The following is a 57,671-nucleotide window of genomic DNA, read 5'->3' on the forward strand; positions in this document are numbered from 1 at the left end:
TCGCCAAAGCCGCACAAGCCTTCCCCGATGCCTCCGCCATTTTCGAGCGCAACATCGCCCTGCTCGAAGAAATGGGACACGAAGGCTGGGACAAGCTCGACATCCCACGCTGTCCGTTCCCGCACGGCAAATCCAAAGAATCCGAATAAAACCTACAACAAAACAACAATATGATTCGCTACTTACTCATCTTTTGCGGCGCAGTTTCCTTTCTCTTAGGCATCATCGGCATTTTTCTGCCGATTATGCCCACCACCCCCTTCATCATCCTTGCCGCCGCCTGCTGGGCAAAAGCCTCGCCCCGCTTCCACCGCTGGCTGCACCAACACCGCTATTTCGGCCCTATGGTGCAAAACTGGGAAAACAACGGCGCCGTCCCGCGCAAAGCCAAAATCTTCGCCATCAGCATGATGGGCCTATCCTGCATCTTCATGTTTTGGCGCTTCCCCGAACAATGGTGGATAGGCGCAGCATCCACATTGGGCTGCGGCTGCGTCGCTGTCTGGATGTGGTTGCGTCCCGAACCCTGAGTCGTGTTCAAAATCCGATATTCAATTATAGTGCCTCTTCAGCTGAATACCATGCAGCAACAAACTATCCTCAAACCAAACTTCTAATCCCAATATACATAGAATATTGACATCAAAAATTTCCGTGTCTAATATCATTATCATGGAATTACAAAGACAATCGGCTTTAAGACAAGCCTCTGACAACAAAGATGTGATTGATCCCAAGAAAAATAAATGAAGAATCCCTTTATGAATAAATTTATTTTAACCCTTTGTCTTGGCGCGTCTTCCGCCGTCTCCTTTGCCTGTTCGCCCGGCATTGGCGGGGGTCCTTCCGGAGACCCTCATTGTATGGCCCCTATTTTGGCAAACGATCCATATTACAACGGTTCTATGAATAATGGCCAAGTAGGCAGACCTACTAAGACTACTATCATTTATCTGCCTTCTAAATACGGTGCCGTAGCTATGAATTTGAATACAGGTTACGCAAGCGGCGTATTAGATCAGGACTCTTTGTCTAACGCGAAGAAAAATGCTCTGGCTGAATGCAAGAAAAGAGATCCTCAAGGTTCATGCAAAATAGTTTCATGGGTTAGGAATGGATGTATTGCTGGAGCCGAAGGTAAGGAACTTAATTCAGGTAAATGGAAGTCTTTTTATATTGGTACAGAAAAAGGAACGGCAGAGGCTGCCGCATTGGCGAAGTGTAAAGCTGATTCTAGCATGAGCAACTGCCGAATTTATTTACCTGAAGGCTGCTCCCTCCCCTGACATTTAACAATCCTAATGGTCGTCTGAAAACGCAGTTTCCGTTCCGAAACCGTATTTTCAGACGACCTTTTGTCATTTCAAAGCATCGGTTTTAAAATATCGGCAACACAAACCATCAAAAGGAAAGCCGTCATGGCACAATTCTTCGCCATCCACCCCGACAACCCGCAGGAACGCCTGATCAAACAAGCCGCCGACATCGTCCGCAACGGCGGGGTCGTCGTGTATCCCACCGACTCCTGCTACGCGCTCGGCTGCAAACTCGGCGACAAAGCCGCGATGGAACGCATCCTCGCTATTCGCAAAATCGACTTGAAACACCACCTGACCCTCATGTGCGCCGATTTGAGCGAATTGGGCACTTACGCCAAAGTTGACAACGCCCAGTTCCGCCAGCTCAAAGCCGCCACCCCGGGCAGCTACACCTTCATCCTGCAAGCCACCAAAGAAGTCCCCAACCGCACGCTGCACCCGAAACGCAAAACCATAGGCCTGCGCGTTCCCGACAACAACATCGCCTTAAGCCTGTTGCAGGAATTGGGCGAGCCGCTGCTCAGTTGCACCCTGATGCTGCCCGAAGACGACGAGCCGCTGACCGACCCCTACGAAATCCGCGACCGCCTCGAACACAGCGTCGATTTGGTGATTGACGGCGGCTGGTGCGGTACCGAGCCGACCACCGTCATCGACATGACCGACGGCACGGAACTCATCCGCCAAGGCAAAGGCGACACCGCTCTATTCGGTCTGTAAGCCTAAAAAACTAAAAGGTCGTCTGAAAACCCGAATCGGTTTTCAGACGACCTTTTGACATTGCCCTAGCCGAAAACAATCGGCTTCTTGGGAAATCAACGATGCTGCGGGTTGTAACGGTTTTCCAAGCGCAGGAACACCCAACCTAAGAAAGTCGTCATCATGAGATAAATCAGCGCGACGGTATAGAGCGGTTCTTCATAAACGGAATAGCGGCCGCTAATCGTGCTTTGCACATAAGCCAACTCCGCCACGGCGATAACGGACAAGAGCGAGCTGTCTTTCAAAAGCGTAATAAATTCGCTGGCAAGCGGCGGCAACATACGGCGCAAAGCCTGCGGAAGAATCACATAGCGCATAGCCTGCGGATAAGTCAGCCCCAGCGAACGCGCCGCTTCCATCTGACCGCGGTCGATGGACTGGATGCCCGCGCGGAAAATCTCGCAGATATACGCGCCGGAGTTGGCAATCAAGGCAAGCGAACCGGCAATCAGCGCGCCGTAAGAACGTCGGATTTCCACCGCCTCGTCGCCGTTAATCAGCAAACCGTCGGTAGGATGGACGAAAAACGGGAACCAGACGTAAGACCAAATCACAATCTGCACAAACAGCGGCGTACCACGGAACAGCGTTACATACAGCAGCGAAACCTTACGCAAAACCCAAGCCAGCGCGCGCATGGGTGCACCCGCTTTTTCCAGATGAATCAAGCGCGCCAGCGCGAGCAGCAGACCCAATACGGAGCCGCCCGCCGTCGCCACTACGGTCAAACCCAGCGTCGTCAGCGCGCCGTAGAAAAACATCCAGCGGTATTCGTAAATAATGTCAAACCGAAAATCCATACTCGTCCGCCTGTCTAAAACTCTGGGAAACGGTTTGCGGCAGCCGCCCGATTCCCGAACATTGGAAAAATGAAAATCAATATTTTACAAGAAAATACATTCTTTGAATGCCTTTTTGTTAAATTAATCGGGTTGCATTCGTTTTTTTACATTTCCCCATCCGTCGCGCCTATCCGCCAATCGTCGCACTCGAATCCGTTTTCTTCTGAAAAAACAACGCAAAACAATCCCGATATGCCGTCGCAAAATTGACCGTCCCGACAAAAAGGCGGATAATCCGCCCATCCTTAAAACACCGTTTCAGACGACCTTTTCCTGTGATTCAAAAGGTCGTCTGAAACCTTTTATAAAGCACGAACATGAAAGCACCCGAACTCCTCCTTCCCGCCGGCGGCCTCGAACGTATGCGCGCCGCCTACGATTACGGCGCAGACGCCGTTTATGCCGGCAGCCCGCGTTATTCCCTGCGTGCCCGCAACAACGAATTTGCCAAACTCGACATCCTCGAGCAAGGCATTAAAGAAGCGCACAAGCGCAACAAAAAATTCTTTTTGACCGTCAACACCCTGCCGCACAATTCCAAACTCAAAACCTTCGTCGCCGACATGGAGCCGCTGATTGCCATGAAACCCGACGCGCTGATTATGGCGGATCCGGGTTTGATTATGACTGTGCGCGAAAAATGGCCGGAGATGCCGATCCACCTGTCCGTACAGGCGAACACCACCAACTACTGGGGCGTGAAATTCTGGCAGAACATCGGCGTCGAACGCATCATCCTGTCACGCGAATTGAGCATGGAAGAAATCGCCGAAATCCGCCAAGAATGCCCCGACATCGAACTCGAAGTCTTCATCCACGGCGCATTGTGCATCGCCTACTCAGGCCGTTGCCTATTGTCGGGCTATTTCAACCACCGCGACCCCAACCAAGGCACCTGCACCAATTCCTGCCGCTGGGATTACAAAGTCCACAACGCCACTGAAAGCGATGCGGGCGACGCCCAGCTTCTGCAAGGCTTCAACTTTGAAAAAGCCCAAGAAGAAGCCAACCAAAACTTCGAAGGCATCAACGGTCAGAAACGCCACCCCTACGCCGACAAAGTCTTCCTGATTGAAGAGTCCAACCGCCCAGGCGAAATGATGCCGATTATGGAAGACGAACACGGCACCTACATCATGAATTCCAAAGACCTGCGCGGTATCGAAGTCGTCGAAAAACTCGCCAAAATCGGCGTGGACAGCCTCAAAGTCGAAGGCCGCACCAAGTCGCTCTACTACGTCGCCCGCGTCGCCCAGTCCTACCGCAAAGCGATTGACGACGCCGTTGCAGGCCGTCCGTTCGACTACGGTTTGCTGAGCGAACTTGAAGGCCTCGCCAACCGCGGCTACACCAGCGGCTTCCTCGAACGCCACCAAACTCAAGACTACCAAAACTACCTCAGCGGCCATTCCACCGCCAAACAAAGCCAATACGTCGGACACGTTACCGAAATCGACGCCGAAGGCTGGGCAACGGTGGAGGTCAAAAACCGCTTTGCCGTCGGCGATACTTTGGAAATCATCCATCCCGAAGGCAACCAAACCGTCACGCTGGAACAAATGACCCGCAAAGGCGCAGCCGTCGAAGTCGCCCCGGGCAACGGCATCCAAGTCAAAATCCCGAATATGCAGGGTAAAGAAAAAGCCTTGCTGGCGCGGGTTATCAAATAATCATGAGGTAGTCTGAAAATTTTCAGACGACCTTTTGTCTTTTGTTAAGGAACTGTATGAACGAACAAACCAAACAGGCGGCTCAGACCATAGGTCGTCTGAAACGTAAAGCCAGCGACGAAGAACGGCTGCAAGGCTGGCGCGAAACCTGCGCCGAACAAGGGTTAAGCGGCGAATTTATCCTGACCGCCAAGCTCAACGGCGCGGCTTATACCGAGGAAGAAGCCCGCATGGTGGCGGAGCTTTTCGGCAAATAAACTGACAATTTATTATTTTAAAATTACAAATCATATCAAAACTTGACAAAGTTACCGATTTTGATTATAGTCGTATATGAGTTAACATTGCCGATTTGACACAGCTTGCGGGCATTAACAGCTAAAGCGTATTTTCATTTTCTGCTGTTTTTATTCCTTTCTTTATATCCAAGCCCGTTGTGTACAGCATCGGGCTTCTTTTTTTCCGGAAGTATCAGGAAGTATTTATGATTATTTTGGACAACGTTTCCAAACATTACCAAACGCGCGACAAAACCCGTTTTGCCGCCGTCGAGCCGACCAGCCTCGAAATCCAAGACGGCGAAATCTTCGGTCTGATGGGCTATTCCGGCGCGGGCAAATCCACCCTGTTGCGCCTGATTAACCTGTTGGAACGTCCCGACAGCGGCAAGGTCAATGTGTGCGGACAAGAGCTGACCGCGCTCGATGCCGCAGCATTGCGTCAGGCGCGGCAGAATATCGGCATGGTGTTTCAGCAGTTCAATCTTTTGAGCAACCGCACCGTCGCCGACAATGTTGCCTTTCCTTTGGAAATTGCCGGATGGTCGTCTGAAAAAATCAAAGAGCGTGTCAAAGAATGTCTTGAAATCGTCGGCTTGACCGAACGCGCCGACCACTACCCCGCCCAGCTTTCCGGCGGTCAGAAACAACGCGTCGGCATCGCCCGCGCGCTCGCGCCCAAACCCCAAGTCATTCTTGCCGACGAACCCACTTCCGCCCTCGACCCCGCTACCACGCGCAGCGTCTTGGAATGTTTGGAAGACATCAACAAACGCTTCAACGTCACCATCGTCATCGTGACCCACGAAATGAGCGTCATCCGCCGCCTGTGCGACCGCGCCGCCCTCTTGGATAAAGGAAAAGTGGTGGAAATCGTCGAAGTACGCGGCAACCAAATCCACGCCCAATCCGAAATCGGGCGCGAACTGATTCGGGAGGACTGATATGGCAGACTTAACATTCGAACAAGCCGTTTCCACCATCGTCGGCATGAAAGACGAAATCGTCCGCGCCTTGGGCGAAACCTTCGTCATGGTCGGACTGTCCACCACGATTGCCGTTATCTTCGGCACCCTCTTGGGCGTCTTGCTTTTCGTGACTTCCAACCGCCAGCTGCATTACAACAAGCCGGTGAATTTCCTGTTTGACAACTTAGTCAACCTGATGCGCGCCTTCCCCTTCGTCATCCTGATGATTGCCATGATACCCGCCACCCGCGCCATCGTCGGCAGCACCATCGGCCCGATTGCCGCCTCGCTGGTATTGAGCGTGTCCGGCCTGTTTTACTTCGCCCGACTGGTGGAACAAAACCTGCGCGAAGTCCCCAAAGGCGTGATTGAAGCCGCCACCGCCATGGGCGCATCACCGCTTGCCATCGTCCGTAAAGTCCTCTTAAACGAAGCGCGCGCGGGCATGGTTTCCAGCATCACCGTCCTTGCCATCGGCCTGCTCTCGTACAGCGCGGCGGCGGGCATGATAGGCGGCGGCGGCTTGGGCGACCTCGCCATCCGCTACGGCTACTACCGCTACCAAACCGAAGTCATCATCTTCATCGTCGCCATCCTCGTGCTGCTCGTTATCCTGATTCAAAGCATCGGCAACGCATTGGCGCGGAAATTGGACAAACGTTAAACCTCACAAACGCAAACAAGGTCGTCTGAAAATACCTTATGCATTTTCAGACGACCTTTTGAGTAAAAAAATACAACATGAAATCTGCCAAAAAAATTCTAATTACCGTTTATTTAATCAATATCGGCAACATCCTTTGGTACTTTATCGGTCCCATGAACCATATGCCGAAAATATTGTACGTAGGTCTGAGCGTCGGCATCTTTATTGCACAACTCGTCATCTTGGAAAAATTAGAACGCCCGACCTCCGATGACGTCAACGCACACAACAGCAAAATGCTGCGTAACGATATGGGTTTCTTCATTTTACTGTGTCTCGGATTATTGGCTGTCTTTATGATATGGTCCCTTCTCGCCTCACCTGTCCCCATCTGGGGCATCCTTTCATTTGACGATATGGTTTCCATAGGTGAAATGAACGGATCAATTGGTACGATGGACATCGATGAAATGGGCGAAATCAGCGAGCCGGATGAAAGTGCCATGATGGCTGAAGACTATGATGATGAAATGGACGGACACGCCGTAATCGACGGAACAGATGAAATGTATGAAAGTCCCGATACCGCCTTTGATGTTTCTCCGTTCGCCACCTCGTTGGATTGGCTCAAGCTCATCTCAGCCCTGACTTTTAAAGCGGGGTTGATTTGGCTGTGTTACCGTTCCGTCAAAGGGCTGTACTTCACCATAAAAAACCGTCCCGTTTCCCATAAATGGATTTAAAATCCCAACTGTCCCGACGGCAGAGGCCGTCTGAAAAATCGACTTAACACTTACCAGGAGTAAAACATGCAGACAAACACCTTATTCAAAACCCTTTCCGCCGCCGCGCTCGCCGTAGTACTCGCAGCCTGCGGCGGTCAAAAAGACAGCACCCCTGCCGCATCCGCCGCATCGCCTGCCGCCGACAATGGCGCGAAAAAAGAAATCGTCTTCGGCACGACCGTCGGTGACTTCGGCGACATGGTCAAAGACCAAATCAAACCTGCGCTGGAGAAAAAAGGTTATACCGTCAAATTGGTCGAATTCACCGACTACGTCCGCCCTAACCTCGCTTTGGCAGAAGGCGAACTGGACATCAATATTTTCCAGCACAAGCCTTATTTGGACGACTTCAAAAAAGAACACAAATTGGACATCACCGAAGTCTTCCAAGTGCCGACCGCGCCTTTGGGCCTGTATCCAGGCAAACTGAAATCGCTGGACGAAGTCAAAGACGGCAGCAGTGTTTCCGCGCCTAACGATCCGTCCAACTTCGCCCGCGCGCTGGTCATGTTGAACGAATTGGGCTGGGTTAAGCTGAAAGACGGTGTTAATCCGCTGACCGCTTCCAAAGCCGACATCGCCGAAAACCTGAAAAACATCAAAATCGTAGAACTGGAAGCCGCACAATTGCCGCGCAGCCGCGCCGACGTCGATTTCGCCGTTGTTAACGGCAACTACGCTATGAGCAGCGGCATGAAGTTGACCGAAGCCCTGTTCCAAGAACCGAGCTTCGCCTACGTCAACTGGGCTGCCGTCAAAACCGCCGACAAAGACAGCCAATGGCTCAAAGACGTGACCGAAGCCTACAACTCCGACGAGTTTAAAGCCTACGCGCGCCAACGCTTCGCAGGTTACAAATACCCTGCCGCATGGGGTGAAAACGCCGCAGCCGGCGCGAAAGCCGAAGCCGCTTCTACTGCTTCAGCAGCAAGTGCTACCGCAGCCTCCGGCGCTTCCGCAGCAAAATAAACTGTAAGTCCTAAAGTAAAAGGTCGTCTGAAAACCCAAATCAGGTTTCAGACGACCTTTTTGCCGTATATGGCGGTCAAATATAGTGGATTAAATTTAAATCAGGACAAGGCGACGAAGCCGCAGACAGTACGGATAGTACGGCAAGGCGAGGCAACGTCGTACAGGTTTAAAGTTAATCCACTATACATTCAACGCAAAGCAATGCGTCCCAATCTTACGATGGAGGTTATTTGTCTTTTATTTTGCCGCGCAAACTCAAGGTTTGCCTTACCGGATGCGAATAGGTGTCTTTTTCCGCCGTCAGTTCCAACTCCAATTCCGTCAGTTTTTGCAAATACTCGGAAGCCATGACCGTCGGCTCTTTTGTCAATTCTTCGAACTGCTTTTTCGCCTCATCAAACCGACTCAGTTTGCGCAACATTTCTCCGCGCACCAACTTGGTATTCACACGCTTTTCAGCCGGCAGGCTGCCATCTTTCAAAGTCAAATCGGCGTAATGCAGGACTTTCTCCAGATCTTGCTGATGACCGCCCAACCAGCTGGCATGCAAAAATATCGACATCATTTGTTCTGCGTTTTGATTTTCGCCCGCCAACTCCAACATTACCCCCGCCAACCTTTGCGCAGAGGCCTTTTCAGCCACCTGCTTGAGATAAGCTTCGCTCCGGATAACTTTTTCATACTTATTCAATTCTTGTTGCGTAAAGTCATCCTTAAACATCACAAACTTATTGCTAGGACAAACAGGAATGGGGGCAGGCGCCATAATCATACCTACCGGCTCCAAATCAGTCTTCATATCTACCGAAAAGCCCGACATTACCATAACCGATGTGAATTTTTCGCCGCCTATCGGACAAGTATGTTCGACCGGACGCGTAGTCAACGCATTGGCATGCGTACAAACAGCAAGTGACAAGACGAAGGCTGAAAGTTTGATTTTCATTAGGATTTCCTTAATATTTCCGTATTTAAAGCGGCATAAATCTTGTTTTGCCTGTCCAAAATTTGAATTTATAGTGGATTAACTTTAAACCAGTACGGCGTTGCCTCGCCTTGCCGTACTATCTGTACTGTCTGCGGCTTCGTCGCCTTGTCCTGATTTAAAGTTAATCCACTATATCGTCAAAAAAGGGAATTCTAATCACAAAGAACCCATATTCGCAAACAATAAAGGCTTGCGCCAGACTCTAAGCTTGGTCGCAAACCTCCTGCTTTCACATAACGTGATCGGTTTACACCTCCGCCGATTTGCCGGTCACTTTTTCAAACGCTTGAATCAGCCTTCCAATCACGGCATCTTCGCCAAACTCGTTCAAACAATCTGCACGCAATTTTTCCGCTGAAAACTTTCCTCGTTCTTCATACATCCGAATCAGCGCATCACTCAGGGCTTCTATATTTTCAGTCGGAATCAGATAACCATTGTCTTCATTGACAATCGACTGTGGCCCGCCGCACATCGTCGCAATGACCGGCAAACCTTGCGAAAGCGCCTCGATAAATACCACGCCGAATGTTTCCACACGGCTGGCGAGCACAAAAGCATTGCTATGGCGCATCAAATCCAAGACCTCATCCGTCTTCAACGCGCCCAAAAAGGTGACGGCATGACCGATGTCCAATTCGTCGACCAAGCGGCGCAGATTTTCCGCCTCCGCGCCATTGCCGCCGATTTTGAGTTTAAGGAAGGGGTATTTCTCCAAAGCTTTGGCAAAGGCAGGGAGCAATAAATCATGCCCTTTCAGATGACGCAGATGGGAGACGGAACAAAACGTGAAATCCTGATGGGACTTATCGAAAGGCTCGAACGGACGCGCGAAATTATCGCCCAAAATATTCGGCAGATATTCCCAGTCCAAACCGTATTTCTCGCGCAGCAACGCACAAAAATCCTTGCTGACCGCAAAACGCGCCTGACAATGTTGTGCGGATTCTTTCATGATCGGCCATTGGTTTGGGCGGACGAGATTGCGGGCGATTGCGCTGCTGTGTTCGGTAATCACATAAGGAATACCGTATTTCTTAGAAATTTCATGCGCCAAAACGCCGCCAAAATTCATCGTATGCGCATGGAGGACATCAGGCTTGCCGTTTTCCACCACATACCGCTTAAAAGCCTTCATGCCCGCCCTTACCCAACGGATACGGTCGATATCGACGACGGGGCAATGCGGGAAAAAATACATGCTGTCGTAAACATAAGTATTCAAACCGCCCTGCTGGTGATGCCGCATTCCATAAGGTCCGGTCAAAATACTTTTCCATTCGGTCCGCAAAGAACGGAACAAAGGCGCAATGACCCCTACTTTCAAACCCTTGCGCTGCAAAGCCTGAGCCTGCAAACGGAAGAAAATCCCGTCCACATCTGTTTCGGATTTCGGATACCACGATGGAAGAACGACAACATGCATTTTTTACTCCTTACACCAACCCTGCCAAAGACAATCTGCATCATTGCCCACAAAGTCAAAAAATATAAAAAACAATAATTTAGTTATATTACAAACAACCGCAAGTTTTCAAGTGATTATAAATAACAGCATTACAACTCAAAGCATGAATTAAACCATATATATGACAAAGCACTCAAACTGCAAGTTAAAAAAATCTTCCTATTTTCTCAACCAACTGATTTAAATGAAAATAATATATGACATATAACAACAAATTGAAAAGTACACATCCACCAAACCATCTCATCACGCGCATCGGCTTAATATAGTGGATTAACTTTAAACCAGTACGGCGTTGCCTCTCCTTGCCGTACTATCTGTACTGTCTGCGGCTTCGTCGCCTTGTCCTGATTTAAATTTAATCCACTATAAATAAGGCTCTTCAAAAAGCCGACATTTTCCGTTTCAGACGACCCATAGGCTAAACAACGGCAAGACCATGATTGTTTAGTCCCCCTCGCCCGATAATACATTTTCATCCGCAACACAGAGCCAACTGGAATCATCAACCGTCTTTGCCTTGAAGCTAAACAATAAAAAGGTCGTCTGAAATCTCGTATTTGATTTTTCAGACGACCTCTCAGTCATAGCGAAAAGGTTATGCGTATGACGAAACCTTTCAGACGACCCCATTAAACAGCAAACATGAATTTTGCCGTTTTAAGCTGTCGTTACAGTCCATCAAGCATCTACCGGTTTCCACTCTGCACCTTTTACCGGCGGCAGCCAAGATTGCGTACCGCTGGCGGAAAATTCCCACAGGATGTCGGGGAAGCCGTAATGGTCGGCACGCGTCGGGTCGAGTTGCGTTTCGATTTCGGCTTCGCGACCTTCGCTGATTTGTGTGGCGATGTGCGGATTGATCATGACGGTTTTGCCCAATGCGATAAATTCCGCCCAGCCGGTTTCAAACGCCGCCAGAATATCGTCGGCGGTAAACAGGTTGCCCACGCCGATAAGAGGCAGCTTGCCGTTGATGCGGTCGTGGATGAACTGCATACGGGTTTGCGCCGTATTGCCGCCGCGGCGGATTTTCTTATCGAATTCCCACAAAGAAACATGCAAGTATTGCAGCGGCTTTTGTACCAACGCGTCAATCAGTGCGCCCGTTTCAGCCATGGTCAACCCGTCTTCGCCTGCTTCTTCGGGCGAGAAACGGTAGCCGATGATGAAATCGTTGCGTTGGTGTTTTTCACGGACGGCAGCAACGGCATCGACGACGGCGAGTGGGAAGCGCATTCTGTTTTCCAAGCTGCCACCCCATTGGTCGTTGCGGCGGTTGCTTTGGGCGGAGTAAAACTGTTGGATTAAATAGCCGTTCGCGCCGTGGATTTCTACGCCGTCAAAGCCTGCGCGAAGTGCCAAATCGGCAGCTTGGGCGAAGGAGGCGATGAGTTCTTCCACTTCTGCGGCACTCGCTTCACGCGCTCCATCCTTTTCGCTGGCGGACGCGCTGATTTTGTCGCGGCGGTTGAGTTCCACCATCGCTTGCGAGCCGCCGTGATGGATTTGCAAAATCGCTTTCGCGCCTTGTTTTTGAATGATTTGAGCGGTTTCTTTCAGGTTGTCGAGGCAGTTTTCGCCTGTGGCTTCAGGCTGTCCGCGAAAGGCTTTGCCGCCTTCTTGAACCAAAGTGGCGGCGGAGATAAAGAGACCCATATCGCCTGCGCGGTTGCCGAGAAACGTGCGCTCTTGGTCGCTGATTACACCGTCGGCGTGGGAACCGAAGTGGGTCATGGGCGCAACGGCGAGGCGGTTTTTGACGGTTACGCCGTTGTTCAGCGTGAAGGGTTGGAAAAGCGGGGCGTATTTGGGATTCATTTTGTTCTGTCGAAAATTAATAACATCGACAGAATTGGGACAAATATGGAATTATCAAGAACGAGGTCGTCTGAAAAACACGGTTTCGACGAAACGGAATGTTTTCAGACGACCTTTCGGCAATACGCCTAACGACGACTACCAGAGGTAGGTTACGCTGGCACCGCCGCCCGCACCGCCTTTCGCCGCGCCGACTGCCGAGCCTTTAACCAGCCATTTGCCGCTGGCGGATACTTTGGAAATACCTACGGCATAGCCGCTTTTACCGCGCCAGATACCGCTTGCGACGGAAACCGCACCTTGTCCCGGCTGATATGCTTGTCCGAGGCTGCCGACCGCGATTGCAGCGGCAGAGCCTGAATCGGCGCGCTCTTCAAGTTTGTCCATACGGACTTTGGCTTCGTTGCGCAAAGCGGCGATTTGGGTCTGGTGATTACTCTCGGCTGCGGCAAGGCTGTTTTGGGTTTGGCGGGCAAGGCTCTTCACTTGGGCAACGTTGACCGCGTCCGTATCCTCCTTACCCGCAGCAACATTAGTAATCTGGCGGCTGTTTTGTTCGCTGCCGACAGATACCGCGCCTAAAGTCGATACCCATGTTTTGCCTGTTTCCGTACTTGCCACGCCGGTAGCAAAGTCATGACCTGCAACGCCTGCCGCAGTATCGGCAACGCTGTCCGTACCGAGCGCTACGGAGTTTTGTTGACGTGCTTCTGCTTTGTAGCCCAAAGCAGCGGATTTTTCCTCAAATGCGGCAGCACCTGCGCCCAAAGCCGTTCCGCCCGATTTCCGTACCCGTGCGCGCGTGCCTGCTGCAAGACCGTTGAGCGCGGTGGATGAGGATTCTACGCCCAATGCCACGCTGTTGGTTTCTTCGGCAACTGCACGCGTACCGACTGCAACCGCTTGATAACCGTTTGCCTCGGCAGCAGATGCCAGCGCAACCGCCTGCGTACCATTGGCTTTTGCCCTATCCCCGACAGCAGTGGAACTGAGCGCATTGGCTTCACTGCCGCGTCCAAACGCAACCGCATCAATATCGGCAGCCTTCGCACTTTCGCCGATCGCAATAGAACGCAAACCCTTTGCCTGCGACATCAAACCGACCGCCACCGACTGTCCGCCGGAAGCCTTCGATGCGCCGCCGACGGCAATATCGTTGGTTCCTTTTGCATTCGCTCTGAAACCGACGGCAACTGTCCGCAATGCTTCCGCCTTAGCCTCACTGCCAAGCGCCGACGCACTCAAACCCGAAGCGTTTGAATCATAGCCAGCAGCAACAGACTTATAACCCGCCGCAGCCGCTTTGTCGCCCAACGCGGTCGCATTTTCCCCCGCCTTCGATTCTTTGCCCAATGCGGTAGAACCGTTTTTGTGCATCGCTCCTGTCGCAATACCTTCCGCAACACAAACATTTGCAAAAACAAGGGACAACACCAAACACAGCGGTTTGACGGATAAGTTTAGTTTCATCTTTTCATTCTCCATTTTTGAATTTTTTAAAAAATATCAACCAAATCCTTATGACTATATTTAGTCATTTAGAATTAGTTATATTGTATAGTGTTATTACAATATTATTAGTTATATGTAATTAATATTTGATTTGAATCATCTGAAGAAAATGATGAGCAAGGTTTACAGAACGTATGCAACCATTCAGCTTAACGAAACCCAATCATCCAAAAAGGTCGTCTGAAAACACGGTTTCGGAGAAACGAAATGTTTTCAGACGACCTTTTGTATGGACAAAAAAAGGCGATACCTTTCAGTACCGCCAAAGCTGCTTTGGTGATGAAACCGGTTATTTCGAGGCGCAACGGAAGCCCAAGTTGTGCAGGACGTATTTGGATTGCAGGCTGGTGCGTATGCCGTAGCGCAGGAAGGCGGCGTAATTCGATGGGTCGCTGGAGCCTACGGATGCGCCGCTGCAAAACATTTGCGTATCGGCATTGCCAGACGAGAGCAGGCTGCTGTTGAAGTCTTCCGTCCATTCCCAAATCAAGCCGTGCATATCGTAAATGCCCCAGTAGTTGGGTTTGCTTTTGCCGACATCGCGCAAGCCGTTTCTGCCGCCGTCTGCATACCAGTCAAGAATGGTACGGTTGTAGCCGGGCTCGGCAGAACCGTTTTTCTGAGTGGCGGAGGCAAGTCCGGCAAATTCCCATTGGTCTATGGTCGGCAGGCGTTTGCCTTGCGCAGTACAGTAGGCATTGGCAGCAAACCAAGATACGTTGGTTACTGGATGTTTCAGTTCGTTGGGTTTGGGCGCGTAGCTGTTGCTGCCGGTTTTAACCCAGTGTTTCAGATAGGCAGGTTCGGCTTGTTTGGAACTGACTTTACCTTTTTGCCATTGGGGATGTTTTTTGACAAACTCTGCAAATTCGGCATTGGTAACGGGGTACTTGTCGATTTGGAAAGGTTTGACTTTAATGAGGCTTGTTTCTTTCTTCAGATAGAGCGGGCGGTAGCTGCCGCCTTCAACTTTTGCCATTTCGGCCGCCGCTGCACTGCCGCTTGCGACAAGGGTAAAGAAGGCGAGGAGTGGTATGAGTTTCATAACGGGCTTTCTCATCTGAATACGGAGTATTAGGCTCTGATTATATAGCGAAACCGGATAAAAATCCTTAAAAGCCGTCTGATTATTGTGCTTTGGGCTTGTCGGTTCGTGCATATAGTGGATTAACTTTAAACCAGTACGGCGTTGCCTCGCCTTGCCGTACTATCTGTACTGTCTGCGGCTTCGTCGCCTTGTCCTGATTTAAATTTAATCCACTATACTTGAAATCGGTTTTTCAGACGACCTTCGATACTTGATAGGTCGTCTGAAAAACCAATCTTTCGATTGGTTGTGGAAGAAAGCCACTGTTGTCCTTGCATCAGCCGGAACAGCAGTGGCTTTTTTCTGTTTCTATGCCGAGATGACTGGATTAGTAGCCGCCTTTACCTGCAGATGCTGCGGAAGCAGGCGCTGCTGCGGAAGATGCAGGGGCAGCCGGAGCTGAAGCGGCAGGGGCTGAAGCCGCACCGCTACCTGCATAGGCTTTGTCTTCCAGTTTTTTGGTCATGATTTCAGGGTTCTCTGCGCCCTCTACTTTCAATTGACCCAACGCGCCTTTGTTGAACGCACGGAAGAGAGAGTGGTCAACCACAGTGTAGCTGCCCGGGATGTCGGCTTTAAATTCGACAATCGCTGCACCACCGGCAGGAATCAGGGTACTTTGTACGTTTTCGTTGATCAGTTTGCCGCCTTCTACGTAAACTTTGTCGAAGATCTCACCGATAACGTGGAAGGAGGAAACGAGGTTCGGACCACCGTTACCAACGTACATACGAACGGTTTCGCCTGCTTTGGCTTTCAGGGCGTTGTCGCCGGCGATAGCGCCTACGTGACCGTTAAATACAACGTATTCAGGTTGCTCGGCGATGGCTTTGTCCATATCGAACGGTTGCAGGCCTTGCGCACCTTTTTTACCTTTGGTGTAGAAGTCGCCTTGTACGATGTAGAACTCTTTGTCCACTTTAGGCAGACCTTCTTTAGGTTCAACCAAAATCAGACCGTACATACCGTTGGCAATGTGCATACCGACAGGGGCAACGGCACAGTGGTAGATATACAGACCGGGTTGCAGGGCTTTGAAGCTGAATGTAGAAGTACGGCCCGGAGCAGTGAAGCTGGCTTCTGCACCACCGCCTGGACCGGTTGCAGCGTGGAAGTCAACATTGTGCGGTACAGTAGAAGACGGGTTGTTAGAGAATTCGACTTCCACGGTATCGCCTTCGCGTACGCGGATCATGCGGCCCGGAACGTCGCCGTTAAATGTCCAGTAGTGGTATTCCACGCCATCGTCCATTTTCATGGTTTTTTCGACGGTTTCCATTTTCACGCGGACACGTGCAGGATGGTCGCGGTCGATGGCAGGCGGAACTTCAGGAGCGTGGGTAGTTACCGCGTCGATAACAGGCAGCTCGGCAGCAGGAGTTTCGGCAGCAGCTTGAGCACCGGAAGCAGGAGCCTCGGAAGCTGCAGGAGCGGAAGCGGAAGCGGTTTGCTCGGCAGGTTTTTGGGCAGCTTGCTCACCACAGGCGGCTAAAGCAAAAACTGAAGCAATGATTGCAGCTAAAGCTTGGCGTTTCATAGTTGTCATTTCCTTTAATAACTATTTTAAGAAGGTCAGGGTATATTTTTTCAACCTTTGTCATCCGCGGCATACCGCTTTCGGCTCTTTCAAACTGCCTTATTCCGGGTCGTCTGAAAGGCATCTCTTGTGAACTTTTGTAGGATTATGTAGGTGGTTTTACCGCTATATCTTGACCTAAATCAATTAATTCATCAAAGATGAACTTTTACTACCCATTTTACTACTTAATAACTAGATAAAACTACATCAAATCATCTATTATTGCTCACATGTTTTATCCAATTCTTTACAAAAATGCCACCGTATTTTTGATAATAAGAATTATTATTGACTATATATCTGTTTTTTAAAGATTGTTGTTAAGAGAATATTTCTTTTGCCTGAAAAGAGTGCTACAATCTTTAACATTCATATAGTATGAATTTATAAGCAACCACTTTTTACCAAAATAAGGAGTTCTGAAATGGGACAGTACAAGAAGCTATGGTACTTGCTGTTTGCCGTCCTGGCAGTCTGCTTTACCATTCTTGGCTACATGGGCAGCGAGGTTTATAAAAAAGCCCCGCCTTATCCTGAGAGAGTCGTTTCGGCATCAGGCACTCAGCTGATGACCAAAGACGATATTTTGGCAGGTCAATCAGCCTGGCAAACCACCGGCGGTATGGAAGTCGGTTCCGTATTGGGACACGGCGCATACCAGGCTCCGGACTGGACAGCCGACTGGCTGCACCGCGAGCTTGTCGCATGGTTGGATTTGACTGCGCAAGAGACTTACGGCAAAAAATTCAACGAAGTTTCTCCTGAAGAACAAGCCGTACTGAAAACCCGCCTTGCCGACGAATACCGCAACCAAAGCCGTATTAAAGAAGACGGCAGCGTCGTCATCAGCGATACCCGTGTCAAAGCCATTGAGAGCATCCTGCCTTACTACCACGGCGTATACAGCGATGATCCCGCCCTTCAGACGACCCGCGAACACTTCGCAATGAAAAACAACACATTGCCAAGTAAAGAAGCGCGTGAAAAACTGTTCAACTTCTTCTTCTGGACTTCATGGTCTGCCTCGACCAACCGTCCTGACGAAACTTTCACCTACACCAACAACTGGCCGCACGAGCCTCTGATCAACAACGTACCGACTACTGAAAACTACATGTGGTCGTTCACCAGCGTTGTATTGCTCTTGATGGGTATCGGCCTGCTGATGTGGGGTTACTCCTTCCTGACCAAACACGAAGAAGTAGAAGTTCCGACTGAAGACCCGATTTCCAAAGTACAGCTGACTCCTTCCCAAAAAGCATTGGGCAAATACGTCTTCCTGACAGTCGCCCTGTTTGTGGTACAAGTGTTGCTGGGCGGTCTGACCGCGCACTACACCGTCGAAGGTCAAGGTTTCTACGGCATCGACGAAGCACTGGGCTTCGAAATGTCCGACTGGTTCCCCTACGCATTGACCCGTACTTGGCACATCCAATCCGCCATCTTCTGGATTGCAACCGGCTTCCTGACAGCAGGTCTGTTCTTGGCTCCGATTGTGAACGGCGGCAAAGATCCCAAGTTCCAACGTGCCGGCGTAAACTTCCTCTATATCGCCCTGTTCATCGTAGTCGGCGGTTCTTATGCAGGTAACTTCTTCGCCCTGACCCACATCATTCGCCCCGATCTCAACTTCTGGTTCGGACACCAAGGTTACGAATACCTCGATTTGGGCCGTTTCTGGCAACTCCTGCTGATGGTCGGTCTGCTGTTGTGGCTGTTCCTGATGCTGCGCTGCACCATCTCCGCCTTTAAAGAAAAAGGCGTGGACAAAAACCTGCTGGCAATCTTCGTTGCCTCTATGGTCGGTGTCGGCGTGTTCTACGCGCCCGGTCTGTTCTACGGCGAAAAATCCCCGATTGCCGTGATGGAATACTGGCGCTGGTGGGTAGTTCACCTGTGGGTAGAAGGCTTCTTCGAAGTATTTGCTACCGCAGCCTTTGCCTTCATCTTCTACAACATGGGCTTCGTCCGTCGCAGTACCGCTACCGCATCCACTCTGGCTGCCGCCGCCATCTTCATGTTGGGCGGTATCCCGGGTACGCTGCACCACCTGTACTTCTCCGGTTCTACCTCCGCCTCTATGGCAATCGGTGCCTGCTTCTCCGCATTGGAAGTCGTACCGCTGGTATTGCTGGGTCGTGAAGCTTACGAACACTGGTCTTACCAACACCTGTCCGAATGGGCGAAACGCCTGCGTTGGCCGCTGATGTGCTTCGTAGCAGTTGCCTTCTGGAACATGATCGGTGCCGGCGTATTCGGCTTCCTGATTAACCCGCCGATTTCCCTGTTCTACATCCAAGGTCTGAACACTACCGCAGTTCACGCACACGCAGCCTTGTTTGGTGTGTACGGTTTCTTGGCACTGGGCTTCGTCTTGCTGGTTGCCCGCTACCTGAAACCAAACGCAAAATTCGACGACAAACTCATGACTTGGGGCTTCTGGCTGCTCAACGGCGGCTTGGTCGGCATGATCGCCATCAGCCTGCTGCCTGTCGGCGCGATTCAAGCATACGCCTCCATCACTCATGGTCTGTGGTATGCCCGTAGCGAAGAATTCCTGCAAATGGAAATCCTCGACACCCTGCGCTGGGTACGCACAGCAGCCGACTTGATCTTCATCGGCGGTGCAATCTGCGTAGCCATCCAAGCAACCAAAATCGTATTCAGCCGCGATAAATAAATCCTAGCTTGAATACCCTGCAAAAGGTCGTCTGAAAATGTTCAGACGACCTTTTTTGATGCCTGCCTACTTTCATTTCGGCAACAGCCCGTCCCCGTTTAACCGCCATACGCACAGAACACCCCTCTTTACCCACCTATCCCTACCCTACCCCCCTCCTCCAACAAATTGAATCCCTCCCCATCCCGCGACAACCGCCCTCCCTGTTTTCCCTATTTTTCAGACGACCCCAATGCCGTTTAGAAAACAAGGTCGTCTGAAACCGAAAACAAACAAAACACAGACAACAAAAAACCGCACATCAAAGCGCGGTCGGTTTTAAAACGGTTTTTGTCGGAACGGAAAGCGAAGGGCTTTTCAGACGACCTCTGAACATTTGGAGGTCGTCTGAAAAATAAAATCAATCAATAGCGGTAATCAGGGTGACGGGAACAACCTGAATATTTAATAGCACATTTATCAGAATATCGTCCGCATTCATCCAATGCTTTTTGCTCTGCCTTTTCAACATAATCGTCATTTATCACAGCAAACCCACTACGACTTTCCTTATTTCTATCAGGACCAACAGCAAAAGCGACACATACATTGCGATATTGGCTCATCCGACGACAGCCTTTGCCATCGCTTCTCGTTACAGGATTTTCACCTCCGCCTGCCTTAATACAGTTTGCTAAAGCTTCTTTATTAGCTGATTCTTCACTTTTTGTATTATTTTCAGAATATCCAACCGCTTTATTAACAGGATTAAAATAAATCGCACCCCAACGGTTCGGCACTTTATACACCCGTCGAGAAGACGAACTGCCACCTCCCCAACCGCACGCGCTGCCATCGACAGTTTGGCAATAACCGTCAGTCGGATTCCCTCCCAAAGGGTTGCCCAAGACGGTAAAACTATTCAAAGCCAACAACACCAAAAATATCTTCTTCATCTTTATACCTCTTAATCTTTTCCGCTATTCGTTTCTCTCAAAACCCTGCCGTATAACTCGGCACCGCTTTCGTTCCTATCGATGCAAAATAAGTTTTCAGACGACCTCTGAATATTTGGGGTCGTCTGAAAATTCATTTAGTAACGGAGATAGTCAGGATGACGGGAACAGCCTGAATATTTAATTTCGCATTTGAAAGGTTTTCCCTTCTCACAAATAGCAATAGCTTTTTGTTCTGCTTTTTCTAAATAAGGATCACTTTGTGATGCCATTTTACCTTTTCCAAGCTCGCCCCCCACTGCAATGGCAGAACACCCGTTGCGATATTCACTTACAACATGACACCCTTGTCCTTTCCTAGATATTGGATTTTTACCGCCGCCATTCTTAATACAACTTTCCAACGCCTCTCGTCTTGCATCTTCTTCCCCTTTAGTATTGTTTTCAGACACTCCAATAGCTCGATTGGCAGCATTGTAATAAATAGCGCCCCAACGATCAGGGATATTAATCACTTGCCTTGTTTGTCTCCTAGGAGCATTACCTCCCGCGCATCCCAGCAAATCGGGATGATAGACACAAGGATTGCTCATTTCGTTTGCGTTAGCGAAACTGCTTAAAATCATGGCAGCCATTAATAATATATGCTTCATCGGTTTATTCCTTATTTTTGAACATCAATCATATTCTTACTTTACCCTGTTCCCCAAGCAACCCGGTCGAAATCAGATGGGCTGTTTTCTCTTTATCGTCTATCGCCACACAATAAAGTTTCAGACGACCCCTAATCTTTCAGGGGTCGTCTGAAAAAACAAATCAATCGACAATGCTGCCGTATTGCTTTGTGAAACTTACAAAACGCCTTGATGGGCGGTATCGTGTCCCAAAGCGGTCAGGAATTGCGACATGCTGTATGTTTCGCCTGAAGCGGCAAACTTGAACGCGTCTACGGTATCGCCGCCATCTGAGGAGTGGACGGCATCCAAGACGGTCAGGGTGTCGTCGCTGCCTTTGAGTTTGACCACCCAGTTCTCTTTGTTGTTTCCTGCTTTATTGATTTCCAAATCGATGTCTTTCAGCGTCAGGTTGCCTGAGAACAATACGGTATTGTCCTCGCCGCTTGCGTTCAGCGACAATTTGTCATGCCCGCTGCCTTTGCCGAAGGTAATCGTATTGGCATAGCTGCCGCCGGAAATGGTGTCATTGCCTGCGCCGGCATCAATGGTGCTGTCGTGTCCGACTTTGACGGTATCGTCGCCGCTGCCGCCGATAAAGGTGGTTTTGCCGCCGTAGTTGCCTGAAACGCTGACGGTATCGCCGTTGTCGGTGCCGTGAATAATGCGGTTGGAACCTTCGTACAGCCGTTGCTCAAAGGTATCGCTGTCGTCATTCAGGTATTGAATAATCGTGCCGTCTTTGCGGACATGGGATACTTTCAAGCCGAAATGTTCGATGATTTGTTCCGTGCTGTATGTGCCGTTGTCGAATTGGAACTCGGATATGGCGCCTTGCGAACCCATTTGGTTTTTAATCGTCAATACGTCATTGCTGCCTTTGATGGAAACGGTCCATGTGTTGCCGTTCAGACGGGGGTTGATGGTGAAGTCGAACGGATTGGGCGTGTAGTCGATGCCGGTTTTGTCGTAACCCGGGGTCACGGAAATATTCAAGTCATCCAATGTCAAGCCGCCGGTAAATTTTACGGCGTTGCTGATGGAGGTGGGATTGAATTCTTCGTCGATATCGAAACCGAAGTCGAAAATGGTGTCGTGTCCGTATCCTTTGCCGAAGACATAGGTATCGCGCCCGTCTCCGCCTTCCAGATAATCGTCGCCTGCACCGCCGTCGAGGTAATCGGCTCCGACCCGTGCATACAGTTTGTCATTGCCGTTTCCGCCGTACAGTTTGTCGTCTGAAGACCATTCGTTGCCCCAGTAGGTCGTGCCTTCGTCTCGGATAATGTCGTCGCCGTCCATGCCGTAAATCACGTCCCTGCCGTCTGTGCCGGAACTTAATTCGTCATTAAACTTGCTGCCGACAATCACATCGTCGTTCGGTGTGCCTTCATTTTTGATGCCTTGTTCGGCTTTTCCGGTGTTGACGGCTTTGAGCAGGGTTTCGGCCGTATAGTTTTCGCCGAGGAATTGGAATTGGTTGATGGAAATATGTCCTTGGGCGTCAACTTGGTTTTGAATGGTTGCCGAGCCGTTGGCGGATGTGATTTCCCAGTTTTTGCTGCCGTCGGCATTGTCGATGACGTTTACTTTGATGTCGCTGACACGGAGGTCGTCTGAAAACTTCAGGGTATTGTTGCCTTGATTGTCGATAATCGTATCGTCGCTGCCGTAAATATAGGTGTCGTTGCCTGTTCCGCCTTTCAACATATCTTTGCCTGCTCCTCCGATTAAAGTGTCGTCGCCTGCGTCGCCGTTGATGGTGTCGTTGCCATCGCCGCCGTCCAAATAGTCATTGCCGTCGCCGCCGTTAATGTTGTCGTTGCCGCCCATGCCGTAAACGGTATCGTTGCCGCGGCCGCTGTTGAGACGGTTGTGTCCGTCGTTGCCGGTCAGGGTGTTATTGCTGTTGTTGCCTGCCGCGTAGATATTGGCGTTGCCGGTCAGGGTAACGTTTTCAACGTGGGTTGAGGCGGTATAAGAAACGCTGCTGATCACGGTATCATTGCCTTCGCCGCTATTCTCAACGACAACATCTTTTGCGTTATCCACATAGTAAGTATCGTCTCCGATGCCGCCGCGCATCATGTCCACGCCTGCTTTGCCGTCGATGACGTCGTTGCCGACGGTGCCGTTCAGCGCGTCGTTTCCTTCCGTACCTTCAATACGTTCGCCTGCATTGTCGCGTATTTCTACTTGCGCTTGGGTGGCTTTGATGAATTGGTTGAGGTTTAATGTGCCGTTTGCGAAAACAAACCGTTGGACGGAAGGCATATTGCTGCCTTCTTGGTATTGATTGGAAATGGTCAGGACGGATTGGGTGTGTTTCACTGCGATACGCCAGTCCTGTCCGCCTTCTGCATTGCGCACGGCGGTAACCGTCAGATCGTCTGCGCTGAGACCGTCTAAAAAGCGGATGCTGTTGCTGCCTTGGCGGTCAATTACTGTATCTTTGCCGCTTTTTTCGCCGAACAAATAGGTATCGTTGCCTTCACCCCCTTGCAATACGTCGTTTCCTGCCGCGCCATCCAAGATATCGTTGCCTTCATCGCCGAACAGTTGGTCGTCGCCGTCTCCCCCGTTGATGTTGTCGTGACCTGCGCCCCCGTAAACCGTATCATTGCCGCGCCCGCTGTACAGGCGGTTGTTACCGCTGTTGCCGACCAATACGTTGTCTGAATTGTTGCCCGCGCCATAAATATTATCCGAACCGGTCAAAACCAAGTTTTCGACATTGTTCGGCAAGGTGTAGCTGACATTGCTATAAACGGTATCCTGTCCTTCATTTGCCTTTTCCACAATGTTGTCTGCGGTATGGGTGGCATAATAGACATCATTGCCCTTGGTTCCTTGAAAAACCTTGGGTTCGGATGACTTTTCCAAAGATGCGGAGTGTGCGGCGGATTCTTCAGAAACGATTGCGCGAAAGACTTGTTTTGTATCCATGATATTATTTTTTCCGTGAGCTGACGGTTGCCTATCCGGGGAGATGGGATAAATAACCAGATTGGGGGGATCGTAATTTATTGATTGAATCGTTACACTCAGTCGAACTGCGTGGCTTCCTTAGACTGCTTTATCCTCAACAAGTTCTAACTCTTTCTCAAAACATTATTTAATCGGAATTTATATTTCAATTGATTAATTTGTTTATCATTTATGTCAAATTGAATTCAAATCAAGATTAAGCGTTGGGCAACGCCGTACTGCGCCAATCCAATCCGCTATAAAATGAAAAGGTCGTCTGAAAACCTAATGGATGAGGTTTTCAGACGACCTTTTATTTACAACGGGAAATTACAGCGAACGGGCAACTTCGACGATGTCGAAGCATTCCAGTTGGTCGCCTTCCATAATTTCGTTGTAGCCTTTGATCATCAAGCCGCACTCGAAGCCCATGCGGACTTCTTTGACGTCGTCTTTGTAGCGTTTCAAAGAAGACAGTTCGCCGGTGTGGATGACCACGTTGTTGCGGATGAGGCGGATATGGGAATCACGTTTGACCACGCCGTCGGTAACCATACAGCCTGCGATGTTGCCGACTTTGGATACGCTGATGACCTGACGGATTTCGACCATACCGGTAACCTGCTCTTTCTCTTCCGGCGCCAGCATGCCGCTCATGGCTGCTTTGACGTCGTCAATGGCATCGTAAATGATGTTGTAGTAGCGGATTTCCACGTTTTCATTTTCGGCAAGTTTGCGCGAAGAAGCGTCTGCACGCACGTTAAAGCCGATGATGAACGCGCCTGAAGCGATGGCAAGGTTGACGTCCGATTCGGTAATACCGCCCACGCCGCTGTGCAATACGTTCACTTTCACTTCGTCTGTGGACAGTTTTTTCAGGCTGCCCGCCAAAGCTTCGTAAGAACCTTGTACGTCTGCTTTGATGATGACCGACAAGGATTGGGCTTGGTTTTCGCCCATGTTGTTGAACATATTTTCCAGCTTCGCCGCCTGCTGTTTGGCAAGGCGCACGTCGCGGTATTTGCCTTGGCGGAAGAGCGCGATTTCGCGGGCTTTTTTCTCGTCTGCCAACACCATTGCGTCTTCGCCGGCATTCGGCACGTCGGACAAGCCGAGGATTTCGACCGGAATGGACGGGCCGGCTTCGTTGACGGCTTTACCGTTTTCATCGACCATCGCGCGGATTTTACCGAACGCGGTGCCGGCAAGCAGCATATCGCCTTTTTTCAGCGTACCGCTTTGCACCAAGAGGGTGGCGACCGCGCCGCGGCCTTTGTCCAAACGTGCCTCAACGATGATGCCTTTGGCGGGTGCATCGACAGGGGCGGTCAGTTCCAAAACTTCAGCTTCAAGCAATACGGCTTCGAGCAACGCGTCGATATTGATGCCTTTTTTGGCGGAAACGTCGATAAATTGTACATCGCCGCCCCATTCGTCCGGCACGACTTCGTGTGCGGTCAACTCTTGGCGGATGCGCTCGGGGTTGGCAGCTTCTTTATCGATTTTGTTGACGGCAACCACCATCGGTACGCCCGCTGCTTTAGCGTGGGCAATGGCTTCGATGGTTTGCGGCATCACGCCGTCGTCAGCTGCGACCACGAGAATCACGATGTCGGTTGCTTTCGCACCGCGCGCGCGCATGGCGGTAAACGCTTCGTGACCCGGGGTATCTAAGAAGGTAATCACGCCGCGCGGGGTTTCAACGTGGTATGCGCCGATGTGCTGGGTAATGCCACCCGCTTCGCCTTGTACCACTTTGGCGCGGCGGATGTAGTCCAACAGCGAGGTTTTACCGTGGTCGACGTGACCCATGACGGTAACCACCGGCGGACGTGGCAGCGCTTCGGCTTCCACAGCTTCCACGCCTTCATCCAAGAATGCTTCGGGATCGTCGGCGGCGGCAGGTTTGCCGATGTGGCCGAGTTCTTCCACCACAATCAGGGCAGTGTCTTGGTCGATGGATTGGTTGATGGTGACCATCATGCCCATTTTCATCAGGGCTTTGACCACTTCCACGCCTTTGACTGCCATTTTGTGCGCCAAATCGGCAACGGTAATGGTTTCAGGAACCAAGACTTCGTGTACGACAGGTTCGGTCGGCGCTTGGAAGGCGTGTTGGTTCGGCTCGAGTTTGAGTTTCTTACCTTTTTTACCGCTGCGTACGCGCTCGTCGTCGCCGTTGCGCGCATTGCGGTCGCGTCCGCCTTTACCGCCTTTGCCTTTGGCGTTTCGGCCTTGGTTGTCATCGTCGCGGTTGTGGCGGTCTTCTTTTTTCGCACGGGCAGGATTAGCGGCTTTGCCTTCTGCGGGCGCGGCTTTGGCTTTTTCGGCAGGCTTGCGCTGCTCGGCAGCTTTGGCTTCGGCTGCGGGCTTGGCTTGCTGATCCGCCTGTTGTTTCATGGCTTCGCGGCGCGCCTGACGCTCTTGTTTTTCTTTCAACAAGGCTTCTTGATGGGCGCGTAAAGCGGCGGCGCGGCGTGCTTCTTCGTCGCGTTGCGCTTGCTCTTCCGCGCTGACCACAGGTTGCGGAGCGGCAGGGGCAGCGGGTTTGGCTGCTTTTTTCGCGTCTTTGCCTTTATTGCCTTTGTCTTGTTTAGGCTTGGCTTTGCCTTCGGCAGGTTTTTCAGACGACCTTTGGGCAGGTTTGTCTTCAGCCTGAACTGCTTGTGCAGCAGGTTCTGCCGGTTTGTCGTCGGCTTTGCTTTCAGCTGCTTTCACTTCGGCAGGTTTTTCAGCCGCTTCAACAGGTTTTGCTTCTTCCGCTTTGGCTTTCGGCTCGGCTTTTGCCGCTTTGGCAGCCTTCAACTTCGCAGCTTCCGCTTCGGCTTTCGCACGCGCTTCGGCACGGGCGGCGGCCTCAGCTTCGGCTTTTGCCTGTTCTGTGGCTTGGTCTTTCGCTTCTGTCTGCTCGGCTTTTTGCGCTTCAGCTACTGCTTTGGCTTTAGCTTCGGCGGCAAGCTCTTCCGGCGAAGGAATCGTTACGGAACGGCCGCGTTTGCGTTCGACTTTGACGCCGCTGACAGTGCTGACTTCGGTTTTTTTGCGGCGGATGCTGATGGTTCCGCCGTCATTGCCGTTTTTCTTTTTCAGATAGGCGTTCAGCAGTTGTTTGTCGTCCAGCGTCAGGGAATCGCTGCCGCTGTTTTTATTGACGCCGGCTTCTTTCAGTTGTTTCAGCAAATCATCGACGGGGCGTTTCAGTTCGGCGGCAAATTGTTCTACGGTTGTGTTACTCATCTGTACCCCCATTAGTTCTCTTCAGTAAACCAGTGTTCGCGGGCGGCAAGAATCACTTTTTTCGCCGCTTCTTCATCTACACCGGTTATTTCAATCAGTTCGTCAACGGCCAGTTCCGCCAGATCGTCGCGGGTGGTTACGCCGGCTTCCGCCAGTTTGCGGAGCATATCGGAATCTACGCCGTCCAGATTGCGCATGTCGTCTGAAACTTCTTCCAGCTTCTCTTCGGACGCAATCGCCATGGTCAGAATCGCATCGCGCGCGCGGTTGCGCAGGGTTTCGACGATTTCTTCGTCAAAGCCTTCGATGGCGAGCAATTCGGCAGCCGGAACGTAAGCAACTTCTTCCAGCGTGGCAAAACCTTCTTCTACCAAAATATCGGCGGTTTCGTCGTCGATGTTCAGATGCGCGGTGAAGAGGTCGCGGATGGCTGCGTCTTCGGCAGCAGTGCGTTCGTCCGCTTCTTCGACAGTCATGATGTTCAACTGCCAACCTGTCAAATCAGATGCCAAGCGCACGTTTTGACCGCCGCGGCCGATAGCAAGCGCAAGCTGGTCTTCGGCGACAATCACGTCAACCGCGTGTTTGTCTTCGTCAATCACGATACGGCTGACTTCGGCAGGAGACAGTGCGTTCATCACGAACTCGGCAGTTTCAGACGACCACAGCACCACATCAATGCGCTCGCCTGCCAATTCGTTGCTGACGGCGTTCACACGGGAGCCGCGCACGCCGATACAAGTGCCTTGCGGATCGATGCGTTGGTCGTTGGCTTTGACCGCCACTTTCGCACGTTGGCCCGGATCGCGCGCCACTTCGCGGATTTCCAACAAACCGTCTGCAATTTCAGGTACTTCCATTTCGTACAGTTTTGCGAGGAAATCGCCCGAAGTACGGCTGAGGATGACTTGTTTGCGGCCAGTGTTGCCGATTTCGTCCACACGCAAAAACAGCGCGCGGATACGGTCGCCGCCGCGGAAGTTTTCACGCGGAATCATTTGTTCGCGCGGAATCAGCGCGTCCAGCTTGCCCGGGACGACTTCGACGATGATGCCGTGGCGCTCTACGCGTTTTACCGTACCTGAAACGATGTCTTCCTTAACGGCCAAGAATTCGTTCAGATTTTGCTCGCGCTCGGCATCGCGGATGCGTTGCAGGATGATTTGTTTGGCAGTTTGCGCGGCTTGGCGGCCAAAGCCTTCGTTCGGCAGCGTTTCTTCGTAGTAGTCGCCGATTTGAATGTCGGTACCCGGAATTTCTTCTTGGATTTCTTCGATGGTTTTTTCCAGGTCGGGATAGGTGTAATCCTCGTCGGCAACAATCAGCCAGCGGCGGTAAGTATGGTATTCGCCGGTATCGCGGTCGATTTCGACGCGCACGTCCATATGCTCGCGGTCGGCTTTTTTCTTGGCTGCGGTAGAAAGAGCAAATTCCAATGCTTGGAATACCACTTCCGCTTCAACGTTTTTCTCGCTTGCCAACGCTTCGGCAAGTTGCAACATTTCGCGACTCATTTTTTAGAATCTCCAATATCAAGTTTTAAAATTTAAATTCGGGGCGCAGGCGGGCTTTATCGATATTATCCAAGCCGATTTGCGCGGTTTTGCCGTCGAAAGAGAGCGTTACGGTATCGTTTTCACAACCCTCGATGCGGCCGATAAAATTCTTTTGTCCGTCAACCGGCAGGCGGGTTTTGATTTTTGCCTGTTGTCCTGCAAAGCGCACGAAATCGGCGGCTTTTTTCAGAGGCCGGTCAAGGCCGGGGCTGGAAATTTCCAGATTTTTATAATCGATGTCTTCCACCATGAACACGCGGCTCAAATGATTGCTGACAGTCGCGCAGTCTTCGACGGTGATACCGCCTTCCTTATCGATGAACACGCGCAGCGTGCCTTGCGCAGTCAGCTCGAAATCGACCAGTTCGTAGCCCAAACCCGGCAGGGTTTTTTCGAGAATTGTTTGAATATCCATGAATCTCCCGGAGTACATAAACAAAAAAATGGCCCCGTGGCCATTTTTCGTCAAAATTGAAAAATTGGCTTATTATAACCGCTTTCCACTCAAAAGAAAAGCGTTGATTTATCGCGGCTTTTTTCAGACGACCTCATAGAATGGATACGCCTGGCAGCATAAAACCAAGCTTAAAATTGTTGACAAAAACGGTCGTCTGAAAAATCGCCATTAAACCTTACCCATTGATAATAATCATTTTATTTCCAATCTTTCTTTTTCAGACGACCCCATTTTCCTGCCATACGGCTTGCACGAAGCACGCCGTCATTCTAAAATCCAAAGCTGTTATCATCGAAACAAAAAGGCCTCGCCATGTCCGCCCGCCCCATCTACAACTTTTCCGCAGGTCCCGCCGTCCTGCCCGAAGCCGTATTGCGTACCGCACAACAAGAAATGCTCGACTACAACGGCACAGGCTTCCCCGTCATGGCGATGAGCCACCGCTCGGAAATGTTTCTCAGCATCCTCCATCATGCCGAACAAGACCTGCGCACGCTGCTGAACATTCCTTCCAACTACAAAATCCTGTTCCTGCAAGGCGGCGCGACCACGCAATTCAACATGGTCGCCATGAACCTGGCGCATGGCTTTCCGTCTGCCGACGCAGTGGTAACGGGCAACTGGAGCCGCATTGCTTACGAACAAATGAGCCGCCTGACCGATGCCGAAATCCGACTGGCGGCACACGGCGGCGAACAATTCGACTACACCGCCCTGCCGCCCGTCGAAACTTGGGACATAGACAAAAACTCCGCCTTCGTCCACTTCGCCATCAACGAAACCGTCAACGGTCTGCAATACCAAACCGTTCCCAAACTTTCAGACGACCTGCCGCCGCTCGTTTGCGATATGTCCAGCGAAATCCTCTCGCGCGAATTTGACGTTTCCGACTACGGGCTGATTTACGCGGGCGCACAAAAAAATATCGGTCCTGCCGGCACAACCGTCGTCATCACCCGAGAAGACCTGCTCGACCGCTGCCCCGACAGCATTCCCGACGTTTTCAACTACCGTTCCCACATCAACCGCGACGGCATGTACAACACCCCGTCAACCTACGCCATTTATATGTCAGGTTTAGTGTTCCGCTGGCTGCTGACACAAGGCGGCGTGAAGAAAATCGAAGCCGTCAACAACATCAAAGCCCAAACGCTTTACGACGCCATCGACAACAGCGGCGGCTTCTACATCAACCGAATCCGCCCCGATGCCCGCTCCAAAATGAACGTCGTCTTCCAAACCGCCTCCGCCGAACTCGACCGCCGCTTCGTCCTCGAAGCCGAACTGCAAGGCCTGTGCCTGCTCAAAGGCTACAAAACCGTCGGCGGTATGCGCGCCAGCATTTACAACGCCATGCCGCTCGAAGGCGTACAGGCTTTGGCGGACTTTATGAGCGATTTCCAGCGGCGTTACGGATAAGACAAAATGCGCCTTTAAAAGCACAGCCGATTCAACACAAATCTCAAGCGCGGATGAATGCGTACCGTAATCAGGTATAGTGGATTAAATTTAAATCAGGACAAGGCGACGAAGCCGCAGACAGTACAGATAGTACGGCAAGGCAACGCCGTACTGGTTTAAAGTTAATCCACTATAAATCAACGATATTCTGTTAACGCCTATTTCTTGCAAAAACCCAAAAGGTCGTCTGAAAACTTGAAATCAAGATCTTCAGACGACCTTTCTTTATCTGGCGCGGCAAATGTTTGCCCAACTTAGCCAAAGTTACCGCCGAAACCTACATCCCGCCATAATTCGGTCCACTCGCACCTTCTGGGCAAATCCAAGTGATGTTTTGCGTCGGGTCTTTGATGTCGCACGTTTTGCAGTGAACGCAGTTGGCGGCGTTGATTTGCAGGCGCGGACTGCCGTTTTCTTCGACGATTTCATACACACCGGCCGGACAATAGCGCGTTTCGGGCGAGGCGTATTCTTTGTAGTTCACGTCTATCATCGTTTGCGGATTTTTCAGCACCAAATGGTCGGGCTGGTTTTCTTCGTGCGCAAGATTGGCGAGGAAGACGCTGCTTAAGCGGTCGAAGGTCAACACGCCGTCGGGTTTCGGATAATCAATCGGCTTGCACGCGGCGGCTTTTTTGAGTTGCTCGTTGTCTTTGCCGTGATGTTTCAAGGTCCACGGGGCCTTGCCTCTGAAAATCATCTGGTCAATGCCGGTATAGATTGAGCCGAGGTAAACGCCCCATTTGAATGACGGACGGACGTTACGCGCGGCGTAAAGCTCTTGATACAGCCAGCTTTGTTCAAAACGTTGCTGATAATCCGCCGCCTCTTTGCCGTTGTTGAAGTTTTCCACTTCTTCAAGGTTTTCCAACAAGGGGAACACGGCTTCGGCGGCGAGCATGGCGGATTTCATCGCGGTATGAATGCCTTTGATGCGCGGCATATTGAGGAAACCCGCCGCATCGCCGATTAAAACGCCGCCTTTGAACGAGAGCTTCGGCAGGCTTTGCAAACCGCCTTCAATCAGCGAACGCGCGCCATAAGCGATGCGGCGGCCGCCTTCGAAGGTTTTGCGGATTTCGGGATGGGTTTTGAAGCGTTGGAACTCTTCAAACGGCGACAGATAAGGATTTTGATAATCCAAACCGACCACGAAACCGACGGCGACTTTGTTGTCGTCGAAATGGTAAACAAACGCGCCGCCGTAGGTTTTGCTGTCCAGCGGCCAGCCCGCGCTGTGCACCACCAAGCCGGGCTGATGTTTTTCAGACGACACTTCCCAAATCTCTTTGATGCCCAAGCCGTAAGTTTGCGGCTGGCTGTTTTGGTCGAGTTGGAAACGTTCGATGACTTGTTTGGAAAGCGAACCGCGGCAACCTTCGGCAAACAGGGTTTGCTGCGCCCAAAGCTCCATGCCGGGCTGGAAACTGTCGGTCGGCTCGCCGTCTTTACCCACGCCCATATTGCCGGTTGCAATGCCTTTAACCGAACCGTCTTCGTGATACAGCACTTCGGCGGCGGCGAAGCCCGGATAGATTTCCACGCCCATATTTTCTGCCTGCTCCGCCAACCAGCGCACGACTTCGCCCAAGCTGACGATATAGTTGCCATGATTGTCGAAATTAGGGGTAATAGGCAGATTGAACGCTTTTTTCTCCGTCAGGAACAACACTTTGTCCTGCGTTACCGCGCGCGTCAGCGGCGCGCCTTTCTTTTTCCAGTCGGGAATCAACTCATTCAGCGCAATCGGATCAATGACCGCGCCCGCCAGCGAATGCGCGCCCGCTTCCGAACCCTTCTCCACCACGCAAACGCTGATTTCGCGCCCGTTTTGTTCGGCAAGCTGCTTGAGTTTGATGGCGGCGGACAAACCCGACGGGCCTGCGCCGACAATCACGACATCGTATTGCATACTGTCGCGGGTGATGGATTCTGTCATGGCGGTTCCTGTATATTTATTATTGAATTGCAAACCTGTAATTATACAACGGGAACATATAGTTACCAAATACAACAAAGGTCGTCTGAAAACCTGATTTTCGGTTTTCAGACGACCTTTTGATCTTTGCTGTTATTTGGTTTTAAACCAGGCAAACCACACCAACACAATCACAAAACCGAAATAGGCGATGCTCCAGTACGGCAAAGCAATGCCCAGCAGATAGTCTGGCACAGCACAATCGCCAAAGCCGCGCACAATCGGTTCAAACCAGTCAAACAGCGGCCAATCCTTCAAACGGAAAGTCCACGGCGCACCGCAGGACGGCGCACTGCCCGGCGGCAGGCTTTGCAGCCACAATTGATAGGCCGCAACACCCGCGCCATAAACCGCAGGCACACTGACCAACAAGGCGCTGAACAGTCTGCCAATCTTAGAAGCCTGACGGAAAAAGGCTGCCGTCAAAGCCACCAATCCGACCGCCAAAACCGACAAGCGCTGCAAAATACATAAAACGCAAGGGTCCATTCCTAAAACATATTGCGAGACGAACGAACCGCAGGCAGCCAAGATCGATAAGACAACCAGAAAAAAGATGGTTTTTCTAAAAAAATTCATAACCTTAAACTTTCCAATTATTCAGACGACCTTTTTATTCATTTCAAAACAACTGCCGTATCAAATGCGCATCGGCATAACGATGTATTTGAAGTTCGGGTTGTTCGGTACGGTAAACAAGGTCGAGCGGTTGGCATCGCCGAAGGCGAGCTGCATATCGTCGGAATGGATGTTGCGCAATACATCCATCAGATAGCCGATGTTGAAGCCGACTTCGAGTTCGCCGCCTTGGTAGGCGATTTCGAGTTCTTCGCGGGCTTCTTCCTGCTCGTTGTTGCTGCACACGACGCTCAAGAGGCCGGGTTGCAGGAACAGGCGCGCGCCGCGGAATTTTTCGTTGGCAAGGATGGCGGCACGTTCAAGCGCGCCCAAAAGTTGGGTACGGGAAACGAGGAAGATTTTATCGTTGTCCAGCGGGATGACGCGGTTGAAGTCGGGGAATTTGCCGTCGATGACTTTGCTGACGATGGTCGTGCCGTTGCATTGGAAGCGCACTTGGTTGTTGAGCAGTTCGACGCTGATGGGTTCGGACGGGTTGTTCAGCAGTTTGAAGAGTTCCAAAACGGTTTTGCGTGGCAGGATGACTTCGGTTTTGGGCAATTCGGCTTCGATTTGGCTGGCGGCGTAGGCAAGGCGGTGGCCGTCGGTGGCGACGAGGCGCAGTTGGTTGCCTTCAACCTGCATCAGCAAGCCGTTGAGATAGTAGCGGATGTCTTGCACTGCCATGCTGTATTGGACTTGCGAAAGCATGGTTTTGAAAGTCTCCTGCGACAGGGAAAACGCTGCGCTGATGTCTTCGCCGACGCTCATCAGCGGGAAGTCTTCGGCAGGCAGGGTTTGCAGGGCGAAGCGTGATTTGCCTGCACGCAGGGTCAGACGGTTGTCCGCCCAGTCGAGCGAAACGATGGCGCTGTCGGGCAAGGCGCGCAGGATATCTTGGAATTTTTTGGCGTTGGTGGTAATGCGGAAGTCGCCCGCCTGACTTTCCGGACCGGCTGTGTTGATTTGGATTTCCAAGTCGGTCGCCAGAAGTTTGGTTTGACCGTCTTTGCTTTCGAGCAGGACGTTAGAGAGGATGGGCAGGGTATGGCGGCGTTCGACGATACCGGTAACGGCTTGCAGCGGCTTGAGCAGACTGTCGCGGTCGGCTTGTAAAATCAGCATGGTCAATTCCTTTTGAATCGGTTATTTCGGGTGTTTTTAAATCGGGTTCGGCGGACGAGATGGTTGATTCGCCGCCGTTAAAATCAAAGTGTATTTGTGTTTTCAGACGACCTTTTAAGAGATAGGTCGTCTGAAAGCCGGTTCTGGCTCAATTTTGAATCAGAATCAGGAGTTTTTCGTAATCTTGTGCCAACTCGGGATCTTCTTCGCGCAGTTTTGCGACGGCTTTCACGCCGTGCATGACGGTCGTGTGGTCGCGTCCGCCGAACGCGTCGCCGATGGACGGCAGACTGAGGGTGGTCAGCTCTTTGGTCAGGCTCATGGCGACCTGACGCGGACGGGCAATGTTGCGCGTGCGCTTTTTGCCAAGTATATCGCTGATTTTAATGCGGTAATATTTGGCAGTCGCGTCGATAATGGTGTCGGCGGTAATGATTTTGTGTTTTTCGGCGATAATGTCCTGCAAAGCCGTGCGCGCCAAATCCATGTCGATGACGGGGCGGTTCATGAAGCGGCTGCTGGCGCTGACGCGGTTGAACGCGCCTTCCAGTTCGCGCACGTTGGAACGAATCAGGTTGGCAACAAACAATGCGGCTTCGTCTTCAATGCTGATGCCTGCCGCTTCTGCCTTTTTCTGCAAAATCGCCACGCGCATTTCCAGCTCGGGCGGCTCGAGTTCCAAAGTCAAACCCCATGAAAAACGCGATTTGAGGCGGTCGTCCATGCCTTCGATTTTGGCAGGCAATACGTCGCAAGTGAGGATGAGCTGTTTTTTCTCGTTATGGAAATGGTTGTACAGATAGAAGAATTCTTCCATCGTACGGTCTTTGCCTTTGATGAACTGGATGTCGTCGATAATCAACAGGTCGTATTGTTTGTATTGCTGCTTGAACACATCGTAAGTATTGTTGCGCACCGCCTTCATAAAGCTGCGGATATAGTCGTCTGAATGCATATAGCGCACTTTGGCGTCAGGACGGTTTTTCAGCAGTTCGTTGCCGATGGCCTGCACCAAGTGGGTTTTACCCAAACCCGTGCTGCCGTACAGGAAAAACGGGTTGTAGCCCTGCCCCGGGTTCTCTGCAATGGCTTGGGCGGCAGCGGCGGCAAGGCGGTTGCCCTTACCTTCTACTAAAGTATCGAATGTATAGTCGCGCGACAGATTGGTCTGTTCGTAACGCGCTTCTTCCGCATCGCGTTGCGCTTCCGTTTTGGCTTTGGCAACGGCTTTGGATTCTGCGGGCGCGGCGGCAGGCTGCTTGTTTTCGTGCGGCAGGTTTTTCATGCGCTGCGCCAAAATATCCGCCGCTGTTTTCGCAACGGAAGGTCTGTCTGAGTTTTCAGACGACGTCCCGTCCGAAAAAGATTCTTGCGCGTCCACTTTCGGCATTTCTTCCGTCAACGCGGCTTGTTCAGGCGCAACCGTCCCTGCATTTTCCGCCATTTCATAATGCTGCCCCACGCCCGCCTTAAACGCAAAAGCCGCCTGCAGCGGAGCCAATTCCGCGCGCACCACTTCGATTTTGGCAGCAAACTGACTTTTAAGCATATTACAGGCAAACTGGTTTTTACCGTAAACCACCCACACGCCGTTTTCCTCGCCCACGGTCAAGGGCGCAATCCATTGCGCGAACTGCCCGGCAGGCAAAATATCGTGAAGTCGGCGGAGGCACTGCGGCCAAAATTCTGCTAGCGTCATGAATAAGCTCGAGTCGTGGAAATCGTTGGAAAGAAACAGAGAGAAACCGTCGGAAATTGCAGCCTTTGAAAATGCGGTTTCAGCCCGACGGGAAAAGTGTCGCAAATACCGCACAAACCCTATCCGCCAAACCAAACGTCGTCTGAAAATACAATTAAACTATTTTTGGAAAATCATCACGATAAATCCATATCAACATTTTCAGACGACCTATCGCCCGACAAAGGGACAGGGATTGCCGATTATACCCACTCCGACCAACTTTATCCACAACCCGCCGGAAATTTTATCCACAAAGCGCCGCGCAAATCCGCAAACCGAACCACCCCGCGCGCCATATCCATTTACTCAACCGAGATTGACAAAAGATGAAAATTAGAGTGTAATTCACGGTTTATTTATCTACCGATTTTTTAGGAAACATCATGAAACGCACTTATCAACCTTCCGTTACCAAACGCAAACGCACCCACGGCTTCCTGGTTCGCTCCAAAACCCGCGGTGGTCGCGCAGTATTGGCAGCCCGTCGCGCCAAAGGCCGCAAACGCTTGGCAGTGTAATTTTGGACTACCGCTTCGGAAAGCAGTACCGCTTATTAAAAACGGATGATTTTTCATCCGTTTTTGCGTTCAAAAACCGGCGCAGCCGCGATTTGCTGCAAGTCTCCCAATCTGCCGACAACGGATTGAACCATCCGCGGCTCGGCTTGGTCGTCAGCAAAAAAACAGCGAAACGCGCACATGAGCGCAACTATATGAAGCGCGTCATCCGCGACTGGTTCAGACTGAACAAAAACAGCCTGCCACCACATGATTTCGTCGTACGCGTCCGTCTGGCATTCAATCGGCAAAACGCTGCCGAAGCCCGAAACCAATTGGCGCAACTCATGTGCAAACGCTGATGAACACCCTGTTGTCCAAATTCATCCTCGCGCTGATCCGTTTTTACCAATACGCTATCAGCCCGCTGATACCGCCGCGCTGCCGCTATACCCCGACCTGTTCGCAATATGCGGTCGAGGCAGTCAAAAAATACGGCGCATTCAAAGGCGGCTGGCTTGCCGTCAAACGCATCGCCCGCTGCCACCCTTTCGGCGGACACGGACACGACCCCGTCCCGTAATCCAAATCATTCGGATAACTTGATTTCCTTTAATTTCCCGTCGGTTTCTATATAATGCCGTCTGAAGCAGTTTTCATCTCCATTACATACCCGTCAATTCCAGGAATCTCTTATGGATTTTAAAAGACTAGTGGCATTTTTTGCCATCTCGCTGGCAATCTTTGCCGGCTGGGAACATTTCTTCCCCAGCCCCAAACCCGATCCGGCACAACAAGCCGCGCAGCAACAGCAACAGCAGCAAACCGCCGCAACCGCTGCCGCTGAAGCCGCACTCGCCCCCGCAACGCCGATTACCGTAACGACCGACACGGTCAAAGCCGTCATCGACGAAAAAAGCGGCGACCTGCGTCAAATGACCCTGCTCAAATACAAAGCAAATGGCGACGAAAACAAAGCATTCACCCTGTTTAACGACAGTAAAGAATACACCTACGTTGCCCAGTCCGAGCTTTTGGATGCACAAGGCAACAACATCCTCAAAGGCGTCAACTTTACCGCAGCGCAAAAAGAATACGGCCTCAACGGCGACAAAGTCGAAGTCCGCCTGAGCGCGCCTGAAACAAACGGACTGAAAATCGACAAAGTCTATACTTTCACCAAAGACAGTTACCTCGTCAACGTCCGTTTCGACATCACCAACACCAGCGGCAAGCCCGCCAACCTGAGCGCGGACTACCGCATCGTACGCGACCACAGCGAACCTGAAGGTCAAGGCTACTTTACCCGCTCTTTCGTCGGCCCCGTCGTTTACACTCCTGAAGACAAATTCCAAAAAGTCAGCTTCTCCGACTTGGACGACGATGCCAAATCAGGCAAAAACGAAGCCGAATACGCCCGCAAAACCCAAACCGGCTGGCTCGGCATGATTGAACACCACTTCATGTCCACCTGGATCCTCCAACCCAAAGGCGGACAAAGCGTTTGCGCCGCAGGCGACTGCCGTATCGACATCAAACGCCGCAACGACAACCTGTACAGCACCAGCGTCAGCGTTCCCCTTGCCGCTATCCAAAACGGTGCGAAATCTGAAGCCTCCATCAACCTCTACGCCGGCCCGCAGACCACATCCGTTATCGCCAATATCGCTGACAACCTGCAACTGGCAAAAGACTACGGCAAAGTACACTGGTTCGCCTCCCCCCTCTTCTGGCTCCTGAACCAACTGCACAACATTATCGGCAACTGGGGCTGGGCAATCGTCGTTTTGACCATCATCGTCAAAGCCGTACTCTACCCGCTGACCAACGCATCCTACCGCTCGATGGCAAAAATGCGCGCCGCCGCGCCCAAACTGCAAGCCATCAAAGAAAAATACGGCGACGACCGTATGGCGCAACAGCAAGCCATGATGCAGCTTTACAAAGACGAAAAAATCAACCCGCTGGGCGGCTGTCTGCCCATGCTGTTGCAAATCCCCGTCTTCATCGGCTTGTACTGGGCATTGTTCGCCTCCGTAGAATTGCGTCAGGCACCTTGGCTGGGCTGGATTACCGACCTTAGCCGCTCCGACCCCTACTACATCCTGCCCGTGATTATGGCGGTAACGATGTTTGCCCAAACATTCCTCAACCCGCCGCCGACCGACCCGATGCAGGCAAAAATGATGAAAGTCATGCCGCTGGTTTTCTCAGCCATGTTCTTCTTCTTCCCCGCCGGTCTGGTATTGTACTGGGTAGTCAACAACCTCCTGACCATCGCCCAACAATGGCACATCAACCGCAGCATCGACAAACAACGCGCCCAAGGCGAAGTGGTTTCCTAACAGCGGTTTGACACACTAAAAAGGTCGTCTGAAAACTTAATTTCAGACGACCTTTTCTATTAGAATACCGATGGTTTGTCGGCTTCGACTTAACTCGACTACACTGTCAGGCTTGATTCGATAGGCAAAATTTAAACCCCGGCGGAGCAGCCTGATACACGCATTAAGAAAATATAGTGGATTAACTTTAAACCAGTACGGCGTTACCTCGCCTTGCCGTACTATCTGTACTGTCTGCGGCTTCGTCGCTTTGTCCTGATTTGAATTTAATCCACTATAATTTTCAAAGTATCAAATCAATCCATTATTTTTTAAAGGGCATCATCATGCGGACGTCTTTACATATGCTCAAAAGAGGCATGTTTAACTTAATCGAAGGCGACTTCATCAGCCGATACGCGCAGGCTTATGGCGAATGGTCGGATTTGGAAGTCCGTTTTCTTCTAAACAATCTTCGTGCCGACAGCAATGTCGTCGAAGTCGGCTCAAATATTGGTATGTACGCAATTCCCATCGCCCGACATATCGAGCGCGGCAAACTATTCTGTTTCGAGCCGCAGCGGGTGATTTTCCAAACTCTGTGTGCCAATATATCACTCAACAGTCTGACCAATGTTTACGCCTATCAAAAAGGCGTGGGCGATGAAAACGCTTGGCTGGAGATTCCCTCTTCAGATTATGAAACAGAGTGGAATTACGGTAGTTTTTCTTTGGACAAGGGTTTTGACACCGAATCCAGCTTTGACGGTATCCGCTACAACGAAACCATACGCCTTACTGCATTAGACCGACATCCCGAGCTTCAAAAACTCAATGCTCTGGATTTGCTGAAAATCGATGCGGAAGGCTTTGAAAGCCATGTACTCAACGGCGCAAAACGCCTGATTGAACAGCATAAACCAATCATTTTTGCAGAGGCTCAGCCTGACAACTGCCTCGATTTAATCCGCCATTTTGAGCGTATGGATTATCGTTGCTATTGGTTTGCTTCCCACCGCTATCAGGAAGACAACTTCTTCCGCCGCCCCGAAAGCCTATCGGGCGTAGATCTCAATTGTAGAAACTAGTAGCGTTGTTTACAGTATTTCCAGGAGAATACTGAAACATGAACATGCACAAAAACACCCGTCTCACCCCGCACCACCGCCAAGCCATTTGGCTGGCCTACACGCAGGGGAAGGAAAGCGTCACCTCCCTAGCACGCCGCTACCAAGTCAGCCGCGTCACCATTTACCGCGCACTTAAAGCCGCAAGAGGCAGACTGCTCAAACCCCAAACCAGTACCAACAACCGTTTCAAACAGGCAAAGTACGGAATGAAACGCCTGGCCAAGGTAGAACGCGGCATTCAGGAAAAACTCAAAAGGCAGGCCAAACGCTACAATAAATCCTACCCCGGAGAGCTGGTACATCTCGATACCAAACGGCTGCCGCTGCTCAAAGGGCAGAAAGCTACCGATAAGCGGGATTACCTGTTTGTCGCCATTGACGACTTCTCAAGGGAGCTATACGCCGCCATTTTGCCGGACAAAACCGCAGACAGTGCCGTCAAGTTTCTGACCGAACACCTGATTGATCCCTGTCCATACCTGATTGAGTGCGTTTACTCCGACAACGGTACGGAATATAAAGGCTCGGCTAACCATGCTTTCGGTGTAGCCTGTTATGAGAACGGGATTGGTCAAAAGTTTACCCGGGTTGCCCGTCCGCAGACCAACGGTAAGGCGGAACGGGTTATCCGCACCCTGATGGAGATGTGGCATGAGAAACAGTTGTTTGACAGTCCGGAACACCGGCGAAAGGAGTTGTGCCGCTTTGTTAATTTCTATAACACTGTGAAGCCGCACCGCAGTTTGAACGGCGATACGCCGTTTGAGGTCTTGCAGGCTTATTTTTCTCAATCTGTGGTGTAAACAACGCAACGTTTTCCTACATCTCAATCTTGCCTGTTTTCACCACGATGCAGCTCCCAGTCTGCCCGAAAAGCTATCCGCCTCTGTGGACAGCAATTTGGATTTTATTCCCTTAGTTACCCGAGAAATGCTTGAACGATGAGACAAGCGGATCAGGATTGGCAATAGCTTTGATTCGCCTCATTCAAAAAGGTCGTCTGAAACCACAAGTTTCAGACGACCTTTTACATTTCCAACCTATTTCACAAACTTCAGCACCTTGCCGGATTTTGCCGGCGCATCGGTTTCTTGTTTGCTTTCAGTTTCCTGTTCCAGTTGTTCTTTATCGGAAGGCTCATAGGGTTCGACTTCAAATCCCATGCCTTCGCCGCTTTCTCGGGCAAACAGGCTGACAACGTGTCCGACCGGAATCCAAATATCGTGCGCCACGCCGCCAAAGCGGGCTGAAAAGCTGATCCAATCGTTGTCGATGTTCAGATTATGGCTGGCAGTCGGTCCGATATTGAGGACAATCTCGTTTTCGCGAACATACTGCATGGGGACGCGGGTATGTTCGTTTACCCATGCGACAATATGCGGCGTTTGATTGTTGTCCGTACACCATTCGTACAAAGCGCGAATCAGATAAGGCTTGGTAGATGTCGTCATGATGAATCCTTTCGGCCTTTAACGGCGCATGGCCTTCTCAGCAGGGGTCATGGCTTCGATAAAGGCTTCGCGTTGGAAGATACGTTCGGCGTATTTCAGCAATGACGCGGCAGATTTGCCGAGTTTGATGTCGTAATGGTCGAGGCGCCACAACAACGGAGACAGCGCCACGTCAATCATTGAGAAATCATCGCCGAGAATGTATTTGTTTTTGGTGAACGCAGGCGCGAGCATGGTCAGACCGTTGCCGATGGCTTCGCGCGCTTTCGCCATTTCTTTATTGGTGGAATTCGGGTTTTCCAATACATGCACCAAGCTGAACAGCTCTTTCTCCATGCGGAACAAAACCAATCGTCCGCGGCCGCGCATCACGGGGTCGCCGGGCATCAGTTGCGGATGAGGGAAACGTTCGTCTATGTATTCATTGATGATATTGGATTCATAGAGGATCAAATCACGCTCAACCAAAACGGGGACTTGGTTATACGGATTCATTACGGCAAGATCTTCGGGCTTATTGAAAATATCAACGTCTTTGATTTCAAAATCCATGCCTTTTTCGTACAGGACGAAGCGACAGCGTTGGCTGAACGGGCATGTAATGCCTGAATATAATATCATCATGGTATTGGGCTCCTATAAGCATCCCAGACAATCCACTGCCTGAAATTGCAGAATAAAACAATCGCAAAATTATACGCGATTGCATCCAACAATTCCACAAAAAGCACATATCCTTTTGTTTATCAAGCTATTTTCAATAAAATTCAAATTTCTAAAAAACGATATCCAAACTCAAATTTTTTGCTTTTCCGAGGCGTTTCGATTTTTACAGCAAATTTAAACCGCAACGGGACATTACCGACGTCTTTACTGCACAAACGAAAAAATCGGCGGCTTGTTTCCGACAAGCCGTCAAAAAGGTCGTCTGAAAACCGCTTTTTTTCAGTTTTCAGACGACCTCTTGAGCCGACCGCCCTACTTCGGCGTATAACGACCCACCATCGCTTTATACACCATGTTTTCGTATTTCAGCGTCTCGTACCGCTGGTTCAGCACGTTTTGGGCGGAGCCGTATTCCGTACTCAACGCTTCCAGCCAGTATTTCAGCTCGTTTTTACCGTGTTGGTAGCGCACTTGGTAGTAGCGGCTGTTTTTCTTGTCCAAGGCGTAACGCTGCTCTTGGTTGTTAAGCGCGGCTTGGGCGTTTTGGTAGGCGAGATAGTTGGTGTTGACTTCGTTCAGCGCGGTGGTCAGAGCTTTTTCAAAATCGAGTTTGGCGCTGTCGAAATTGGCTTGGGCGGTTTTGTCTTTCCACTTCATGGTCTGCCAGTTGAGGAACGGCAGGTTGATGGTGGCGGAGCCGCCCAGCAGCGGGATATTAAACGCGCTTTTGGCTTTTTCAGACGACGTGCTCAAGCTCGCGCCCAATGTAATCGAGGGATACCAACTGCGTTTTTGCGCTTTGACGGACTGGAGCGAGGATTGCAGGCGGTATTCGGCGGCGCGCAGGTCGGGGCGGTTCGCCAACACGGTAATCGGTACGTCGAGGTTCACGCCTTTGACGGGCAGCAGTCGGTATTGCGCGGGGTCGGCGGCGATGGCTTCGTTCGGTTTGAGGTTGAGCAGGTTGCGTAAAACCTGTTTTTGCGTGTCGAGGCTGTTTTTCAGGGAAATCAGGTTGTTTTGCGCGCTCAACAGCGATTGTTTCGCCTGCGTCGGCTGGCTGGAATCGGCTCTGCCGTAGCGGAACTTGGCATCGGCAATGCGGTTGATTTCCTGATATTGTTTGAGGGATTTTTGTGCCAATTCGATGGCTTCGTTGAGATAGGCGATATTGAAATAGGCGTCGGCGACATTGTTGATCAAAGTCAGGCGCGTGTTCGCCATATCCTGCCGCGTGGCTTGGTATTCCCAGACTTGCGCGTCGGCGGTGGCACTGAGTTTGCGCCACAAATCCAATTCGTAGCTCAAGCCGAGCTGGCTGCTGAAGGTGTTGCCGTGGCTGCCGGTTTTCAGGTTTTTGGATGTGGACGCACTCAACGAGCCGCTGAACGACGGCACCAAATCCGCCCCCAAAATATTCGCCTGATACAGGGCTTTATTGACGCTGATGGCCGCCTGTTTCAAATCGATATTGTTTTCCAAAGCCTGCGCCATCAGAGCGTTGAGCTGCCGGCTTTGGTAGATTTCCCACCAGTTGCCGTTCACGTCGTAGCGTTCGGCGGTTTCCGCCGCGCTCATGACCTGCCCCGTCGATTCGAGTGTGAGGTTTTGGTCGGTGCTGTGGACGGCGCACGCGCTTAAGGCTAGGGCGAGCGACAGGGATAATGCCGTCTGAAAAAAAGGTTTTTTCTGCATGTTGTGTCTTTCGGTTTAAATTTTCAGACGGCATGGAGGGTTGGTTGGGATGTCGTCTGAACAATATTGGAAGTGCCATTTGCCGTCATTCCCGCGCAGGCGGGAATCTAGAGGTTTGAAATTGCAGCATCCCAAAATATTCTTTAAATGCCTAGGTCTGAATTCCCGCCTGCGCGGGAATGACAGGCATGGGTATTTTTATTTGAATCCACTATGTTTATCGGCTAAAAACGCTTTTCGCTGTTCCGTAAAATGCCACCACGGCTTCGGTTCGTTCCCCTGCATAAAATCAACCAGCGACAGAAAAATATCAATCATGCAGGGATCGTGTCGGGTTGCGGTCAGGCTGCACAGGCGGTCGTACATTTCGTAAGCGTCCTGCCCCGCCAAATCCTGCGGCTGCGTGATGCCGAGCAAAACCAAATCCTCCGCCACGGCTTTGCCGACATTGGGCAGGTCGGTCAGTGTGTTCAGCTTGCTTCGTCGTACTTTGTCGGGACTCATGTTTTAGCCTTTGGTTTGGAGGTCGTCTGAAAACCTGCAACCGGATGTATGAACTTGTTTTCGTGGGCGAAGCCCACGCTACTTCACGCTCTTCCGCCTTAAATGCGCCATTGCCGTCGAACGTATTTCATACAAAGCCGAAGTGGTCTTTTCAAATTCATCAGACAAGCCGTGTTCGTGGGCGGAGAACGGCGGGGAGTCATTCCAAGAACCCATGCCGCCGAAAACGTGGCTTTGTTCGCAGGCAAGCCGCAACCGTTCTTCAAAAGGCATGGATTCGTTTTCGAGCGTCCGCGCCGCCTTATCAAAAAAAGCCCTTTTCCAATGCAGTTCGCCAATGGCTTCCGCAAGGGTGGAAATATCGGTTAAAGCCTGATGGAAACGGCGCACCAGTTCTTGCTCAGTCATTTGACTTGTTCTAAGTTCTTCAAACAATTTTTCAGAAGACGTTTTAACTGTTTGGCAGTTTGCGGATGCATCGGCTCTTGCAGTTTACGCTCCAACCGATCGGCTTCGTGTTCGAGTTCATGCTTATATCTGACTCTGGAGCGTTGCTGTCTCTCCAATATTTGCAACTGTTGCCGCCACAAATCCTGCTGCAATTTCTGCCATTCTTTGGTTTTATGCTTCGACGGAAGCGGAATTCTATCGGACAGCTCCACACATGGTTTGGCACACTGCGAACAACGGGGCGAACTGCTGTCTTGGGGGCGGAAATAGCGTTTCGGACGGCGCACGGCGGTGCGGCAGGAAAAACAAACGTAATTCGTATTACTCATTTCAATAAAATTCAATTAAATCAATTATTCATATGCCTTTCGCCGTTGAATCCGTTTTTCAGACGACCTCTTCCCATTCAAAAAGGTCGTCTGAAATCATGAAATCCTGACCACGACGCCGCAATGCTGTTCGGCGGCGGCTTGGTAGAACGCGGCGAGTTCTTGAAACCGCTGCGCCAATTCTGCGCGGGTTTCGGCAAAGGCTTTTTCGTCGCCCCAAATATCGGGGTAGATTTGGTTGTTTTGAAAATCTGCGGCGGTTTTGCCGTCGAGCAGCGCGGCGAAGTCGGTTTGCTTCAGGGCTTGGGCTATTTCGGCGGTTTCGGTATCGCCAATCCAGCCGATGTGTTCACCCGCTTCTTCGTCCTGCCGCAGGGTGTTGCCAATCATGGCTTTGCTCAACGGGTTTGCCGCGTCGGCATCGTCCGAGCCTTTGCCGGTCAGGACGAAATGCAGCGCGTCCCAGAGTTTGCCTGCGCTGCATTCGGCTACGGCGGCAGGCGTGCCGGCGGAGGCTTTGATTTGTTCGATGCCGCTTTGCGGATGGGCTGTGTATGTTGCGTAAACGTCCATAGGTTTCCTTGTATTGAAGGCTTGAGATGCCTGTTTCGGGAGGGGTCGTCTGAAATATAGTGGATTAACTTTAAACCAGTACGGCGTTGCCTCGCCTTAGCTCAAAGAGAACGATTCTCTAAGGTGCTGAAGCACCAAGTGAATCGGTTCCGTACTATCTGTACTGTCTGCGGCTTCGTCGCCTTGTCCTGATTTAAAGTTAATTCACTATAAATTTAATCCACTATATATTCATTGTGATGACAATAGCCAAACTGTATTTTCAGACGACCTTTTGGGTTTGGAGGTCGTTTGAAACTTTAATCCTTAGACAAGGCATCAATCGGGTTGAGTTTGGAGGCTTTGTTGGCGGGCATAAAACCGAACGCTACGCCGATAGCCGTCGAACAGACAACCGCGCCGATGACGGAACCGATGGAAATTTCCATCGGAAATTCGGTGACGAAATGGTTGAACACAAGGCTGATGAGCGTGGACAGCCCTACTCCGACCAAGCCGCCGATAATACAGATTAAGACCGCTTCGATCAGGAATTGTTGCAGGATGTTGTTGCGCCGCGCGCCAATCGCCATGCGCACGCCGATTTCTTTGGTGCGTTCGGTTACGGACACCAGCATGATGTTCATCACGCCGATGCCGCCGACCACCAACGAAATCAAGGCGATGGAGGAAATCAGCAGCTTCATCGTGCCGGTGGTACTTTCAACCATTTGCTTGATGCTGTCGCTGTTGTTCATGAAAAAGTCTTCCGTACCATGCCGCGTTTTGAGCAGCTCGGTCAGTCCTTTTTCGGCGACTTGGGTGTTGGCGTCGTCTTTGATCTTGACGGTAATCGAGTTGGTGTGGCTCTCGCCGGTAATTTGGTGCATCACGGTCGTATAGGGCGACCAAAGCATCAATACGTCGGCGTTGCCAAAGGAGTTTTCCTCTTTTTGCATCACACCAATAACGGTCAGCGGGCGTTTGTTGAAGAGGACGGTTTTGCCCAAGGGATTGACGTCTGTGCCAAAGAGTTTTTCTTTGGTGTTTTGGTCGATCACGACAACTTGCGCGTCTTCTTTGACATCGCTCTCGTCAAACAGGCGGCCTGATTCCAGCTTCAGCCCGAGCACGTCGAAATATTGTTCGCCCACGCCGTAAAGCGAGGCGGACAAGTCAGTATTGCGGTAGGTCAGCGTGCCGCCGGAGGTGGTCTGCGGCGTGGCGGAAGCGACGTAGCTTTGTTTGGCGATAACTTTTGCGTCGTCAATGGTGAGGGTTTTAATCCTGCCGCTGCGCCTGTCGCCGAAACCGCGTCCGGGGAAAATACTGATGGTGTTCGTCCCCATCGCGCTGATGTCTGCGAGGATTTTTTTCTCGGAGCCGTTGCCCAAAGCGACGACGGACACGACCGAGGCAATGCCGATGATGATGCCGAGCATGGTGAGGAGCGAACGCATTTTGTGCGCCATAATCGCCTGCACCGACATTTTGAAGGCTTCGACGAATTGGTCGTAATAAAACAGCCACGAAGATTTTTCTTTGATGCGTTCTATTTTGCTTTCGGGGATTTCGGGATTTTTTGAACTGTCGGAGATGATTTCGCCGTCGCGGATTTCGATGATGCGGTTGGCGATGGCGGCGATACCGGGGTCGTGCGTCACCATAATCACGGTATGCCCTTCCTTATGCAGCTTTTGGATGATTTCAATCACGTTTTTGCCGCTGGCGGTATCGAGCGCGCCGGTCGGTTCGTCGGCGAAGATGATTTCGCCGCCGTTCATCAGGGCGCGGGCGATGGAGACGCGCTGTTGCTGACCGCCGGAAAGTTCGCTGGGTTTGTTGCCTTCCTTGCCTTCCAAACCCAAGTCCTGCAACAGTTTTTCCGCACGATTAGAACGCTCTTTGCCGCCCATGCCCATATACACGGCAGGCAGGGCGACGTTGTCCCGCGCCGTCAGCGAACCCAAAAGGTTGTAGCGTTGGAAAATAAAGCCGAAACGTTCGCGCCGCAATGCTGCCAGTTCGTCCGGCTCCATTTTGGCGGTTTCGATGCCGTCGATTTGATACGAACCCGAAGTCGCGCTATCCAAACAGCCGAGGATGTTCATCAGCGTGGATTTGCCCGAACCGGACTGCCCGATGATGGCGACGAAATCGCCCTTCTCTATCGACAGGCTGACATCTTTCAAAACATGAACGCGGTTCGCGCCGCTGCCGAAGTAGCGGTTGATGTTTTTACATTCGATTAAGCTCATAAGTGTTTCCGACCGATAATGATGTATGGAGTGGAAAGGTCGTCTGAAAGGGGATTCTGCTCAGAAACAAAACTTTCAGACGACCTGTTGCCTATTTATCTCGGCGGACCCTGCATGGCGCGTTGCGCCGCTTCAGCCTGCTCCGCCGCGCTCATTTCCGACATCACCACCTTGTCGCCTTCTTTCAAACCGCTTTTCACTTCGGTATTCATACTGTCTTTCAGACCGACCGTAATCTCGCGTTCCGAAGCTTTACCGTCCGCGCCCAAAACGCTGACAAACGATTTGCCGTCGTGTTTTTTAATCGTCAGCGTCGGCACGAGCAAAACGTTTTTCACGCCGTTGATTTCAATCGTGTTCTGCGTCGTCATCCCGATAGAAAGTTTGCCGTCGGGATTAGGCACCAAAGCGCGGGCGTAATAGTAAATCGCATTAGAAGTCGTGTCCGTGCTGGTGGTGTAGCTGCCCAGCGACATCGTGGTCAAGCCCGGGTCGACGCTGTCGAGCTTCGCCTTAATCGGCGTATCCGGTTCGGACAAAATCGTAAACGAAATGTCCTGCCCCGCTTTGACCTTGGTAATATCGCCTTCGGCAATCTGCATTTTGTTCAACATCGTATCCAGATTCGCCAACTGGATAATCGTCGGCGTGGATTGCACCGCATTCACCGTCTGCCCTTCTTCCACCGGAATCGCCACCACCGTACCGTCCATCGTCGCAGTAATGCGGGTATAGCCCAATTCCGATTCGGCGGTATTGATGGAAATTTTGGTTTGCCTGATAGAAGCCTTCAACTCGGCAACGTTTGCCTTAGCCGCAGCCAACGCATCCTGCGCACTTTCCAAATCCTCTTTGGACGTCGCGTTTTCCTTCCACAAGGCCGCCTCGCGCTTGTATTTCTTCTCCGCGCTGTTCAGCGCGATTTCGGCGGAAACCAACTTCGCCTGATACGTTTCCAGCTTGGATTTTTCCGTATTCAGCGTGTTCACCTGAGTGGTCGAATTGATTTCCGCAATCAAATCGCCCTTTTTAACCTGCTGTCCGAGCTTGACGTACAGCTTCTTAATCTGCCCCGAAGCCTGCGCGCCCACCGACACCAAGTTCGACGGCGAAATCTCGCCCGTAGCGGATACCGTCTGGCTGATGTCGCCGCGTTTGACCGTTTCCGTGATGTAAGAAGTTTGAGGTTCGGGCTGGAAATAAGACCACGCAGCAAACCCAAGCACCGCAGCAACCGTTATTCCGACCGTCCATTTATTAATAATTTTTGCCATAACTGACTTTCTGATTCATCCATTTCATCTGTTCAATCCGGCACCCGATTCATGTCGCATAATCCCAACACTTATCCGCCGAAAACGCTGAAAACGGACAAATTTTACTGTAAACATCCACCCCAGCCAAGACAATAACCAACCAAACTAAAATCCAACTTATTGTTTTAAATAAAAATAATCAAAACCCTTTTCCAGAATATTTCAACGTATTTACATATTTTCCCAATCTCAATATTTATCCAAACATTCAAAACAAGAGAAAAGAACTATAATTCAACATCTATCGAATACCACAACAGCCTCTCCCCTGAACCTTTCAGACGACCCGGCATGATAAATATAACAACACAATGACACTTACTATGAAAAACAAATCACAAGGTTTTACTCTCCCCGAGCTACTCGTTGTCGTCCTAATCATCGCGATTTTAGCGACGATCGGCTATCCCTCTTACCAACGCTACGTCCGCAAAACACGCTTGGAAAGCGTCCGCTCCGAGCTGCTGATCAACGCCCAAAACCTCGAGCGTTACTATGCCCAGCATGTGACCGTAAAAGCCGAAGCAGGCAATCCCTCGTTGCCTCCTTTGGTTCAAAACCAATATTTCAATATCTCCATCTTCAACTTCGAAGGCCCGGACGACAACGATAAAAAAATCGTAAACTCCGCCTCCTCAAGATACATCCTCGAAGCCAAACCCACAGACGAATACAAGTCCACCGAGACCTGCTCCGTTTACCTCAACAGCGACGGCATCTTCTGGGCAAGCAATTCCAAAAATAATGAAGACTGCCCGGGCTTCGAACCCATCAGCCAAGAATAATTTGAACCTGTCGCCGCGATTCATCATAAAGGTCGTCTGAAAATTTTCAGACGACCTTTATTTATCCCTTTATCTATACAAAACCAACCCACGTCGTTCAATGCCATTATGAACTGATACCAACTGCACCACTCTTATCAATATCCCCATCTTTACCCACAACGGTCAATATCATGCTGACTTACACCCGCAGCGTCTGGCTGGATGCGCCGCTCGAACCGATATTCCGCTACTGCACTTCCCGACATGGATTTGCCCGTCAGTTTCCGTTTGACGTGCAATGGCTGTCTGAAAAGGAATACTGGGCGCGGGGAGATATTTTGGATTTCAGATACAGAGTTTGCGGGATTTGGTTGCGGCATCGTGCCGAAGTCATTTCGCTTGAACCGAACCAATCGTTTACTGACTTAATGTTAAAAGGGATTTACCGCGCCTTCCGCCATACGCATGAATTCAAATCTTCCGGTGGGCGTACTTGTGTAACGGATACGGTGGAATTTACTTTCGGGCTGGGAAAAACGGTTGACTGGCTAATCGGATTACCAACTTTGCGTCGGACATTTGAAAAACGCCACCGTTTATTGAAAGAGTGGGCTGACCAATGGAATGGTCATGTTGAAGGAAATGTTGCAAATTGAAGGTGTAACGGCTTTCAGACGACCTTTCACACGGATTAAAAAGTCGTTTATACTGCCAAACTCTTTATCCGCAACTAAGGGAATAAACAATGACCGTAAACAATTATTGGCATATGCAGATGCATCCAACAGACGAATTGGAAAAATTCAGCGGCTATATCGACTGGATTTTGGAACACCGAGGCTTTATCGGTATGGGAGAGTGGGAAGGTGGTCGTGAGACGATTAGTACATTTATCAACGAAATGACGGTAAACGACATCGTCGCCATCAAACGCGGCAGTAAATTGGTTGCATTGGTTCAAATCATCGGCGGCGCATATTTCGTACCACGCGAAAGCGATGAAGATGAGCGTACCAAATGGATAGAAAACCGCCGTCCCGTCCGTATATTGGATTGGGCAATCAATGGCGAAACCCTGCCTCAACCGATGGGTACATTAAACCGCTGCGCCAACGATGAGGTAAAAACCACACAGATTATCAAAGACTGGCATGAGCGTGTAAAAGCATCCTTTAAAAAGCGCGGCATCCATACCGAAGTCTGATTAATTCTGAAAAAATGTGTTCAATATTTCAGACGACCCTTGTCTAGTGAAAAAAACAGGTCGTCTGAATGTTCAGACGACCTTCTTCATTCCTACTACATTACAAAACGGCTGCCGGATAGGAACCGATGACTTTGACAAACGATGCGCGTTCGCTCAAAAGCCGCAGTGCGTTTTGGACTTTTTCGTCGTTTTGATGTCCTTCGATGTCGATGAAGAACAGGTATTCCCACAGCGCGGATTTGCTCGGGCGGCTTTCGAACTTGGTCATTGAAATGCCCGATTCGGTAAACGGCTGCAACAGCGCGGCGACGGCGCCGGCGCGGTTGGGCGCGGAGACTGCCAGCGAGGTTTTGTCGTTGCCGCTGCTGCCGGTATCTTGATGCCCCATAACCAAGAAACGCGTGGTGTTGTTCGGTTCGTCTTCGATACATTCGGCGACATAGTTCAAATGATAAATATCCGCTGCGGTACGCCCCGCGATGGCGGCGATAGTGGAGTCGTCTGATTCTGCCACCAGTCTTGCCGCCTCTCCGTTGCTGGAAACGGCGATGCGTTCGGCATTGGGCAGGTTGCGTCCGAGCCAGTCGTTGCATTGCGCAAGCGCTTGGGCGTGGGCGAAGACTTTTGTGATGCCGCCCAATTCATGCGTACCTTTACGCAAGAGGTTGTGATGGATGCGGACAATGACTTCGCCGCAGGCTTTCAATGCAGTTACCGCCAGCAAATCCAAAGTGCGTCCGACCGAACCTTCGGTCGAGTTTTCAACCGGCGCGACCAAATAATCCGCCTGCCGCGTTTCGACTTGGCGAAAACATTGGTCTATGGTCTGAAATGCGGCGGTATGGGCGGCATGGCCGAAATGTTTGATGGCTGCCTGTTGGGTAAACGTTCCCTGCGGACCGAGGTAGGCAATCGTCAGCGGACGCTCCAACGCCAAGCATTCGCTCATCACTTCGCGAAACAGTCTTGCGATGGACTCGTCAGGCAGCGGGCCTTCGTTCAAACTCTGAATCCGCCTCAATACCGCTACTTCGCGCTCGGGACGGTACACCGCGCCCGTTCCTTTCAATTCGCCGATGGCGTGCGCATGGCCTGCGCGCTCGTTCAACAGGCGCAAAATCTCGGCATCGATTTCATCGATGGCATTGCGGTGCGGCAAAAGCTGTTCGTCAATGGATAAGGACATATCGACAAGCCCCTTGTGATTCATTCATAAAATACAAGCAATCATTCTAACATCAAACAGGTCGTCTGAAAGCCCGAATACGTTTTCAGACGACCTGTTTTAGAATCACTCCGTCCTTTCTCGAACGCAGCCTTTACCGGCATTATTTTGCCGTCCGTTTGACGCGTATCCGGCGTATATTTTGGGGATTTGGTACAGGGGTCGTCTGAAAATGTAAAGACAGCGTCCCTGCAATGCAAAAAAGCGCAAAAGCATAGGAAAACAAGCTATCAAAAAACTCAAAATGCGTGTTAAGATTAGCCATCACTATCCGCCGCACCCGTTTATTTCGGGTTTGCGCAGCGCATACAATCACGAAAAGGAAATCCCATGAGTCGCGTATTACTCGTAGATGACGACGCTTTGCTGACCGAATTGCTCACCGAATACCTCACCGCCGAAGGATTGAACGTCCACAGCGTTCCGGACGGCGAAGCCGGTGTACACGAAATCCTGACCGGCCAGTACGATGTTGTCGTATTAGACTCCATGATGCCGAAAATGAACGGCTTGGACGTATTGAAAAACGTCCGCTCCCAAAGCACCGTTCCCATCATCATGCTGACCGCCAAAGGCGACGATATCGACCGCATCATCGGATTGGAAATGGGTGCGGACGACTATGTTCCAAAACCTTGCACCCCGCGCGAACTGTTGGCACGCATCAACGCCATCCTGCGCCGTGCTCAACAAAGCGGCGAGCCGAACAACGCGCCAAACAGTATTTCCGTGAGCGATGTCGTACTCTACCCTGCCAAACGTCAGGCAACCATCAAAGACACTCCGCTTGAGCTGACCAGCACTGAGTTCAACCTGCTCGAAGTCCTGATGCGCCATGCCGGACAAGTCGTCAGCAAAGAAACTTTGTCCATCGAAGCACTCGACCGCAAACTGGCAAAATTCGACCGCAGCATCGACGTCCATATCTCCAGCATCCGCCACAAATTGGGCGATGCCTCGCTGATTCAGACCGTACGGGGCTTGGGCTACCTGTTTGTTAAAAACTAAAGATAAAACAGATCAATGAAACTGTTTCAACGCATCTTCGCCACATTTTGCGCAGTCATCGTCTGCGCAATCTTTGTGGCGAGTTTTTCTTTTTGGCTGGTGCAAAATACCCTTGCCGAAAACCAATTCAACCAACGCCGCACCATCGAAACCACTTTGATGAACAGCATCCTCTCCGCCTTTAGGGCGCGCGGGGACAGCGGTGCGCGCGAAATTTTGGCGGAATGGGAAGACAGCCCCGTCTCCAATTCCGTTTACGTCATTTTGGGCGACGAGAAAAAAGACATCCTCGACCGCAATATCGACGGACACACCATCGAACGCGCCCGCGTGTTTGCCATCAATAATCCCAATTCCGATTTGGCGCACATCGAATACGACCGTTTCGGCGAAGAATACCTCTTCTTTATCAAAGGTTGGGACAGCCATCAGGCGCAACGCCTACCCAGCCCGCTCTTCATCCCGGGTCTGCCGCTCGCCCCGATTTGGCACGAATTTATCATCCTATCCTTCATCATCGTCGTCGGTCTGTTGATGGCGTACATCCTCGCCAGCAACATCACCAAACCCATCAAGATCTTGGGCAGCGGTATGGACAGGGTGGCAAACGGCGAACTTGAAACCCGTATTTCCCAGCAAGTGGATGACCGCGACGACGAATTGTCCCACCTTGCCATCCAGTTCGACAAAATGGCGGAAAAACTGGAAAAACTCGTTGCCAAAGAACGCCACCTGCTTCATCACGTCTCCCACGAAATGCGCTCTCCCTTGGCGCGTATGCAGGCGATTGTCGGACTGATTCAGGCACAGCCGCAAAAGCAGGAGCAATACCTGAAAAGGCTGGAAGGCGAATTGACCCGCATGGATACCTTGGTCGGCGAGTTGCTGACGCTTTCCCGTTTGGAAACATCCAACATCCCGCTGGAAAAAGAAAGCCTGAAACTCGTCCCTTTCCTGAAAAACATCGTGGAAGACAACCAAAGCATCGCTCAGCAGAACAAACAAAGCGTTACCCTTTCGGTCGAACCCAGAATCCCCGAAAATGCCACGGTCTGCGCCAACGAAGGCTATTTGTACCGCGCGTTTGACAACGTTATCCGCAACGCCATCAATTACAGCCCCGAAGGCAGCACCATCCGCGTCAATATCGGACAAGACGGCAAACATTGGATTGTGGACGTTACCGACAACGGTCCAGGCGTGGACGAAATGCAACTGCCGCACATTTTCACCGCCTTTTACCGTGCCGACTCCAGCGCCAGCAAACCAGGCACAGGCTTGGGTCTTGCCCTGACTCAGCACATCATGGAGCAGCACAACGGCAAAATCATGGCTGAAAACATCAAGCCGAATGGTTTGAAAATGCACTTTATCCTGCCCAAAAAGAAAGTGAACGGCAAAGCAGAAAAGCCGCATCCTAAAACCACTTGACCATGAATGTTGCCAATCGGGGCTTGTAAACAAATTGCCACACCCCAAGCCTATAAAAGGTCGTCTGAAAAGAACAAACCCTTACGTTCCCGCCTTTCAGACGACCTTTTATGCCATTTGTCATATATAATTCATATAAATAATTAAATCATTTATAGTTTGCATGTTCGCCATACCAAGCAGCAAACAAACTTTTCATTTACAACAAAAACAAATAATAAACACCGAATCCGGTTCATTTACACACGGCAACCCTTCCAACCCAAACCGCCCGAAAGGTCGTCTGAAACGCACCATCCTCACACCGAAAAGGAGGCACCATGTCCGCCCAATCCATGTCCAGCTACTTCTTCATGCCCAACCACATCATCCTCGTGGGCGCGAGCGAACGCCCATACAGCCTGGGCGAACGCATCCTAAGCAACCTCCTGAGCGCACCGTTTCAAGGTCAAATCACACCCGTCAACCTACGCCACCGCACAGTTGCCGGACTCACCTCCTACACCAATCTCAACAAAATCCCGGGCAGCGCCGACCTCGTCATCGCCGTAACGCCGCCTGACAGCTACGACGCCCTGTTCAAATCCTGCCGCAAAAAACAGTTCGGCCACATCATCCTCATCCAAGACTGGGAAAGCCTGTCCGACGACGAATGGCACACCGCCGAAGCCGCCATCAAAAAACACCACGGCGACGAGCTCAACATCAGCGTGTGCAGCCCCGCCGGCGTACAGCTTCCATCGCAAAGCCTCAACATCAGTTCCCAACCCGACCATCCGGCAGGCTACACCGCCCTTCTGACCGGACACGCCTCCGTCAGCAGCGAAATCAACCTCATGCTGCAAAAAATGGGACAAGGCATTTCGCGCCACATCAGTCTCAACTATCCGCTCAGCCCCACCACTTCCGCCGACTGGCTCAACCGTTTCGGCCACAACCGCCATACTAAAGTTGCCGTCATCGAGCATAACCCAGCCGAAAACCAACGCAACCTGTTCAGCGCCATCCGCCATTTCGCCCGCCACACCCCGCTCATCCTCCACGTTACCCACTGTTCAGACGACACTGAAAAAGCCGTGTTACGCTGCCTTGCGCGTCATTGCAACTTCCTCGCCACATTCAGCAGCAGCGAACTCGAAGCCGCCCTGCACGCACGTTTATCCGATCTCCCCCCTCTGAACAGTATCGACATCCTGTCTAATACCCCTGCCGAGTGGTTGGAAACCTGCGCGCCTCAAAACCTAAAACTCCAATTCCCCACCGAGCAGCCAAACATCCGCCAAGGTTACATCGGCAGCACACCCACGCCCGCGCATTACCACAGCATCGCCAGCCAACAACTTCAAAACACCCATACCGAAGCCCTGCTCGCCATCGTCTCCCCGACCGACAGCCCTGACGAAAAAAATCTGACCCGCACCCTGAGCATGCTGGCGAAACACACTGCCAAACCCCTACTTGTCAGCAGCCGCTTTTCAGACGACCTCCTGCATTTCGACCGTCCTGAACAAGCCCTGCAAGCCTTATCGTTCCGAAACATTGCCGACCAACTACAAAAAGAGCAGTTACGCATCGCCACGCCTAAAAAAGGTCGTCTGAAAACCCCGCAAGCAAGAAACATTACCAAAGCCCTCGCTTCAAAAGACCTCCCCTTGCTTGCCGAAGCCCTGTGCCTGCCCGCTTATCAGCACACCACGCATAACGCGGTGCAATTCCGTTTTCAACGCCATACCGTCTATGGCGACATCCTGACCGTATGCCATCAAGGCAGAACCACTGCCGCGCTCCCGCCGTTTTCTACGCTGGACATTGAACACATCGCCCATTTCGCCCAACTTGAAAACACGCATATTCTCAACCAACTCCTGCACACCTTAAACACACTCAGCCAGCGGCAGCAATACATCGGCGAAATCCTGCTCAACCTCAACGGCGACCAATACAGCAGTGACTTTGTATTGCAGGCTGACGAACGTCCCTCCCCGAAAAACAAACCAACCAATATAGCCACCCTCAAGCTCGAACAAGCCGCCGCCAAAGTACAGACCGCAGCGGAATACCTGCGCAGCAAAAATCCTGCTGCCGCCGAGTTCCTCCGCAATACCGGCGAAGCCGCCGCCGAACTTTTGGGCGCAAAAACTGAAAGCGAAGCCCCCATCCAAAACGTACTCGCCCCCTACCCGACCGAGCATCCTTCCACGCTTACCCTCAAAAACGGCGAAACCGTAACCATCCGCCCCCTCACTCCCGAAGACGCGGAAGCCAAGCAACAATTCGTCCGCAGCCTTTCTCCGCAAGCGCGCTACACCCGTTTCATGACCCACACCAACGAATTGCCCATCCCCACCCTCGCACGCTTCAGCAAACTCGACTACCACAGCGAAGCCGCATGGACGGCACGCAATTCAGACGACCTCATCGTCGCCGTCAGCCGCTTCAGCCGTATCAACCGCAATGAATGCGAATTCGGCATCACGCTTGCTGAAAACGTACGCGGCAAAGGGTTGGCAGTGGAAATGATGAAGCTGATTATCCAATCGGCAACACAACAAGGCTACCGCGTCATGAGCGCCCAAATACTCAAATCCAACACCCCTATGCTTAAACTTGCTGAAAAATCAGGCTTTACCATCACACCTTCCGAAGAAGACAACACTTTGTGCCAAGCACGCCTCAGCCTGACCACTCCGCAAAACAGCAACAAAAACAAATAAAAACTTGCATGAACAACGCAA

The 57,671-nt window shown here is 51.2% G+C and carries 52 protein-coding genes and 3 pseudogenes (1 of these 55 cut by a window edge); 25 read left to right on the forward strand and 30 right to left on the reverse strand.

The genetic code is table 11. The features are described from left to right. The 4 genes from ACMYUL_RS02105 to ACMYUL_RS02120 all read left to right on the forward strand — a co-directional run. Nucleotides 1-149, forward strand: partial view of a DUF1415 domain-containing protein gene (locus ACMYUL_RS02105; RefSeq protein WP_415771825.1) — the end only. Its footprint begins 439 nt before the window's first position; 149 of the gene's 588 nt are visible here — the last part of the coding sequence; the start codon falls outside the window, past its left edge; it ends in the stop codon at nt 147-149. A gap of 21 nt (nt 150-170) precedes the next feature. Then, nucleotides 171-530, forward strand: coding sequence for a YbaN family protein (locus ACMYUL_RS02110; protein WP_049228609.1), 360 nt, complete (start codon nt 171-173; stop codon nt 528-530). A gap of 231 nt (nt 531-761) precedes the next feature. After that, nucleotides 762-1,286: a DUF4189 domain-containing protein gene (locus tag ACMYUL_RS02115; protein WP_342031187.1), complete on the forward strand. Its 525-nt coding sequence runs from the start codon at nt 762-764 to the stop codon at nt 1,284-1,286. Nucleotides 1,287-1,418: 132 nt separating this feature from the next. Continuing rightward, nucleotides 1,419-2,039, forward strand: a complete 621-nt coding sequence (locus ACMYUL_RS02120; protein ID WP_342031186.1) for an L-threonylcarbamoyladenylate synthase — start codon at nt 1,419-1,421, stop codon at nt 2,037-2,039. Nucleotides 2,040-2,134: 95 nt separating this feature from the next. Here the strand turns inward: ACMYUL_RS02120 and ACMYUL_RS02125 are convergent, their stop codons facing one another. After that, the gene (locus tag ACMYUL_RS02125; RefSeq protein WP_003768779.1) at nt 2,135-2,881 is read right to left on the reverse strand and encodes an amino acid ABC transporter permease; all 747 of its coding nucleotides are present in this window, start codon (nt 2,879-2,881) and stop codon (nt 2,135-2,137) included. A gap of 359 nt (nt 2,882-3,240) precedes the next feature. Here ACMYUL_RS02125 and yegQ point away from each other — a divergent pair, with 359 nt between their 5' ends. The 6 genes from yegQ (at nt 3,241) to ACMYUL_RS02155 (ending at nt 8,239) form a co-directional block, all read left to right on the forward strand. Further along, entirely contained in the window at nt 3,241-4,593 is a 1,353-nt protein-coding gene (yegQ, locus tag ACMYUL_RS02130) for a tRNA 5-hydroxyuridine modification protein YegQ (protein WP_415771829.1), read from the forward strand. Between the two features lie 56 nt (nt 4,594-4,649). Next, entirely contained in the window at nt 4,650-4,850 is a 201-nt protein-coding gene (locus ACMYUL_RS02135; RefSeq protein ID WP_019270508.1) for a hypothetical protein, read from the forward strand. 227 nt (nt 4,851-5,077) lie between these two features. Continuing rightward, nucleotides 5,078-5,815 (forward strand): methionine ABC transporter ATP-binding protein, encoded by a 738-nt coding sequence (locus ACMYUL_RS02140; RefSeq protein WP_003759974.1) that lies wholly within the window; start codon nt 5,078-5,080, stop codon nt 5,813-5,815. 1 nt (nt 5,816) lies between these two features. After that, on the forward strand, nt 5,817-6,503 hold the full coding sequence (locus ACMYUL_RS02145) for a methionine ABC transporter permease (RefSeq protein WP_019270510.1): 687 nt from the start codon (nt 5,817-5,819) through the stop codon (nt 6,501-6,503). Nucleotides 6,504-6,580: 77 nt separating this feature from the next. Further along, a complete protein-coding gene (locus ACMYUL_RS02150) occupies nt 6,581-7,228 on the forward strand; it encodes a hypothetical protein (protein WP_415771832.1) in 648 nt (215 codons plus the stop codon). Between the two features lie 66 nt (nt 7,229-7,294). Beyond that, nucleotides 7,295-8,239, forward strand: a complete 945-nt coding sequence (locus ACMYUL_RS02155; RefSeq protein ID WP_415771834.1) for a MetQ/NlpA family ABC transporter substrate-binding protein — start codon at nt 7,295-7,297, stop codon at nt 8,237-8,239. 229 nt (nt 8,240-8,468) lie between these two features. Here ACMYUL_RS02155 and ACMYUL_RS02160 read toward each other — a convergent pair whose 3' ends face one another. The 9 genes and pseudogenes from ACMYUL_RS02160 to nirK all read right to left on the reverse strand — a co-directional run bounded on the left by ACMYUL_RS02160 (nt 8,469) and on the right by nirK (nt 16,655). Continuing rightward, the gene (locus ACMYUL_RS02160; protein WP_070514085.1) at nt 8,469-9,188 is read right to left on the reverse strand and encodes a hypothetical protein; all 720 of its coding nucleotides are present in this window, start codon (nt 9,186-9,188) and stop codon (nt 8,469-8,471) included. Between the two features lie 71 nt (nt 9,189-9,259). Next, nucleotides 9,260-9,367, reverse strand: a pseudogene (locus ACMYUL_RS02165) (IS5/IS1182 family transposase); the annotation flags it as partial. Between the two features lie 110 nt (nt 9,368-9,477). Beyond that, nucleotides 9,478-10,656 (reverse strand): glycosyltransferase, encoded by a 1,179-nt coding sequence (locus ACMYUL_RS02170; protein ID WP_070514084.1) that lies wholly within the window; start codon nt 10,654-10,656, stop codon nt 9,478-9,480. 305 nt (nt 10,657-10,961) lie between these two features. Beyond that, a pseudogene (locus ACMYUL_RS02175) lies at nt 10,962-11,075 on the reverse strand (IS5/IS1182 family transposase); the annotation flags it as partial. Between the two features lie 304 nt (nt 11,076-11,379). After that, nucleotides 11,380-12,519 carry an NADH-dependent flavin oxidoreductase gene (locus ACMYUL_RS02180; RefSeq protein ID WP_415771837.1) on the reverse strand — a complete coding sequence of 380 codons (1,140 nt, stop codon included), beginning with the start codon at nt 12,517-12,519 and terminating at the stop codon, nt 11,380-11,382. Between the two features lie 138 nt (nt 12,520-12,657). Continuing rightward, nucleotides 12,658-13,989 carry a YadA-like family protein gene (locus ACMYUL_RS02185; RefSeq protein ID WP_415771839.1) on the reverse strand — a complete coding sequence of 444 codons (1,332 nt, stop codon included), beginning with the start codon at nt 13,987-13,989 and terminating at the stop codon, nt 12,658-12,660. A 331-nt stretch (nt 13,990-14,320) separates the two neighbouring features. Beyond that, entirely contained in the window at nt 14,321-15,076 is a 756-nt protein-coding gene (locus ACMYUL_RS02190; RefSeq protein ID WP_003777075.1) for a formylglycine-generating enzyme family protein, read from the reverse strand. A gap of 112 nt (nt 15,077-15,188) precedes the next feature. After that, nucleotides 15,189-15,299, reverse strand: a pseudogene (locus ACMYUL_RS02195) (IS5/IS1182 family transposase); the annotation flags it as partial. A 147-nt stretch (nt 15,300-15,446) separates the two neighbouring features. Further along, nucleotides 15,447-16,655 carry a copper-containing nitrite reductase gene (gene nirK / locus ACMYUL_RS02200; protein WP_415771841.1) on the reverse strand — a complete coding sequence of 403 codons (1,209 nt, stop codon included), beginning with the start codon at nt 16,653-16,655 and terminating at the stop codon, nt 15,447-15,449. A gap of 466 nt (nt 16,656-17,121) precedes the next feature. On the opposite strand from nirK, the gene ACMYUL_RS02205 reads away from it, so the two are divergent. Further along, nucleotides 17,122-19,377, forward strand: coding sequence for a nitric-oxide reductase large subunit (locus tag ACMYUL_RS02205; protein WP_415771843.1), 2,256 nt, complete (start codon nt 17,122-17,124; stop codon nt 19,375-19,377). Nucleotides 19,378-19,781: 404 nt separating this feature from the next. Here the strand turns inward: ACMYUL_RS02205 and ACMYUL_RS02210 are convergent, their stop codons facing one another. The 6 genes from ACMYUL_RS02210 to rimP all read right to left on the reverse strand — a co-directional run bounded on the left by ACMYUL_RS02210 (nt 19,782) and on the right by rimP (nt 29,161). Next, nucleotides 19,782-20,312: a DUF4189 domain-containing protein gene (locus ACMYUL_RS02210; protein WP_342031179.1), complete on the reverse strand. Its 531-nt coding sequence runs from the start codon at nt 20,310-20,312 to the stop codon at nt 19,782-19,784. A 137-nt stretch (nt 20,313-20,449) separates the two neighbouring features. Then, the gene (locus ACMYUL_RS02215) at nt 20,450-20,965 is read right to left on the reverse strand and encodes a DUF4189 domain-containing protein (protein ID WP_415771845.1); all 516 of its coding nucleotides are present in this window, start codon (nt 20,963-20,965) and stop codon (nt 20,450-20,452) included. A gap of 198 nt (nt 20,966-21,163) precedes the next feature. Continuing rightward, nucleotides 21,164-23,932, reverse strand: coding sequence for a calcium-binding protein (locus ACMYUL_RS02220; protein ID WP_415771847.1), 2,769 nt, complete (start codon nt 23,930-23,932; stop codon nt 21,164-21,166). A 351-nt stretch (nt 23,933-24,283) separates the two neighbouring features. Then, complete coding sequence (gene infB / locus ACMYUL_RS02225; protein WP_147611951.1) at nt 24,284-27,190, reverse strand: translation initiation factor IF-2; 2,907 nt, start codon at nt 27,188-27,190, stop codon at nt 24,284-24,286. A gap of 11 nt (nt 27,191-27,201) precedes the next feature. Then, nucleotides 27,202-28,704 carry a transcription termination factor NusA gene (nusA, locus tag ACMYUL_RS02230; protein ID WP_003777064.1) on the reverse strand — a complete coding sequence of 501 codons (1,503 nt, stop codon included), beginning with the start codon at nt 28,702-28,704 and terminating at the stop codon, nt 27,202-27,204. Between the two features lie 25 nt (nt 28,705-28,729). Further along, a complete protein-coding gene (gene rimP / locus ACMYUL_RS02235) occupies nt 28,730-29,161 on the reverse strand; it encodes a ribosome maturation factor RimP (protein WP_003741871.1) in 432 nt (143 codons plus the stop codon). Nucleotides 29,162-29,515: 354 nt separating this feature from the next. On the opposite strand from rimP, the gene serC reads away from it, so the two are divergent. Then, entirely contained in the window at nt 29,516-30,622 is a 1,107-nt protein-coding gene (gene serC / locus ACMYUL_RS02240; protein WP_003777063.1) for a phosphoserine transaminase, read from the forward strand. 319 nt (nt 30,623-30,941) lie between these two features. On the opposite strand, the gene ACMYUL_RS02245 is transcribed toward serC, so the two are convergent. The 4 genes from ACMYUL_RS02245 to dnaA all read right to left on the reverse strand — a co-directional run bounded on the left by ACMYUL_RS02245 (nt 30,942) and on the right by dnaA (nt 36,084). Then, on the reverse strand, nt 30,942-32,603 hold the full coding sequence (locus ACMYUL_RS02245) for an electron transfer flavoprotein-ubiquinone oxidoreductase (protein WP_070514076.1): 1,662 nt from the start codon (nt 32,601-32,603) through the stop codon (nt 30,942-30,944). Between the two features lie 132 nt (nt 32,604-32,735). Beyond that, nucleotides 32,736-33,221, reverse strand: a complete 486-nt coding sequence (locus tag ACMYUL_RS02250; protein WP_009312333.1) for a disulfide bond formation protein B — start codon at nt 33,219-33,221, stop codon at nt 32,736-32,738. A gap of 60 nt (nt 33,222-33,281) precedes the next feature. Beyond that, entirely contained in the window at nt 33,282-34,385 is a 1,104-nt protein-coding gene (gene dnaN, locus ACMYUL_RS02255) for a DNA polymerase III subunit beta (RefSeq protein ID WP_003758101.1), read from the reverse strand. A 148-nt stretch (nt 34,386-34,533) separates the two neighbouring features. Then, on the reverse strand, nt 34,534-36,084 hold the full coding sequence (dnaA, locus tag ACMYUL_RS02260) for a chromosomal replication initiator protein DnaA (protein ID WP_342031174.1): 1,551 nt from the start codon (nt 36,082-36,084) through the stop codon (nt 34,534-34,536). On the opposite strand from dnaA, the gene ACMYUL_RS02265 reads away from it, so the two are divergent. The 7 genes from ACMYUL_RS02265 (at nt 36,083) to ACMYUL_RS02295 (ending at nt 40,880) form a co-directional block, all read left to right on the forward strand. Next, entirely contained in the window at nt 36,083-36,463 is a 381-nt protein-coding gene (locus tag ACMYUL_RS02265; RefSeq protein ID WP_342031173.1) for a hypothetical protein, read from the forward strand. The two genes, dnaA and ACMYUL_RS02265, sit on opposite strands and share 2 nt — an antisense overlap. A 46-nt stretch (nt 36,464-36,509) precedes the next feature. Then, nucleotides 36,510-36,644 carry a 50S ribosomal protein L34 gene (gene rpmH / locus ACMYUL_RS02270; RefSeq protein WP_002214728.1) on the forward strand — a complete coding sequence of 45 codons (135 nt, stop codon included), beginning with the start codon at nt 36,510-36,512 and terminating at the stop codon, nt 36,642-36,644. Between the two features lie 2 nt (nt 36,645-36,646). Next, nucleotides 36,647-36,985 carry a ribonuclease P protein component gene (gene rnpA / locus ACMYUL_RS02275; RefSeq protein WP_070514073.1) on the forward strand — a complete coding sequence of 113 codons (339 nt, stop codon included), beginning with the start codon at nt 36,647-36,649 and terminating at the stop codon, nt 36,983-36,985. Next, the gene (yidD, locus tag ACMYUL_RS02280; protein WP_003741200.1) at nt 36,985-37,206 is read left to right on the forward strand and encodes a membrane protein insertion efficiency factor YidD; all 222 of its coding nucleotides are present in this window, start codon (nt 36,985-36,987) and stop codon (nt 37,204-37,206) included. Before rnpA ends, yidD begins: the two co-directional genes overlap by 1 nt. A gap of 112 nt (nt 37,207-37,318) precedes the next feature. After that, nucleotides 37,319-38,968, forward strand: a complete 1,650-nt coding sequence (gene yidC, locus ACMYUL_RS02285; RefSeq protein WP_342031172.1) for a membrane protein insertase YidC — start codon at nt 37,319-37,321, stop codon at nt 38,966-38,968. A 326-nt stretch (nt 38,969-39,294) separates the two neighbouring features. Beyond that, nucleotides 39,295-40,035 (forward strand): FkbM family methyltransferase, encoded by a 741-nt coding sequence (locus ACMYUL_RS02290; protein ID WP_415771852.1) that lies wholly within the window; start codon nt 39,295-39,297, stop codon nt 40,033-40,035. Between the two features lie 38 nt (nt 40,036-40,073). Then, the gene (locus ACMYUL_RS02295; protein ID WP_415771854.1) at nt 40,074-40,880 is read left to right on the forward strand and encodes an integrase core domain-containing protein; all 807 of its coding nucleotides are present in this window, start codon (nt 40,074-40,076) and stop codon (nt 40,878-40,880) included. A 237-nt stretch (nt 40,881-41,117) separates the two neighbouring features. Here ACMYUL_RS02295 and ACMYUL_RS02300 read toward each other — a convergent pair whose 3' ends face one another. The 9 genes from ACMYUL_RS02300 to ACMYUL_RS02340 form a co-directional block, all read right to left on the reverse strand. Continuing rightward, nucleotides 41,118-41,528, reverse strand: a complete 411-nt coding sequence (locus ACMYUL_RS02300; protein ID WP_070514403.1) for a ClpXP protease specificity-enhancing factor — start codon at nt 41,526-41,528, stop codon at nt 41,118-41,120. Between the two features lie 18 nt (nt 41,529-41,546). After that, nucleotides 41,547-42,152 (reverse strand): glutathione S-transferase N-terminal domain-containing protein, encoded by a 606-nt coding sequence (locus tag ACMYUL_RS02305; protein WP_415771856.1) that lies wholly within the window; start codon nt 42,150-42,152, stop codon nt 41,547-41,549. Nucleotides 42,153-42,506: 354 nt separating this feature from the next. Further along, nucleotides 42,507-43,889 carry a TolC family protein gene (locus ACMYUL_RS02310; protein ID WP_415771858.1) on the reverse strand — a complete coding sequence of 461 codons (1,383 nt, stop codon included), beginning with the start codon at nt 43,887-43,889 and terminating at the stop codon, nt 42,507-42,509. Between the two features lie 198 nt (nt 43,890-44,087). After that, complete coding sequence (locus ACMYUL_RS02315) at nt 44,088-44,393, reverse strand: helix-hairpin-helix domain-containing protein (protein WP_070514401.1); 306 nt, start codon at nt 44,391-44,393, stop codon at nt 44,088-44,090. A 78-nt stretch (nt 44,394-44,471) separates the two neighbouring features. Further along, nucleotides 44,472-44,801: an NADH dehydrogenase gene (locus ACMYUL_RS02320; protein ID WP_070514400.1), complete on the reverse strand. Its 330-nt coding sequence runs from the start codon at nt 44,799-44,801 to the stop codon at nt 44,472-44,474. Then, complete coding sequence (locus tag ACMYUL_RS02325; protein ID WP_415771861.1) at nt 44,798-45,172, reverse strand: hypothetical protein; 375 nt, start codon at nt 45,170-45,172, stop codon at nt 44,798-44,800. The genes ACMYUL_RS02320 and ACMYUL_RS02325 overlap by 4 nt, the downstream gene beginning before the upstream one ends. A 96-nt stretch (nt 45,173-45,268) precedes the next feature. Beyond that, complete coding sequence (locus tag ACMYUL_RS02330; RefSeq protein WP_415771863.1) at nt 45,269-45,745, reverse strand: DUF1877 family protein; 477 nt, start codon at nt 45,743-45,745, stop codon at nt 45,269-45,271. 299 nt (nt 45,746-46,044) lie between these two features. Beyond that, nucleotides 46,045-47,982 carry a MacB family efflux pump subunit gene (locus tag ACMYUL_RS02335; RefSeq protein ID WP_070514396.1) on the reverse strand — a complete coding sequence of 646 codons (1,938 nt, stop codon included), beginning with the start codon at nt 47,980-47,982 and terminating at the stop codon, nt 46,045-46,047. 95 nt (nt 47,983-48,077) lie between these two features. Further along, complete coding sequence (locus ACMYUL_RS02340) at nt 48,078-49,256, reverse strand: MacA family efflux pump subunit (RefSeq protein ID WP_070514395.1); 1,179 nt, start codon at nt 49,254-49,256, stop codon at nt 48,078-48,080. A gap of 365 nt (nt 49,257-49,621) precedes the next feature. Between ACMYUL_RS02340 and ACMYUL_RS02345 the strand changes: the two genes are divergently transcribed. The 3 genes from ACMYUL_RS02345 to ACMYUL_RS02355 all read left to right on the forward strand — a co-directional run bounded on the left by ACMYUL_RS02345 (nt 49,622) and on the right by ACMYUL_RS02355 (nt 51,269). Further along, complete coding sequence (locus tag ACMYUL_RS02345; protein WP_070514394.1) at nt 49,622-50,083, forward strand: type IV pilin protein; 462 nt, start codon at nt 49,622-49,624, stop codon at nt 50,081-50,083. A 173-nt stretch (nt 50,084-50,256) separates the two neighbouring features. Then, nucleotides 50,257-50,721 (forward strand): SRPBCC family protein, encoded by a 465-nt coding sequence (locus ACMYUL_RS02350; protein WP_070514393.1) that lies wholly within the window; start codon nt 50,257-50,259, stop codon nt 50,719-50,721. Nucleotides 50,722-50,810: 89 nt separating this feature from the next. Next, nucleotides 50,811-51,269 carry a pyruvate kinase gene (locus ACMYUL_RS02355; RefSeq protein ID WP_070514392.1) on the forward strand — a complete coding sequence of 153 codons (459 nt, stop codon included), beginning with the start codon at nt 50,811-50,813 and terminating at the stop codon, nt 51,267-51,269. Between the two features lie 100 nt (nt 51,270-51,369). Here ACMYUL_RS02355 and pheA read toward each other — a convergent pair whose 3' ends face one another. Next, entirely contained in the window at nt 51,370-52,458 is a 1,089-nt protein-coding gene (gene pheA / locus ACMYUL_RS02360; RefSeq protein ID WP_070514391.1) for a prephenate dehydratase, read from the reverse strand. A gap of 369 nt (nt 52,459-52,827) precedes the next feature. On the opposite strand from pheA, the gene misR reads away from it, so the two are divergent. The 3 genes from misR to ACMYUL_RS02375 all read left to right on the forward strand — a co-directional run bounded on the left by misR (nt 52,828) and on the right by ACMYUL_RS02375 (nt 57,650). Further along, complete coding sequence (gene misR / locus ACMYUL_RS02365; protein ID WP_003740839.1) at nt 52,828-53,505, forward strand: two-component system response regulator MisR; 678 nt, start codon at nt 52,828-52,830, stop codon at nt 53,503-53,505. Between the two features lie 15 nt (nt 53,506-53,520). Further along, on the forward strand, nt 53,521-54,936 hold the full coding sequence (locus ACMYUL_RS02370; protein WP_070514390.1) for a sensor histidine kinase: 1,416 nt from the start codon (nt 53,521-53,523) through the stop codon (nt 54,934-54,936). Nucleotides 54,937-55,256: 320 nt separating this feature from the next. After that, entirely contained in the window at nt 55,257-57,650 is a 2,394-nt protein-coding gene (locus ACMYUL_RS02375) for a GNAT family N-acetyltransferase (RefSeq protein WP_415771868.1), read from the forward strand. Nucleotides 57,651-57,671 lie beyond the last annotated feature (21 nt).

The organism is Neisseria sp. CP9 (assembly GCF_047758525.1).
Lineage (GTDB): Bacteria > Pseudomonadota > Gammaproteobacteria > Burkholderiales > Neisseriaceae > Neisseria.

Excerpts from the sequence above, each read along its gene's own strand:
- infB (WP_147611951.1), bottom strand. The coding sequence starts at position 27,190 with ATGAGTAACACAACCGTAGAACAATTTGCCGCCGAACTGAAACGCCCC.
- ACMYUL_RS02325 (WP_415771861.1), bottom strand. The coding sequence starts at position 45,172 with ATGAGTAATACGAATTACGTTTGTTTTTCCTGCCGCACCGCCGTGCGC.
- ACMYUL_RS02250 (WP_009312333.1), bottom strand. The coding sequence starts at position 33,221 with ATGAATTTTTTTAGAAAAACCATCTTTTTTCTGGTTGTCTTATCGATC.
- pheA (WP_070514391.1), bottom strand. The coding sequence starts at position 52,458 with ATGTCCTTATCCATTGACGAACAGCTTTTGCCGCACCGCAATGCCATC.
- ACMYUL_RS02160 (WP_070514085.1), bottom strand. The coding sequence starts at position 9,188 with ATGAAAATCAAACTTTCAGCCTTCGTCTTGTCACTTGCTGTTTGTACG.
- ACMYUL_RS02150 (WP_415771832.1), top strand. The coding sequence starts at position 6,581 with ATGAAATCTGCCAAAAAAATTCTAATTACCGTTTATTTAATCAATATC.
- ACMYUL_RS02215 (WP_415771845.1), bottom strand. The coding sequence starts at position 20,965 with ATGAAGCATATATTATTAATGGCTGCCATGATTTTAAGCAGTTTCGCT.
- misR (WP_003740839.1), top strand. The coding sequence starts at position 52,828 with ATGAGTCGCGTATTACTCGTAGATGACGACGCTTTGCTGACCGAATTG.
- ACMYUL_RS02290 (WP_415771852.1), top strand. The coding sequence starts at position 39,295 with ATGCGGACGTCTTTACATATGCTCAAAAGAGGCATGTTTAACTTAATC.
- ACMYUL_RS02180 (WP_415771837.1), bottom strand. The coding sequence starts at position 12,519 with ATGAATCCCAAATACGCCCCGCTTTTCCAACCCTTCACGCTGAACAAC.
- yidD (WP_003741200.1), top strand. The coding sequence starts at position 36,985 with ATGAACACCCTGTTGTCCAAATTCATCCTCGCGCTGATCCGTTTTTAC.
- ACMYUL_RS02155 (WP_415771834.1), top strand. The coding sequence starts at position 7,295 with ATGCAGACAAACACCTTATTCAAAACCCTTTCCGCCGCCGCGCTCGCC.
- ACMYUL_RS02265 (WP_342031173.1), top strand. The coding sequence starts at position 36,083 with ATGAATAAGCTCGAGTCGTGGAAATCGTTGGAAAGAAACAGAGAGAAA.
- ACMYUL_RS02120 (WP_342031186.1), top strand. The coding sequence starts at position 1,419 with ATGGCACAATTCTTCGCCATCCACCCCGACAACCCGCAGGAACGCCTG.
- ACMYUL_RS02205 (WP_415771843.1), top strand. The coding sequence starts at position 17,122 with ATGGGACAGTACAAGAAGCTATGGTACTTGCTGTTTGCCGTCCTGGCA.
- ACMYUL_RS02330 (WP_415771863.1), bottom strand. The coding sequence starts at position 45,745 with ATGGACGTTTACGCAACATACACAGCCCATCCGCAAAGCGGCATCGAA.
- ACMYUL_RS02170 (WP_070514084.1), bottom strand. The coding sequence starts at position 10,656 with ATGCATGTTGTCGTTCTTCCATCGTGGTATCCGAAATCCGAAACAGAT.
- rimP (WP_003741871.1), bottom strand. The coding sequence starts at position 29,161 with ATGGATATTCAAACAATTCTCGAAAAAACCCTGCCGGGTTTGGGCTAC.
- ACMYUL_RS02340 (WP_070514395.1), bottom strand. The coding sequence starts at position 49,256 with ATGGCAAAAATTATTAATAAATGGACGGTCGGAATAACGGTTGCTGCG.
- ACMYUL_RS02140 (WP_003759974.1), top strand. The coding sequence starts at position 5,078 with ATGATTATTTTGGACAACGTTTCCAAACATTACCAAACGCGCGACAAA.
- ACMYUL_RS02305 (WP_415771856.1), bottom strand. The coding sequence starts at position 42,152 with ATGATGATATTATATTCAGGCATTACATGCCCGTTCAGCCAACGCTGT.
- ACMYUL_RS02190 (WP_003777075.1), bottom strand. The coding sequence starts at position 15,076 with ATGAAACTCATACCACTCCTCGCCTTCTTTACCCTTGTCGCAAGCGGC.
- ACMYUL_RS02370 (WP_070514390.1), top strand. The coding sequence starts at position 53,521 with ATGAAACTGTTTCAACGCATCTTCGCCACATTTTGCGCAGTCATCGTC.
- ACMYUL_RS02110 (WP_049228609.1), top strand. The coding sequence starts at position 171 with ATGATTCGCTACTTACTCATCTTTTGCGGCGCAGTTTCCTTTCTCTTA.
- ACMYUL_RS02125 (WP_003768779.1), bottom strand. The coding sequence starts at position 2,881 with ATGGATTTTCGGTTTGACATTATTTACGAATACCGCTGGATGTTTTTC.
- nirK (WP_415771841.1), bottom strand. The coding sequence starts at position 16,655 with ATGAAACGCCAAGCTTTAGCTGCAATCATTGCTTCAGTTTTTGCTTTA.
- ACMYUL_RS02315 (WP_070514401.1), bottom strand. The coding sequence starts at position 44,393 with ATGAGTCCCGACAAAGTACGACGAAGCAAGCTGAACACACTGACCGAC.
- ACMYUL_RS02210 (WP_342031179.1), bottom strand. The coding sequence starts at position 20,312 with ATGAAGAAGATATTTTTGGTGTTGTTGGCTTTGAATAGTTTTACCGTC.
- ACMYUL_RS02185 (WP_415771839.1), bottom strand. The coding sequence starts at position 13,989 with ATGAAACTAAACTTATCCGTCAAACCGCTGTGTTTGGTGTTGTCCCTT.
- dnaA (WP_342031174.1), bottom strand. The coding sequence starts at position 36,084 with ATGACGCTAGCAGAATTTTGGCCGCAGTGCCTCCGCCGACTTCACGAT.
- nusA (WP_003777064.1), bottom strand. The coding sequence starts at position 28,704 with ATGAGTCGCGAAATGTTGCAACTTGCCGAAGCGTTGGCAAGCGAGAAA.
- ACMYUL_RS02375 (WP_415771868.1), top strand. The coding sequence starts at position 55,257 with ATGTCCGCCCAATCCATGTCCAGCTACTTCTTCATGCCCAACCACATC.
- serC (WP_003777063.1), top strand. The coding sequence starts at position 29,516 with ATGTCCGCCCGCCCCATCTACAACTTTTCCGCAGGTCCCGCCGTCCTG.
- rpmH (WP_002214728.1), top strand. The coding sequence starts at position 36,510 with ATGAAACGCACTTATCAACCTTCCGTTACCAAACGCAAACGCACCCAC.
- ACMYUL_RS02145 (WP_019270510.1), top strand. The coding sequence starts at position 5,817 with ATGGCAGACTTAACATTCGAACAAGCCGTTTCCACCATCGTCGGCATG.
- ACMYUL_RS02335 (WP_070514396.1), bottom strand. The coding sequence starts at position 47,982 with ATGAGCTTAATCGAATGTAAAAACATCAACCGCTACTTCGGCAGCGGC.
- ACMYUL_RS02220 (WP_415771847.1), bottom strand. The coding sequence starts at position 23,932 with ATGGATACAAAACAAGTCTTTCGCGCAATCGTTTCTGAAGAATCCGCC.
- dnaN (WP_003758101.1), bottom strand. The coding sequence starts at position 34,385 with ATGCTGATTTTACAAGCCGACCGCGACAGTCTGCTCAAGCCGCTGCAA.
- ACMYUL_RS02320 (WP_070514400.1), bottom strand. The coding sequence starts at position 44,801 with ATGACTGAGCAAGAACTGGTGCGCCGTTTCCATCAGGCTTTAACCGAT.
- ACMYUL_RS02350 (WP_070514393.1), top strand. The coding sequence starts at position 50,257 with ATGCTGACTTACACCCGCAGCGTCTGGCTGGATGCGCCGCTCGAACCG.
- ACMYUL_RS02355 (WP_070514392.1), top strand. The coding sequence starts at position 50,811 with ATGACCGTAAACAATTATTGGCATATGCAGATGCATCCAACAGACGAA.
- ACMYUL_RS02300 (WP_070514403.1), bottom strand. The coding sequence starts at position 41,528 with ATGACGACATCTACCAAGCCTTATCTGATTCGCGCTTTGTACGAATGG.
- yidC (WP_342031172.1), top strand. The coding sequence starts at position 37,319 with ATGGATTTTAAAAGACTAGTGGCATTTTTTGCCATCTCGCTGGCAATC.
- ACMYUL_RS02115 (WP_342031187.1), top strand. The coding sequence starts at position 762 with ATGAATAAATTTATTTTAACCCTTTGTCTTGGCGCGTCTTCCGCCGTC.
- ACMYUL_RS02135 (WP_019270508.1), top strand. The coding sequence starts at position 4,650 with ATGAACGAACAAACCAAACAGGCGGCTCAGACCATAGGTCGTCTGAAA.
- yegQ (WP_415771829.1), top strand. The coding sequence starts at position 3,241 with ATGAAAGCACCCGAACTCCTCCTTCCCGCCGGCGGCCTCGAACGTATG.
- ACMYUL_RS02245 (WP_070514076.1), bottom strand. The coding sequence starts at position 32,603 with ATGACAGAATCCATCACCCGCGACAGTATGCAATACGATGTCGTGATT.
- ACMYUL_RS02295 (WP_415771854.1), top strand. The coding sequence starts at position 40,074 with ATGAACATGCACAAAAACACCCGTCTCACCCCGCACCACCGCCAAGCC.
- ACMYUL_RS02310 (WP_415771858.1), bottom strand. The coding sequence starts at position 43,889 with ATGCAGAAAAAACCTTTTTTTCAGACGGCATTATCCCTGTCGCTCGCC.
- ACMYUL_RS02345 (WP_070514394.1), top strand. The coding sequence starts at position 49,622 with ATGAAAAACAAATCACAAGGTTTTACTCTCCCCGAGCTACTCGTTGTC.